This window comes from Solwaraspora sp. WMMD792 (genome assembly GCF_029626105.1).
Classification (GTDB): Bacteria; Actinomycetota; Actinomycetes; order Mycobacteriales; family Micromonosporaceae; genus Micromonospora_E.
Window position 1 is genome coordinate 5,064,004 of record NZ_JARUBH010000009.1, and the last position, 57,671, is coordinate 5,121,674.

Annotated in this window: 51 protein-coding genes (2 of these 51 only partly in view); 24 read left to right on the forward strand and 27 right to left on the reverse strand. The window is 70.4% G+C overall.

Going from position 1 to position 57,671, the window contains the following annotated elements; genetic code table 11:
- The 4 genes from O7629_RS23610 to O7629_RS23625 all read left to right on the forward strand — a co-directional run.
- Positions 1-64, forward strand: the final stretch of a protein-coding gene (locus tag O7629_RS23610) for an ABC transporter substrate-binding protein (protein WP_278171845.1). 1,283 nt of this gene lie to the left of the window's left edge; 64 of the gene's 1,347 nt are visible here — the last part of the coding sequence; the start codon falls outside the window, past its left edge; the stop codon is at positions 62-64.
- A gap of 135 nt (positions 65-199) precedes the next feature.
- Entirely contained in the window at positions 200-1,141 is a 942-nt protein-coding gene (locus tag O7629_RS23615) for a sugar ABC transporter permease (protein WP_278174657.1), read from the forward strand.
- Between the two features lie 20 nt (positions 1,142-1,161).
- Positions 1,162-2,040, forward strand: coding sequence for a carbohydrate ABC transporter permease (locus O7629_RS23620; RefSeq protein ID WP_278171846.1), 879 nt, complete (start codon positions 1,162-1,164; stop codon positions 2,038-2,040).
- Positions 2,041-2,045: 5 nt separating this feature from the next.
- Entirely contained in the window at positions 2,046-2,657 is a 612-nt protein-coding gene (locus O7629_RS23625; RefSeq protein ID WP_278171847.1) for a hypothetical protein, read from the forward strand.
- A 40-nt stretch (positions 2,658-2,697) separates the two neighbouring features.
- Here the strand turns inward: O7629_RS23625 and O7629_RS23630 are convergent, their stop codons facing one another.
- The 3 genes from O7629_RS23630 to cysS all read right to left on the reverse strand — a co-directional run bounded on the left by O7629_RS23630 (position 2,698) and on the right by cysS (position 8,036).
- Positions 2,698-5,322 (reverse strand): Hsp70 family protein, encoded by a 2,625-nt coding sequence (locus tag O7629_RS23630; protein ID WP_278171848.1) that lies wholly within the window; start codon positions 5,320-5,322, stop codon positions 2,698-2,700.
- 135 nt (positions 5,323-5,457) lie between these two features.
- The gene (rlmB, locus tag O7629_RS23635) at positions 5,458-6,573 is read right to left on the reverse strand and encodes a 23S rRNA (guanosine(2251)-2'-O)-methyltransferase RlmB (protein WP_278171849.1); all 1,116 of its coding nucleotides are present in this window, start codon (positions 6,571-6,573) and stop codon (positions 5,458-5,460) included.
- Positions 6,573-8,036 carry a cysteine--tRNA ligase gene (gene cysS / locus O7629_RS23640; RefSeq protein WP_278171850.1) on the reverse strand — a complete coding sequence of 488 codons (1,464 nt, stop codon included), beginning with the start codon at positions 8,034-8,036 and terminating at the stop codon, positions 6,573-6,575. The genes rlmB and cysS overlap by 1 nt, the downstream gene beginning before the upstream one ends.
- A gap of 42 nt (positions 8,037-8,078) precedes the next feature.
- On the opposite strand from cysS, the gene O7629_RS23645 reads away from it, so the two are divergent.
- A complete protein-coding gene (locus O7629_RS23645; RefSeq protein ID WP_278171851.1) occupies positions 8,079-8,729 on the forward strand; it encodes a helix-turn-helix domain-containing protein in 651 nt (216 codons plus the stop codon).
- 30 nt (positions 8,730-8,759) lie between these two features.
- Here the strand turns inward: O7629_RS23645 and O7629_RS23650 are convergent, their stop codons facing one another.
- The 5 genes from O7629_RS23650 to O7629_RS23670 all read right to left on the reverse strand — a co-directional run bounded on the left by O7629_RS23650 (position 8,760) and on the right by O7629_RS23670 (position 13,064).
- Positions 8,760-9,440: an HAD family hydrolase gene (locus O7629_RS23650; RefSeq protein WP_278171852.1), complete on the reverse strand. Its 681-nt coding sequence runs from the start codon at positions 9,438-9,440 to the stop codon at positions 8,760-8,762.
- Between the two features lie 19 nt (positions 9,441-9,459).
- Positions 9,460-10,908, reverse strand: a complete 1,449-nt coding sequence (locus O7629_RS23655) for a class II fumarate hydratase (protein ID WP_278171853.1) — start codon at positions 10,906-10,908, stop codon at positions 9,460-9,462.
- A gap of 83 nt (positions 10,909-10,991) precedes the next feature.
- Positions 10,992-11,438, reverse strand: a complete 447-nt coding sequence (locus tag O7629_RS23660; RefSeq protein ID WP_278171855.1) for a hypothetical protein — start codon at positions 11,436-11,438, stop codon at positions 10,992-10,994.
- Positions 11,439-11,510: 72 nt separating this feature from the next.
- Positions 11,511-12,626, reverse strand: coding sequence for a winged helix DNA-binding domain-containing protein (locus tag O7629_RS23665; protein ID WP_278171856.1), 1,116 nt, complete (start codon positions 12,624-12,626; stop codon positions 11,511-11,513).
- A gap of 15 nt (positions 12,627-12,641) precedes the next feature.
- Complete coding sequence (locus tag O7629_RS23670) at positions 12,642-13,064, reverse strand: VOC family protein (RefSeq protein WP_278171858.1); 423 nt, start codon at positions 13,062-13,064, stop codon at positions 12,642-12,644.
- A gap of 111 nt (positions 13,065-13,175) precedes the next feature.
- Between O7629_RS23670 and O7629_RS23675 the strand changes: the two genes are divergently transcribed.
- Positions 13,176-14,243, forward strand: coding sequence for a WYL domain-containing protein (locus tag O7629_RS23675; RefSeq protein ID WP_278171860.1), 1,068 nt, complete (start codon positions 13,176-13,178; stop codon positions 14,241-14,243).
- A gap of 74 nt (positions 14,244-14,317) precedes the next feature.
- Positions 14,318-15,055 carry a hypothetical protein gene (locus O7629_RS23680; RefSeq protein ID WP_278171862.1) on the forward strand — a complete coding sequence of 246 codons (738 nt, stop codon included), beginning with the start codon at positions 14,318-14,320 and terminating at the stop codon, positions 15,053-15,055.
- A 72-nt stretch (positions 15,056-15,127) separates the two neighbouring features.
- Here O7629_RS23680 and O7629_RS23685 read toward each other — a convergent pair whose 3' ends face one another.
- Positions 15,128-15,841, reverse strand: a complete 714-nt coding sequence (locus O7629_RS23685; protein ID WP_278171863.1) for a hypothetical protein — start codon at positions 15,839-15,841, stop codon at positions 15,128-15,130.
- 157 nt (positions 15,842-15,998) lie between these two features.
- Between O7629_RS23685 and O7629_RS23690 the strand changes: the two genes are divergently transcribed.
- Positions 15,999-17,264: a CU044_5270 family protein gene (locus tag O7629_RS23690; RefSeq protein ID WP_278171864.1), complete on the forward strand. Its 1,266-nt coding sequence runs from the start codon at positions 15,999-16,001 to the stop codon at positions 17,262-17,264.
- Between the two features lie 36 nt (positions 17,265-17,300).
- On the opposite strand, the gene O7629_RS23695 is transcribed toward O7629_RS23690, so the two are convergent.
- Positions 17,301-17,720 (reverse strand): NUDIX hydrolase, encoded by a 420-nt coding sequence (locus O7629_RS23695; protein WP_278171866.1) that lies wholly within the window; start codon positions 17,718-17,720, stop codon positions 17,301-17,303.
- A gap of 283 nt (positions 17,721-18,003) precedes the next feature.
- Here O7629_RS23695 and O7629_RS23700 point away from each other — a divergent pair, with 283 nt between their 5' ends.
- Positions 18,004-19,305 (forward strand): ricin-type beta-trefoil lectin domain protein, encoded by a 1,302-nt coding sequence (locus O7629_RS23700; RefSeq protein ID WP_278174658.1) that lies wholly within the window; start codon positions 18,004-18,006, stop codon positions 19,303-19,305.
- A 122-nt stretch (positions 19,306-19,427) separates the two neighbouring features.
- Here O7629_RS23700 and O7629_RS23705 read toward each other — a convergent pair whose 3' ends face one another.
- The 3 genes from O7629_RS23705 to O7629_RS23715 form a co-directional block, all read right to left on the reverse strand.
- Positions 19,428-21,200: a hypothetical protein gene (locus O7629_RS23705; protein WP_278171867.1), complete on the reverse strand. Its 1,773-nt coding sequence runs from the start codon at positions 21,198-21,200 to the stop codon at positions 19,428-19,430.
- Positions 21,197-21,484: a hypothetical protein gene (locus tag O7629_RS23710; RefSeq protein ID WP_278174659.1), complete on the reverse strand. Its 288-nt coding sequence runs from the start codon at positions 21,482-21,484 to the stop codon at positions 21,197-21,199. The genes O7629_RS23705 and O7629_RS23710 overlap by 4 nt, the downstream gene beginning before the upstream one ends.
- Before the next feature lie 213 nt (positions 21,485-21,697).
- Positions 21,698-21,955, reverse strand: a complete 258-nt coding sequence (locus O7629_RS23715; protein ID WP_278171868.1) for a hypothetical protein — start codon at positions 21,953-21,955, stop codon at positions 21,698-21,700.
- 398 nt (positions 21,956-22,353) lie between these two features.
- On the opposite strand from O7629_RS23715, the gene O7629_RS23720 reads away from it, so the two are divergent.
- From O7629_RS23720 to O7629_RS23730, 3 genes are all read left to right on the forward strand, one after another.
- Positions 22,354-23,226: a helix-turn-helix transcriptional regulator gene (locus O7629_RS23720; RefSeq protein WP_278171870.1), complete on the forward strand. Its 873-nt coding sequence runs from the start codon at positions 22,354-22,356 to the stop codon at positions 23,224-23,226.
- Positions 23,223-23,423, forward strand: coding sequence for a DUF397 domain-containing protein (locus tag O7629_RS23725; RefSeq protein WP_278171872.1), 201 nt, complete (start codon positions 23,223-23,225; stop codon positions 23,421-23,423). Before O7629_RS23720 ends, O7629_RS23725 begins: the two co-directional genes overlap by 4 nt.
- Positions 23,424-23,684: 261 nt before the next feature.
- The gene (locus O7629_RS23730; protein WP_278171873.1) at positions 23,685-29,327 is read left to right on the forward strand and encodes a tetratricopeptide repeat protein; all 5,643 of its coding nucleotides are present in this window, start codon (positions 23,685-23,687) and stop codon (positions 29,325-29,327) included.
- A 167-nt stretch (positions 29,328-29,494) separates the two neighbouring features.
- Here the strand turns inward: O7629_RS23730 and O7629_RS23735 are convergent, their stop codons facing one another.
- Positions 29,495-30,043 (reverse strand): hypothetical protein, encoded by a 549-nt coding sequence (locus O7629_RS23735; protein ID WP_278171876.1) that lies wholly within the window; start codon positions 30,041-30,043, stop codon positions 29,495-29,497.
- Between the two features lie 67 nt (positions 30,044-30,110).
- On the opposite strand from O7629_RS23735, the gene O7629_RS23740 reads away from it, so the two are divergent.
- On the forward strand, positions 30,111-30,848 hold the full coding sequence (locus O7629_RS23740) for a VOC family protein (RefSeq protein ID WP_278171878.1): 738 nt from the start codon (positions 30,111-30,113) through the stop codon (positions 30,846-30,848).
- 57 nt (positions 30,849-30,905) lie between these two features.
- Positions 30,906-31,982 (forward strand): DUF6183 family protein, encoded by a 1,077-nt coding sequence (locus O7629_RS23745; RefSeq protein ID WP_278171880.1) that lies wholly within the window; start codon positions 30,906-30,908, stop codon positions 31,980-31,982.
- 18 nt (positions 31,983-32,000) lie between these two features.
- Here the strand turns inward: O7629_RS23745 and O7629_RS23750 are convergent, their stop codons facing one another.
- On the reverse strand, positions 32,001-32,138 hold the full coding sequence (locus O7629_RS23750) for a hypothetical protein (protein ID WP_278171881.1): 138 nt from the start codon (positions 32,136-32,138) through the stop codon (positions 32,001-32,003).
- 70 nt (positions 32,139-32,208) lie between these two features.
- On the opposite strand from O7629_RS23750, the gene O7629_RS23755 reads away from it, so the two are divergent.
- The 3 genes from O7629_RS23755 to O7629_RS23765 all read left to right on the forward strand — a co-directional run bounded on the left by O7629_RS23755 (position 32,209) and on the right by O7629_RS23765 (position 34,166).
- A complete protein-coding gene (locus O7629_RS23755) occupies positions 32,209-33,123 on the forward strand; it encodes a barstar family protein (RefSeq protein WP_278171882.1) in 915 nt (304 codons plus the stop codon).
- 127 nt (positions 33,124-33,250) lie between these two features.
- Positions 33,251-33,607, forward strand: coding sequence for a barstar family protein (locus O7629_RS23760; protein WP_278171884.1), 357 nt, complete (start codon positions 33,251-33,253; stop codon positions 33,605-33,607).
- A 76-nt stretch (positions 33,608-33,683) separates the two neighbouring features.
- A complete protein-coding gene (locus tag O7629_RS23765) occupies positions 33,684-34,166 on the forward strand; it encodes a hypothetical protein (RefSeq protein ID WP_278171886.1) in 483 nt (160 codons plus the stop codon).
- A 64-nt stretch (positions 34,167-34,230) separates the two neighbouring features.
- Here the strand turns inward: O7629_RS23765 and O7629_RS23770 are convergent, their stop codons facing one another.
- Positions 34,231-34,365 (reverse strand): hypothetical protein, encoded by a 135-nt coding sequence (locus O7629_RS23770; protein ID WP_278171888.1) that lies wholly within the window; start codon positions 34,363-34,365, stop codon positions 34,231-34,233.
- Between the two features lie 34 nt (positions 34,366-34,399).
- Between O7629_RS23770 and O7629_RS23775 the strand changes: the two genes are divergently transcribed.
- On the forward strand, positions 34,400-35,137 hold the full coding sequence (locus tag O7629_RS23775) for a VOC family protein (RefSeq protein ID WP_278171889.1): 738 nt from the start codon (positions 34,400-34,402) through the stop codon (positions 35,135-35,137).
- Positions 35,138-35,382: 245 nt separating this feature from the next.
- Here O7629_RS23775 and O7629_RS23780 read toward each other — a convergent pair whose 3' ends face one another.
- From O7629_RS23780 to O7629_RS23790, 3 genes are read right to left on the reverse strand one after another with little or no spacing between them, the layout of a single operon-like run.
- On the reverse strand, positions 35,383-36,111 hold the full coding sequence (locus tag O7629_RS23780) for a hypothetical protein (protein WP_278171891.1): 729 nt from the start codon (positions 36,109-36,111) through the stop codon (positions 35,383-35,385).
- Positions 36,111-36,656 carry an RNA polymerase sigma factor gene (locus O7629_RS23785; RefSeq protein ID WP_278171892.1) on the reverse strand — a complete coding sequence of 182 codons (546 nt, stop codon included), beginning with the start codon at positions 36,654-36,656 and terminating at the stop codon, positions 36,111-36,113. The genes O7629_RS23780 and O7629_RS23785 overlap by 1 nt, the downstream gene beginning before the upstream one ends.
- Before the next feature lie 60 nt (positions 36,657-36,716).
- Complete coding sequence (locus tag O7629_RS23790) at positions 36,717-37,661, reverse strand: acyltransferase domain-containing protein (protein ID WP_278171894.1); 945 nt, start codon at positions 37,659-37,661, stop codon at positions 36,717-36,719.
- 162 nt (positions 37,662-37,823) lie between these two features.
- Between O7629_RS23790 and O7629_RS23795 the strand changes: the two genes are divergently transcribed.
- The gene (locus tag O7629_RS23795; RefSeq protein WP_278171895.1) at positions 37,824-38,087 is read left to right on the forward strand and encodes a helix-turn-helix transcriptional regulator; all 264 of its coding nucleotides are present in this window, start codon (positions 37,824-37,826) and stop codon (positions 38,085-38,087) included.
- A 16-nt stretch (positions 38,088-38,103) separates the two neighbouring features.
- On the opposite strand, the gene O7629_RS23800 is transcribed toward O7629_RS23795, so the two are convergent.
- The gene (locus O7629_RS23800; RefSeq protein ID WP_278171896.1) at positions 38,104-38,844 is read right to left on the reverse strand and encodes a hypothetical protein; all 741 of its coding nucleotides are present in this window, start codon (positions 38,842-38,844) and stop codon (positions 38,104-38,106) included.
- A gap of 157 nt (positions 38,845-39,001) precedes the next feature.
- Here O7629_RS23800 and O7629_RS23805 point away from each other — a divergent pair, with 157 nt between their 5' ends.
- Positions 39,002-41,395: a hypothetical protein gene (locus O7629_RS23805; RefSeq protein WP_278171898.1), complete on the forward strand. Its 2,394-nt coding sequence runs from the start codon at positions 39,002-39,004 to the stop codon at positions 41,393-41,395.
- Between the two features lie 56 nt (positions 41,396-41,451).
- Here the strand turns inward: O7629_RS23805 and O7629_RS23810 are convergent, their stop codons facing one another.
- The 5 genes from O7629_RS23810 to O7629_RS23830 form a co-directional block, all read right to left on the reverse strand.
- Positions 41,452-42,762: a TIGR02679 family protein gene (locus O7629_RS23810; RefSeq protein WP_278171899.1), complete on the reverse strand. Its 1,311-nt coding sequence runs from the start codon at positions 42,760-42,762 to the stop codon at positions 41,452-41,454.
- Positions 42,759-46,952, reverse strand: a complete 4,194-nt coding sequence (locus O7629_RS23815; protein WP_278171901.1) for a TIGR02680 family protein — start codon at positions 46,950-46,952, stop codon at positions 42,759-42,761. Before O7629_RS23815 ends, O7629_RS23810 begins: the two co-directional genes overlap by 4 nt.
- 8 nt (positions 46,953-46,960) lie before the next feature.
- On the reverse strand, positions 46,961-48,178 hold the full coding sequence (locus O7629_RS23820; RefSeq protein ID WP_278171902.1) for a TIGR02678 family protein: 1,218 nt from the start codon (positions 48,176-48,178) through the stop codon (positions 46,961-46,963).
- Positions 48,175-49,770 carry a TIGR02677 family protein gene (locus tag O7629_RS23825; RefSeq protein ID WP_278171904.1) on the reverse strand — a complete coding sequence of 532 codons (1,596 nt, stop codon included), beginning with the start codon at positions 49,768-49,770 and terminating at the stop codon, positions 48,175-48,177. The genes O7629_RS23820 and O7629_RS23825 overlap by 4 nt, the downstream gene beginning before the upstream one ends.
- 116 nt (positions 49,771-49,886) lie before the next feature.
- Positions 49,887-50,459: a TetR/AcrR family transcriptional regulator gene (locus O7629_RS23830; RefSeq protein WP_278171905.1), complete on the reverse strand. Its 573-nt coding sequence runs from the start codon at positions 50,457-50,459 to the stop codon at positions 49,887-49,889.
- 158 nt (positions 50,460-50,617) lie between these two features.
- Between O7629_RS23830 and O7629_RS23835 the strand changes: the two genes are divergently transcribed.
- The 3 genes from O7629_RS23835 (at position 50,618) to O7629_RS23845 (ending at position 55,656) form a co-directional block, all read left to right on the forward strand.
- Positions 50,618-51,418, forward strand: coding sequence for a siderophore-interacting protein (locus O7629_RS23835; protein WP_278171906.1), 801 nt, complete (start codon positions 50,618-50,620; stop codon positions 51,416-51,418).
- A 29-nt stretch (positions 51,419-51,447) separates the two neighbouring features.
- Positions 51,448-53,685: a 2Fe-2S iron-sulfur cluster-binding protein gene (locus O7629_RS23840; protein ID WP_278171908.1), complete on the forward strand. Its 2,238-nt coding sequence runs from the start codon at positions 51,448-51,450 to the stop codon at positions 53,683-53,685.
- A gap of 243 nt (positions 53,686-53,928) precedes the next feature.
- A complete protein-coding gene (locus tag O7629_RS23845) occupies positions 53,929-55,656 on the forward strand; it encodes a DUF1996 domain-containing protein (protein WP_278171910.1) in 1,728 nt (575 codons plus the stop codon).
- Positions 55,657-55,786: 130 nt separating this feature from the next.
- Here O7629_RS23845 and O7629_RS23850 read toward each other — a convergent pair whose 3' ends face one another.
- Positions 55,787-56,536 (reverse strand): SDR family oxidoreductase, encoded by a 750-nt coding sequence (locus tag O7629_RS23850; protein WP_278171911.1) that lies wholly within the window; start codon positions 56,534-56,536, stop codon positions 55,787-55,789.
- Positions 56,537-56,639: 103 nt separating this feature from the next.
- Here O7629_RS23850 and O7629_RS23855 point away from each other — a divergent pair, with 103 nt between their 5' ends.
- Complete coding sequence (locus tag O7629_RS23855; RefSeq protein ID WP_278174660.1) at positions 56,640-57,479, forward strand: LysR family transcriptional regulator; 840 nt, start codon at positions 56,640-56,642, stop codon at positions 57,477-57,479.
- Here O7629_RS23855 and O7629_RS23860 read toward each other — a convergent pair whose 3' ends face one another.
- Positions 57,480-57,671, reverse strand: partial view of a CPBP family intramembrane glutamic endopeptidase gene (locus tag O7629_RS23860; RefSeq protein ID WP_278171912.1) — the end only. Its footprint extends 495 nt past the window's final position; the window shows 192 of its 687 coding nt (coding positions 496-687); the start codon falls outside the window, past its right edge — the gene reads right to left on this strand; the stop codon is at positions 57,480-57,482. It abuts the gene before it with no gap.

Consider the following 57,671-nt stretch of genomic DNA (forward strand, 5'->3'; position numbering starts at 1 on the left):
CCAGGCCAGCCCGGCCGACGCCGCCGCCGAGTTCTTCCGCCAGGCCGAAGCCACCCTCGAGTAGTCCGGGCCGGACGTTGCGCGGTCGTGGTGCCCACGGTGCCAGCCGTGGGCACCACGACCCGTGATCCGAGAAAGGAGCCAGATCGTGGCCCTGACCACGAAATCCGTCCCGGCCACGAGCACCACCACCGCCCCGGTGAGCCCGACCCGGCGGCGGGGCAGCGCCAAGGGCGGCAGCCGGCGGCACGGCGAAGGATTGGCCGGGTACGTCTTCCTCTCCCCGTGGCTGCTGGGGCTGATGGCGATCACCGCCTTCCCCATGCTGTTCTCGCTCTACCTCAGCTTCACCAACTACGACATCCTGTCGTCCTGGGAGTTCGTCGAGTGGGTCGGCTTCGAGAACTACTGGGACCTGTTCGTCAACGACCAGACGTTCCGCCACTCGGTGCAGGTCACGCTGATCTTCGCGTTCGTCGCCGTACCGCTGAAGTTGGCCGCCGCCCTCGGTGTCGCGCTGCTGCTCAACCGCGAGACCCGCGGGGTGGGGCTGTTCCGCAGCCTGTTCTACCTGCCGTCGCTGCTCGGCGGCAGCGTGGCGCTGGCGTTGATCTGGCGGGCGATGTTCAGCGGCGACGGCGCGTTCAACGACTTCCTCGGGCTGTTCGGCATCACCGGACAGCCGTGGGTCAACGACCCGGACTGGGCGTTGGAGACCCTGATGGTGCTGGCCATCTGGCAGTTCGGCGCACCGATGGTGATCTTCCTGGCCGGGCTCAAGCAGGTGCCGACCGAGCTGTACGAGGCGGCCTCGGTCGACGGCGCTGGCAAGATCCGGCAGTTCTTCAACGTGACCCTGCCGATGCTCTCCCCGGTGATCTTCTTCAACCTGGTGCTGGAGACGATCAACGGGTTCCAGGGCTTCACCGCCGCGTTCGTGATCAGCAACGGCACCGGCGGCCCGGTCGACTCGACCATGCTCTACACGCTCTACCTGTACACCAAGGGCTTCACCGAGTTCCAGATGGGATACGCGTCCGCGCTGGCCTGGGTCTTCCTGATCGCGATCGGCCTGATCACGGTGCTGTTCTTCAGCACCGGCCGGTTCTGGGTGCACTACTCGGACGGAGACAACGACTGATGGCTACCGAAGCTGCTCCAATGTCGACAGCGGACGGCGGCAGCACCGCGCGCAGCCGGGCTGCCGGCGGCACCGCCCGAGGTGTCGCCCGGGTGGCGGTCCTGGTCGCCATCCTGGTCGTGGTCCTCTACCCGCTGATCTGGGTGCTGGGCTCGTCGCTCAAGTCACCGACCGAGGTGGCCAGCAACCTGTCGGTGATCCCACAGGATCCGACCTGGGCGAACTACCCGGACGGCTGGAACTACCTGAGCAACATCTCGTTCGGCCGGTTCTTCTGGAACAGCACGGTGATCTCGATGGCGACGGTGGTCGCCAACGCCGTCTCCTGCCTGCTCGCGGCGTATGCCTTCGCCCGGCTGCGGTTCCGGGCCCGCAGGTTCTGGTTCGCCATCATGATCGGTACGCTGCTGCTGCCCAGCCACGTGCTGATCGTGCCGCAGTACATCATGTTCAACTCGTTCGGCTGGATCGACACCCCGCTGCCGTTGATCGTGCCGAAGCTGCTGGCCACCGAGGCGTTCTTCGTCTTCCTGATGGTGCAGTTCATGCGGGGCATCCCCCGGGAGCTGGACGACGCGGCCAAGATCGACGGGTGTTCACCGTTCGGGGTCTTCCGGTACGTCATCGTGCCGCTGGCCCGGCCGGCGCTGGTCACCACGGCGATCTTCTCGTTCATCTGGACCTGGAACGACTTCCTGACCCAGTTGATCTACCTGCCGAGCGTGGAGAGCTACACGGTGCCGATCGGGCTGCGGCTGTTCATCGACTCCACCGGGCAGACCTCGCTCGGCCCGATGTTCGCCATGTCGGTGCTGTCGCTGCTGCCGGTCTTCCTCTTCTTCCTGGCGTTCCAGAAGATGTTGGTACAGGGCATCAACACCAGCGGCCTCAAGGGGTGACGTCAATGGCTCCCGCAGACTGGCCGGACAGTCCGGCACCGGCCCGCGCCGACTGGCGCGACACGCTGCGGGCGGCCACCGACCTGGCGCTGCTCGGCATCGTCACCGCGCTCGCGTCGGCGGCCGTACTGACCGCCGGCGCGGCGCTGGCCACCGCCAGCGGCGCGATCCACCGGTGGACGGTCGACGGCCACTGGCCGGGTATGCGGGACCTCGCCGGGCGCTTCTGGCGCGGGCTGGTGCCCGGGGCCGTCGCCACCGTGGTCGCCGTGGTCGGCACGCTGCTGCTCGGCGGCAACGTGGTGCTGATCTCGGCCGGGGTGGTGCCCGGCGGCACCGTCATGCTGGTCGGCACCGGGCTGCTGGCCGCGCTGGTGGCCGGCTTCGCCGGGACCGTCGTGGTCGAGGTCGGCCGGGCCGGCGGCGGCTGGCGGGCGGCGGTACGCCGCACCTGGCGGCTGGTCGAGCAACGGCCACTGGCAATCCTGGCCGCCGCCGGCGTGGTCGGCCTCGCCGCCGTACTGACCGTACTGACCATGCCGATCCTCGCGCCGATCCTGCTCGGCTACACCCTGTTCGCCCTGCACGCCGTGCTGCGCCGGCTCGCCCCGCAGTGACCCCGGCCGGTATCCCGCGCCCGGCGGCGGGCACCGGCGATCAACCGGCGACGAACCGGTGCGTCACGAACCCGTCGGCGGTCGGGCAGAAGATCACCGCGCGGTCCCACGAGCAGGCCACGGTACGCACACCCTGCAGCACGCCGAGTTCGAGCAGATCGGCCGGGACGGCGGCCGGTACGCCGGCCACGCTGGCGTCCTCCGGGTAGCTGCCCGGGTTGTCGAAGAACCACAGCAGGTTGGCCCGGTCGATCCGGACCGCCACCCCGTCGCGGCTCAGCAGTTCCTCGCCGGCGGAGTCGAGCAGCAGCGACAGGTAGCCACCCGACGTACGGCGTAGCAGAATCTGCTCACCCACCGGCACGACAACCTCGAAGTCGGCGGCCGGCACCCGCCACTGCTCGCCGCCGTCGGCCAGGTCGATCAGCACCAACTCGTTGGTGTCGGCACCGAAACCGGTCGATTCCAGCAGGCAGATCCGGGTGCCGCCGCACGGGGTCAGGCTCTGCAGCCGCCGCTGGTCGTCGACCGGAGTGTAAAGGTTGACCGACTCGCCGGTCGTCGACAGGTCGTAGGACGCCAGCCGGTATCCGCTGCTGTCCGACGGCGCGATCACCAGCCGGCCTGCGTAGACCAGCGCCGGGTCGGTCGGCGCGGCCACGTTGGACCGTTCGCCGAGCAGCTCACCGCTGCCCGCGTCGAACACCCGGGCGTGCCGGGTCGAGGTGAGCTGCACGATCCGCCGATCGTCGGCCAGGTCGGGCTCGGTGGGGACACCGTCGAAGCCGGCCGGGCCGGTCAGGTCGGCGGCGCTCACCGCCGGATACACCGCGGTGTCGGTGGCGTCGTACTGGTCGGCCGGGTTGTTATGCGCCCAGCGTTGGGTGCCGTCGAACAGGTCCAACCCGACCAGCCGCGCACCTTCCACATCAGACCAGACCAGGACGTTGTCGAAGACGAACAACTGGTCCTTGCCGAGGATCTCGAAGTGCCACAGCTGCCGACCGTCGGCCGGGTCGAGCACCGCGACCGGTCGCGGGTCGTTGCTGTACGCGTCGGCGACGGCAATCACCGCGTCCGGGGTGGCCCGCAGGCCGAACCACCGGTCGGCGCGCACGGTCGTCGCCTCGTCCCACCGCTGGTCACCGGTGGCCGGGTCGACGGCTACGACACCGAGCCGGCCGTCGTCGCGGACGTATCCGCCGTACGCCTGACCGTCGACCAGCTGGGTGAAGTCGGCGTCCGCGTCCTCGGGCACCGTGATCGCCTTGCCGACCGGGCTGAACGCCCGGAACTCGATCGGCCGGGCCGGGTCGCGCACCAGGTAGACAACGACAGCGGCGGTGATCACCGCGACCAGGGCCAGGGCGGCGGCGCCGCCGACCAGCCACGGCAGCCGCCGACCTCGTCGGCGCCCCGAGCCGGCCGCCGGACCGGCCGCTGGCATCGGCATCGGCGGGGCCGGAGCGGGCGGAGGCGATGTCGGCGCCGTCGGTGCAGGCGATGTCGGTGCCGTCGGCGCGGGCAGGTCGGCCAGCGCGCCTTCGGCGACCGGCAGCTCCGGCTGCTCCAGCACGGTCGGCGCCACGCCCAGCTCGCTGTGCAGCATCCGGGCCACCAGCGGCACCCGCGACGAGCCGCCCACCAGGAACAGTCCGGCGAGCTGGTCGACACCGAGCCCGCACGCCGCGATCACCCGAGCCGTCTCCCGCACACCACGACCGATCAGCGGGCCGGCGACCTGCTCCAACTCGTCGCGGGTCAGGTGCACCGCCTGGTCCACTCCGGGCACGGCGACCGGCGCCGACGACGCCCGGGACAGCATCTCCTTCGCCCCGCGTACGTCGTCCCAGAACTGTCGACGGTTGCGCCACTGCGCCGGGGTGGCCGGCGCGACCAACTGCTGCCGTACCTGCGGGTCGAGCACTGCGCTGAGGTGCTCGACCAGTGCCGCGTCCAGGTCGAGGCCGCCGAGCTCGGTGAGCCCACCGGAGCCGATCACCGCGAACCGGGCCCGCCCGTGCGAGTCGACTCCATCGTTGCGTACCACGGCGACGTCGAGGGTGCCGCCGCCGAAGTCGAACACGGCGATGGCCTGCCCGACCGGCACCGGCCGGCGCAGCACGTCGGCGAAGTAACGGGCCGCCGCGACCGGCTCCGGCACCAGCCGGGTCCCGGGCCCGGCAGCGGGGGATCCGACCGGCGGCGGGCCGGAGGTTGCCGGCCCGCCGGAGGTCACCGGAGGCCAGCCGGCGCGGGCCACCGCGTGCACCAGCACCTCCCGGCGGCGGGCACCCCAGCCGGCCGGGTAGGTCAACGCCGCCGGCGGCAGGAAGCCGACCGCCTCCACCGCCGACCGGGCCACCGCTGCGAGCACGGCTGCCAGCAGGTCTGCGGTGGGCACGTCATGGTCGCCGAGCAGCACCGTCGGCTCGTCGACCCGGCGTTTCGGGTTCGGCTCGAACCGGGCCGGGTCGGCCTGGGCGAGCCGCTGCGCGTCCCGGCCAACGTGCAGCCGGTCGCCGAGGAACACCCCGGACGGCAGGACCGGTACGCCGTCGAAGAGCAGCGGCCGGGTCCGCCCGTCCGGCCAGCGCAGCACCGCGACCGTGTTGGATGTGCCCAGGTCGACACCGAGGGCGAAGCCCTCGTCCTGCCCTGTCATCCGCTCTTCCTCCGCCGCACCCCGAACCGCCCGACACCGACCCCGGGCATGCTACGGGTGACTGACCCGCTGATCAGCGATCGGCCGGTCGACCGACGTTCGGGGGGCGGCCGGCCGGCCCGGATACGCCTCGGATCAGCCGACCAGGCGGCGGCGGGCGACCTCGGCGAGGGTGACCGCGGCGGCCACGCTGGCGTTGAGCGACTCGACGTCGGAGTGCATCGGGATGCGTACCCGCAGGTCGCAGGTCTCGCCGACGAGCCGGGACAGGCCGCGGCCCTCGGAACCGACCACCACGACCAGCGGACCGACGGCGGCCTCCAGGTCGTACAGGTCGGTCTCGCCGTCGGCGTCCAGGCCGACCACGGTGAACCCCTCGGCCTGGCACTTCTTCACCGCCCGGGTCATGTTGACCACCTGGCTGACCGGGGTCCGGGCGGCGGCACCGGCGCTGGTCCGCCACGCGGTGGCGGTCATCCCGGCGGCCCGCCGCTCCGGCACGAACACGCCGTGCGCGCCGAACGCGGCCGCCGAGCGCACCACCGCGCCGAGGTTGCGCGGGTCGGTCACCCCGTCCAGGGCGACCAGCAGCGGCTCCGGCTGCTCGGCGGCGGCGGCCAGCAGGTCCTCGAACGGCTCGTACGCGTACGCCGGCACCTGCAGCCCGACGCCCTGGTGCAGCACGCCGCCGGTCATCCGGTCCAGCTCGGCCCGGGTGATCTCCAGGATCGCGATGCCCCGGTCACCGGCGGTCCGCACCAGCTCGGTGACCCGGTCGTCGACGTCGATGCCCTGGGCGACGTAGAGCGCGGTCGCCGGCACGTTGGCCCGCAGCGCCTCGACCACCGGGTTGCGGCCGACCAGCAGCTCCGGGGCGTCCTTCGGCGGGTGCGCCTTGCGGCCCGGGGAGACCCGCGGCCCGGACCGGGCACCGCCCCGGGCCAACCGGCCGGTGGCCGGGCCGCCCCGGCTGCGGCCACCGCCGCCCCAGGTGGTGTCCTTCGTCCCGGGTACGCCGATCTTCGGCGCGCGCCCCTCGGCGGCCGCCGCCCGGCGTTCCTTCTCCTGCTTCCAGGCGGTCTTGTTCGGCAGCTTCTCGGTGCCGGAGTAGCCCTTGTGCCACGGCCGTTCGTCGGCCGGCAGGGTGCGGCCCTTGCCGGCCAGGCCGGACCGGTTCTTGCCGCCGGAGCCCTGGGTGGTGCCCTTCTTGGGGGTGACCCGCCGGCCACGTCGTTGCGAGTTGCCGGGCATCAGGTCTGCTCTCCAATGGTCCAACGGGGGCCGTGCGGGGTGTCCTCGACCGTGACGCCGGCCTGCTTGAGCTGGTCCCGCACCGCGTCGGCGGCGGCCCAGTCGCGCCGGGCGCGGGCCTGCGCCCGCTGGTCGAGGGCGAGGGCGATCAGCGCGTCGACCGCGCCGCGCAGCTCGTCGCGCGGGGCGGCGTCGCCCCACGCCGGGTCGAGCGGGTCGAGACCGAGCACGCCGAGCATCGCGCGGACCCGGCCCAGGCTGGCCCGCAGCGCCCGGTCGGCGTCGGCGTCGCCGTCGCTCCCGGCGGCGGTCACCCCGGCCCCGGTCAGCAGACTGTTGCCGTCGCGGACCTCGTCGTGCAGCACCGCGAAAGCGGCCGACGTGTTCAGGTCGTCGTCCATCGCCGCCGCGAACGCCGCCGGCACCTGGGTGGCCGCCTCCGGCGTCGGGCTCGCGCCGACCTGCTCCGCCGCCCGCCGGACGAAACCCTCGATCCGCCGGTACGCGGTGGCGCTCTCCCGCAGGGCGTCGTCGGAGTAGTCGATGCGGGACCGGTAGTGCGCAGCGGTCAGGTAGTAGCGCAGCTCGGCGGGACGCACCCCGAGTCGGGCGACGTGGTCGAGGTCGATGACGTTGCCCAGCGACTTGCTCATCTTCGCCGCGCCCAGGTTGAGTAGCCCGTGGTGCACCCAGTAGCGGGCGAACGGCAACCCGGCCGCCTTGGACTGAGCGACCTCGTTCTCGTGGTGCGGGAAGGTCAGATCCAGCCCGCCGCCGTGGATGTCGAACTCGGGGCCGAGGTAGCGCCAGCACATCGCCGAGCACTCGATGTGCCAGCCGGGCCGGCCCGGACCCCACGGCGAGAGCCAGGCCGCGTCGGCGGGCTCGTCCGGCTTGACGCCCTTCCACAGTGCGAAGTCACGCGGGTCGCGTTTGGCCCGCTCGGCGCCGTCGCCGGCCGGCTGCATAGCGTCGAGGCGCTGGCCGGACAGCGCGCCGTAGTCGGCGTACGAGGCGACGTCGAAGTAGACGTCGCCGCTGCCGTCGGCGGCCGGGTAGGCGTGGCCGCGCTCGATCAGCCGCTCGATCAGTTGGTGCATCTCCGGGATGTGCCCGGTGGCGCGCGGCTCGTACGTCGGCGGCAGCACGTTCAGGCTGCGGTACGTGGCGGCGAGCACCAGCTCGTTGGCGTACGCGATCGACCAGAACGGCTGACCGGCGGCGGCCGCCTTGTCCAGCACCTTGTCGTCGACGTCGGTGATGTTGCGGATGAAGGTGACCCGCAGCCCTTGGTGGGTCAGCCAGCGGCGAAGCACGTCGTAGTTGACGCCGGAGCGAAGGTGACCGATGTGCGGGGCGGACTGGACGGTGACGCCACACAGGTAGACGCTGACCTCGCCGGGCTGGCGGGGCACGAAGTCCCGCACGGACCGGGTCACGGTGTCGTACAAGCGGAGCGTCACGCTACGAGGGTACCGACTGGCACCCGTCCGTACTCTGTCGGTGTGCACGCGCGAGGGGCGGAGACGGCGCAGACCCTGGACCGGGGGCTGCGCCTGCTGGGCCTGGTCGCCGAGGCGACCGGCGGGATCACCGTCACCGAGGCCGCCGGGGCGCTCGGCATCGGACGGGCCGCCGTCTACCGGCTGGCCACCACCCTCGCCGCGCACGGCATGCTGCGCCGCGACACCGCCGGCCGGCTGCGGCTCGGGGCCGGGCTGCTGCAGCTGGCCCGGCGGGCACAGCCGCTGCTGGCCGACGCCGCGCTGCCGGCGCTGCGCCGGCTCGCCGAGGAGTCCGGTGCCACCGCCCACCTGACCGTCGCCGACGGCGCGGAGGCGGTGGCGCTGACCGTCGTCGAACCGAGCTGGACGGCGTTCCACGTGGCGTACCGGGCCGGGTCGCGGCACCCGGTCGGTCGCGGCGCCGCCGGCCGGGCCATCCTGGCCGGCCGCGACGGTACGCCCGGACCGGTGACCAGCAGCGGCGAGTTGCAACCCGGCGCGTACGGGGTCGCCGCCCCGGTGCTCGGCGTGCCCGGCCTGGAGGCCAGCGTCGGGGTGGTGGCGATGGGCACCCTGGACGCGCCGGCGATCGGCGCGCAGGTGCAGGCGACCGCCGAGGCGGTGTCCCGGCTGCTCGCCGGCGAACTGTGACCGCTTTGCTGTGAAGCAGTGCAGTCGGGTTCAGAACAGGTCGGCGAGGGCGTCGGGCAGCTGCGCCAAACTGGTGATCTGCGCGTCCGGGCACACCTCGGGCGGGCAGGACTCACCGCGCCGGTTCAGCCAGACGGCCCGCAGCCCGGCCGTCTGCGGGCCGACCACGTCGTGTGGGATCGAGTCGCCGACGTAGACCACCCGGTCGGCGGCGGTGACCCCGGCGGCGGTCAGTACGGCGTCGTAGAACCGCTGGTCCGGCTTTTTCGGCAGGCCGTCGACGTGCGCGTACACCTCGAAGGCGAACTGGCCGCGCAGCCCGCACCGGTCGGCGCGGCTGTTGCCGTTGGTGGCCAGGCCGACGGCGTACCGGCGGCGCAGCCGGTCCAGGGCGGGCAGCGTGTCGGCGTACGGCCGGCTGAGCGCGAACCGTCGCTCGAAGAAGATCCCGGTGATCCGGTCCAGCTGCTCGGGCATGCCGACCCGGTCCAGGGAGCGGGCCAGCGCGCCCCGGCGGATCCGCATCACCGGTGCGGACGGGTCGGCGGCGAACGCGGCCGCCCAGTCGTCGGCCATGTCGCCGAGGGTCAGCTCGGCGGCGCGCGGGGTCAGCCGGCGCAGCTCGGTGAGGACGGTCTGCAGCGCGCCGGTGACCGCGGGCCGCAGGTCGACGAGGGTCTCGTCGGCGTCGAACACCACGGTGGTAATCACCCCACCAGGGTATGCCTGCTCAGCTGGGCCGGGTCATCCGCAGAACGTCCAGCGCCTGGTCCAGCTCGGCGGCGGTCAGCCGACCGGCGTCGACGTGGCCGCGTTCCAGCACCACCGCGCGGATCGACTTGTTCTCGGCGAGCGCCTGTTTGGCGATCGAGGCGGCCTCGTCGTAGCCGAGGTGGCGGTTGAGCGGGGTGACGATCGACGGCGACCCTTCGGCGTACGCCAGACAGGTCTCCGGGTCGGCGGCGAGGTCGGCCACGCAGCGCTGCGCGAGCAGCCGGCTGGCGGCGGCGATCAGCCGGACCGCTTCGAGCAGGTTGCTGCCCATCACCGGCAGCATCACGTTCAGCTCGAAGTCGCCCTGACTGCCGGCGAACGCGATCGTCGCGTCGTTGCCGATCACCTGGGCGCAGACCTGGCGTACCGACTCGCAGACCACCGGGTTGACCTTGCCCGGCATGATCGACGACCCGGGTTGCAGGTCGGGGATGCGCAGCTCGCCGAGGCCGGCGCGCGGGCCGGAACCCATCCACCGGATGTCGTTGGCGATCTTGTAGAGGCCGACGGCGATGGTGCGCAGCTGCCCGGACGTCTCCACCAGGGCGTCGCGGGCGCCCTGGGCCTCGAAGTGGTTGCGGGCCTCGGTCAACGGCAGTTCGGTCGCGTCGGCCAGCTTGGCGATCACGGCGGCGGCGAAGCCGGGCGGGGTGTTCACCCCGGTGCCGACGGCGGTGCCGCCCAGCGGCAGCTCGGCCAGCCGGGGCAGGATCGAGCGCAGCCGTTCCTGGCCGTAGCGGACCTGTGCGGCGTAGCCGGAGAACTCCTGGCCGAGGGTGACCGGGGTGGCGTCCATCAGATGGGTACGGCCGGCCTTGACCACGGTGGCGAACTCGTCGACCTTGCCCTCCAGCGCGGTCGCCAGCTCGTCGAGGGCCGGGATCAGCTCGTGCACCACCTGATGAGAGGCGGCCAGGTGGATCGAGGTCGGGAAGACGTCGTTGCTCGACTGCGAGGCGTTGACATGATCGTTGGGGTGCACCGGCCGGTCCAGTTCGCGGGCGGCGAGGGTGGCCAGCACCTCGTTGGTGTTCATGTTCGACGAGGTACCGGAGCCGGTCTGGAACACGTCCACCGGGAACTGGTCGTCGTAACCGCCGGAGGCGACGTGCGCGGCGGCGGTGACGATCGCCTCGGCGATGCCGGCCGGGATCACCCCGAGGTCGGCGTTGACCTGCGCGGCGGCACCTTTGATCTGGGCGAGGGCGCGGATCTGGGCGGATTCGAGCGTACGGCCGGAGACCGGGAAGTTGTGCACCGCGCGTTGGGTCTGCGCCCGCCACAGCGCGTCGGCGGGGACCCGTACCTCGCCCATCGTGTCGCGTTCGATCCGGTAGCCCTCGTCCCGGACGCCGTCCTCGCTGATCCCACCGTCGCTGATGCCCTCGTCAGTCACCTTTCCCATCCTGCCCCGAGTGGCCGCACCCCGCAGATGATGTGGGCCACGTACGGTCCCTGCCCCCAGTACTGCTCGCGGGTGGCGTCGGGCTACACCTCGCGGGTGGTGGCGTCGCTGGTCGTGCCGCCGGCCGGCGTACCCATGCCGCCGCTGGTGGCGTCGCCGGTCGTCGTCGGCGCCACCTTGTCCCGGCCGCGACCCTTCTTTCCCCGGCCAGGGTCCTTGCCCCGGCCGGGGCCGGTGGCGCGGCGGGTGCTGGCCGGACCGGCGGTGCCGCCGGTGGTGGTCAGCCCGCCACCGGAGCGGGTCGGGCCGCCGTCGCGCAGCGTCTCGGCCGGGATCGGCACGTCGGCCGGGTCGTCGAGGTCGCGCTCCTTCACCTCGCGGACCGGGTCGTTCGGCGGCGCGACGACGTCGTCCAGGATCTCCTGGCGGTACGCCGACCGCTGCTCCAGGTCGTCGACGAACGCCTGCCCGCGATCACGCTCGGAGATCTGCTCCCGGCCCTGGTCGGCGCTGCCGCTTCGTCGCCCCATGTCGTCACCCCTCCCGTCACGGCGGGTGTGCCCGGATCGGCGGCGGCGAAACCTGAGCTGACCGGCCTGCCCTCAGCCGGCGGTCAGGCGTACCCGGTGGCTGTCGCCGTCGGAAAGGAACGCCGCCACGCGCTCCCCTTCCTCGGCCACGGCGGCGCGCTCGGCGGCGGTGAGGCCGCGCAGCCCGGTGACGGTGACGGTGCCGGCGTCGACGGTCCAGGTGGCGGCCACCCGGCCGTCGACCAGCACGACGCGTGCCCCGGCGACGGAGAGTCCTCGGTGGGCGTCGTCGATGATCCGGCTGCGGTCGTCGTAGCCGAGGATCGCGTTGTCGAACGCCGGCAGGAACCGCACCGGGGCAGGGGTGTCCGGGTCGGGTCGCGGCGCGTCCGGCAGGTCGAGCAGTTGCCGGCCGCGCTGGTCGCGGAAGACGACCAGTTCGTCGCGGACGGCAGCGACGGCGGCCGGCAGCCCGGCCAGCCCGCACCAGGCGCGCAGGTCGGCGCTGGCCGCCGGCCCGTACGCCGCCAGGTAGCGCCGTACCAGCGTCTGGCCGACCAGGTCGATGCCGCCGTCCTGCGCAGCGCTTCCATCGGTCGCTGGCTGGTCGGGGTCGAGTCCCACCCACTCCGCCAGCGGCCGGTAGCGCGCTCCACCGGCAGTACGCCACAGCCCGCGCGGCGGCAGCTGCACCATCGGGATCAGCGCCGCGACCAGCACCTCCCCCAGCGCTCTCGGGTCGCGCTGCCGCCACGGGTCGGGCAGGGCGCGGGCCAGCCCGGTCATCGTCCGGGGTTCGCCGTCGGCCAGCACCGCCCGGCCAACCGCCGCGAGCGCGTCGAGGTCGACCCCGGCGAGCTCGCGGCGGTACGCCCCGAGGACCCGTTGCCGCAGCATGGCGTCGTGGCGGGGACGCCAGGCCACCGCATCGGCGGCGGTCAGCAGATGGACGGTGCGGCGCATCAGATGGGTCCGGACCACCGCGCGGCGCAGCAGCAGCTCCGACAGCGTCGTCGGGTCGAAGCCGCGCAGCCGGCTCCACAGCCCGACGAACGGCTCCTGCGGTTCCTGCGCCTGTAGGCCGCCGAGATGGGCGACGGCGTCGTACGCCGGCAGGTCGGCGCGGTCGAGCAGCAACTGCCGGGCCAGCGTCGCGCGGTTGAGCGCCCGGGTGTCCAGCACCGTCATCGGTCGCGCTCCCGACTACCCGTTGTACGGGGCGGCGACGTCGACGACCCAGACGACGCCGAACCGGTCCCGCAGCATCCCGTACGCGGGTGCCCAGCCGGCCGGGCCGAGCGGGACGACCACGGTCGCCCCGTCGGCGAGCTTGTCCCAGTAGCCGGTGACCTCCTCGACCGTTTCACCGCGTACGGAGACGAAGTAGGCGTTCTCGCCCGGCGCGTAGGCCAGTCGACCGGGCACGTCGTACGCCATGACGTGGAAGCCGTTGTCGGCGCGGACCTGGCCCCAGATCACCTGGTCGGCCTCGGATTCGTCCTGGGCGGCGCCGAGGTCGGCGTAGGTGACGGCGACGAGGTCGCCGCCGAAGACGGACCGGTAGAACTCCAGCGCGGCGCGCGCCTCGCCGCGGAAGTTGAGATGGGTGGTGGTGGTGATCGACAAGGTCGGCCCCTCTTGCTGTGTGGTTCAGGCCCGACGGGTGTCGGGCGCAGGGGCAACATTCGCAGGGGTAGTGGCCAGGTTGTGTCCGCTACTACGGTCAGAATGAGAAACATGCCGAAAACCTCGGAACGGCTGTTGATGCTGCTGTCGCTGCTGCAGGCCCGCCGCGAGTGGCCGGGCGGGCTGCTCGCCGAGCGGCTGGCAGTCAGCGCGCGTACCGTCCGGCGCGACGTCGACCGGCTGCGCGATCTCGGCTACCCGATCACGGCGGTCAAGGGACCGGCCGGCGGCTACCGGCTGGACGCCGGTGCCCGGCTGCCGCCGCTGCTGTTCGACGACGAGCAGGCGGTCGCGCTCGCCATCGCGCTGCGGACCGCCACCGCCAGCGGTGCCGGCATCGGGGAGGCGGCGGCGCGGGCGCTGCACACCGTCCGGCAGGTCATGCCGCAGCGGCTGCGCCACCGGATCGACGCCGTAGCGGCCATCGAGGCGATCGGGGCCGTCACGACCGGAGCCGTCACGACCGGTCCGGCCGCCGCGCAGCCGGTCGACAGCGCGACGCTGCTGGCGGTGACCGACGCCGTACGGGCCCGCGAAGTGCTGCGCTTCGACTACCGGTCAGCGCCCATCCCCCGCCGGGTCGAGCCGCACCACCTGGTCACCTGGCGGGGACGCTGGTACCTGGTCGGCTGGGATCTCGACCGCGACGACTGGCGGATCTTCCGGGCCGACCGGATCAGCCCGCGCAGCCCGACCGGGCCGCGCTTCACCCCGCGCGAGCTGCCGGCGGACAGCGTCGCCGCGTTCGTCACGGCCAGGTTCCGGGGCGCGGACGGCACAACCGGTGCGGCCGGCTCGGCGGGCTCAGCCGGCTCTGACGGCTCGGCGAGCTCCGGTGACTGGCCCTGCCGGGGTCAGGTGATCCTGGATCTGCCGGCCGCTGAGGTTGCTCCGTACGCCTACGGCGGCATCGTCGAGGAGATCGGTCCACGCCGCTGCCGGCTGACTCTGGGCTCCTGGTCGTGGGTGGGTCTGGCGAGCGCCGTCGGCATGTTCGACGCCGGCATCGAGGTCGTCGGCCCGCCGGAGCTGGCCGCCGCCTTCGCCACCCTGGCCCGCCGGTACGCCACCGCCGGGCAGCCTCCAGAGGCAGGTCGCCGGCCAGTGACCGCACCATGACGCCAGGTTGCCGCCGGCCGACATGATGGGCGAGGTAGCGGTCACTGTGGTCGCCGCAGCAGGCCGAGGGCGGGGTGGCGGATTTGTCAGGTTGGCACCGGTCCGGCAGCGGCCTGTACGTCCCGGCGGGACAGCCCGAGGCCGCCCCAGCCGGCGGCGACGGCGCAGATCGGCCGGGGCGGTCCAGCACCGTCGCCAGCTGGGTCCAGGCGGTCGCCGCGATCACCGCCACCGTCGTCTCCACGGTGGCGCTGATCATCGCGGTCAGCGCACTACGCGACCAGCAGCAGGTCAACGGCCTCGCGCTGGACCGGTTCGAGCGCCGGTACGCCGAGCGGGTGTCGTGGTGGGCCACCCGGCGTGACCGGGGCACCGTCGTCGTCCAGAACCGCTCCCCGGTGCCCGCCCTGGACGTGACCCTGCGGATGGTGCAGGTCATCGACGTGGAGGAGCGCGAGTTCAGCGGCTCGTACCAGCGGCGGATCGGCGTACAGATCTCGGATCTGCCGCCGTGCACGATGACCGAGGTGGACCTGACCGAGCCGGCGATGGCGGCGCGGATCGACCAGGCGTTGCTCGACCAGGCACTGCGCGACGCCGACACCTTCGCGCCGCACACCGGCGGGGACCGTCCGCCGGGCGACGGGACGGTGCTGACCTACGCGGTGCGTTTCCACGACGGCATCGCGCTGTGGGAGCGCCAACGCTCCGGTCTGGTACGGCTGCCGGACGCACTCGCCGAACACGACCTGACCATCGTCGCCACGGCCCAGTCCACGCAACCGGTCACCGACTGCGGCACCGACGGCTGACGTGATCGGCGACCAGCCGTCGCATCTGGCCTAGGCTCTCTGGCCGTGACACGAGGTCGTCTTTTGGCAGCGTCACACGTGGGTGACGACGTCGAAGTTGCCGGCACCGACCGTCGACTCCAGGGTCCGCATCACCGAGCGCGGGTCGTCGTACGGGCCGGAGATGTAGAGCGGTTTACCGTCGCGGCCGAATTGGATCGGCGTGGGGGTGGCCGGTGCGCCGAGGTAGGGGGCCGTCGGGCCGAAGTCCGGGTGCGGTTCGAAACCCAGACCCCGGGCGTACGCGACCGCGCCGTGCACCAGATGCTGGGCCAACTCCAGCGGTGCGGCCAGCGGAGACACGTCCAGGGTGCCGAAGAACTCGCGGCGGAAGTCGTCGATGGCGCTGGCGCTCATCGGCAGCGGGCCGATGGCGTTCTTGACCCCGAGGCAGTAGACGTCGATCAGGAAGCCGCAGACGGTGGCCCGGCTGGCGCGCTCCTGGCGGGCGACGAGCACGTGCACCAGGCCACTGGGGCCGACTTCGACGCCGGCCTGCGGGTCGGTGGCCACCCACTCGTCGGGTGCTTCGGCCAGACCGAGGCCGACGCTCCAGCCGGGGTTGATCCAGCAGCCGAGCAGCGCGCGGTCGGCCGGGTCGGTGTGTGCCTGCTGGGCCGCCGCGATCTGGCGGACCAGCGGCGCGACGGCCGACGGCGCCATCCCGAGGGCCTTGGCGATCTGCTTGGGTGAGCTGCCCCGTTCCCGCAGCTCCCGGACACGGGCGAGAAGGTCCTGATCGGTCATCCGAGCGATTATGCCGCTGGTCGATTCCCCATCGGCTGGCCGCCCCGGCGATGATCGGCAGTGAACCCGATCCGGTGCTCGCGCATAGACATTGCCGAGGGGAAGCAGACCGGAAAGGGCAGACCATCGTGGGCGTACCGCCGTCGCGGGACTTCGGGTGAGGGTGAGGGGCGTCGCGACGCAGCTGACCGATGACGCCGCGATCATCGCCGCATCGCTCGACGACCCGGACCGGTTCGCGCAGGTCTACGAGAAGCATGCCGGGAAGCTGTACGGCTACGCGTACCGGCGGGTGGGCCGGGAAATCGCCGAGGACGTCGTCGCGGACGCGTTCGTGGCCGCGTTCCGGGCACGGCACACCTACGACCCGGGCTACCCGAACGCGTTTCCGTGGCTGCTCGCGATCGTGCACCGTGAGCTGGCCCGCCATCACCGCACCGAGAACGCCCGCTACCGGGCCTTGGACATCCCGGTCGGCACCGTCCGGTCACGACTCAACCGGGCCCGGCGCAGGATGCGTGATGCGTTGGACGCCGATCCGGCCCGGAGCAGCTCGGCAGGCAACGGCATCGAGGATCGGCGGTGGAGCCTCGGCCTGGCTGGCGGGGTGTTGGCGGCGCTGCTCGTCGTGGTCACCGTCGGCGCTCTGGTACGGGGTGGCTGGCCGGCAGGCGGATCGGCACCGCCACCTGTCACGGCCGAGGCGGCCGACATCCTGCGTACCGCCGCGTTGGTGGCGCACGAGGCGGACCGGCCCGTCCCACGAGCCGGGCAGTTCGTGTTCACCGAGACGGTGGCGAGCCCGATCAACCAGGTGCAGCAGCCGGACGGCGGCTTCGGCACCGTTCAGGGACCTCGGGTGTTGCGGCAGACCTGGCTGTCGGCGGACGGCACCCGGGACGGGCTGGTCCGCGACCGGCCGTACCGGCAGGACGGGGCCGGGTCCGACGACCTGGTGCTGCCGGCATGCCCCGCTGTTTCGTCCGCCGACGCGGCGCCGGGCCGATCGTGTACGCCGCAGGCGGGCTTCGACGCCGGCATGCCGGACAACCCGGCGGCGGTACTCGACTGGCTCCGAACCGGCGTGTCCTCGGCAGCAGGGCCGCCGGTGGGATCCGCTGCCGCCCCAGTTGGCGGCGTCGCCGATGCGCTCGTCTTCCAACGGGCCGGTGAGCTGCTGGTCGGCGGTCGATATCTCACTCCGGGTCAGCGGAGTGCCCTGTTCGCCGCGTTGGCCTCGCTGCCGGGTGTGACCGTCCGGCAGCAGGTGCGGGACCTTGCCAACCGTGACGGGGTGGGAGTCGGTATGGCCGATGGGACGACCCTGATCTTCGACGCGACGTCGTACGCGTTCCTCGGCACCACCAACAGCGCACTGCTTCGCCAGGCCACCGTGGACGAGGCAGGAGACGTACCGCTCTAATCCGACGCGAGATCTGTCGTTTGCGCTGGAATCAGCCTACGGGCGTGAGTCAGTGAGCAACTGGTCCAGGTCATGTTGGTCGAGCAGGTTCCGCATCGAGAGGAAGAGTGGGTCAGGCATCGTGGGCGGGGCGGTCCAGCGGAGGTCGACGAACTTGTCCGGCTCGCGGACCTGCGGACTGCCCCGTAGGTGGTCGCTGATCATCCAGATCGTCACGTAGTGCCGGGCGGCGTCGAAGACGTCGTTGGTTACCGCACCGAAGCGTACGTTGGTGATCTTGACGCCGGTCTCCTCCTCGACCTCCCGCCGCGCGGTCTGCTCGAAGCTCTCCCCGTGTTCGAGGTGGCCGCCGGGCAGGGACCAGGTGCCGGCCCCGTGGGCACCTTTGCGGCGGCCCATCAGGAAGCGACCTTCGCTGAGCACGAAGACCGCCACTCCGACCTGCGGTTGCTGCACGCCGATCAGCTAACTCCGGGCCGCCCGGACCGTCCTCCGCAGGCAACGCACCACACATGCATTGACAGACGTCGTACGTCATACCAACATAACTATCGATATCTTTGCCGGCCTACGTCCAGGCTGGCAGGCCGAGGGGCACCGGATCGGTCGAGACCTGCCGCCGCAGCTTCGGCCGCCCTCCTGCCGAGGGTGGACGCCACGGCGGCCTCCACTGTAGGGAGACAAACCTGTGTTACATCGCAAACGCCCGGCCCGCTGGATAGGGACGGTCATGGCCGCTATGGTCCTGGCCGCCGCCAGCGCGTATGTCGTCACGAACGTGACACCGGCGGCTGCGGCCACCACCGCCGGCTGTGGCAAGGCACCAGGGCTGAACAGCGGCACCCACACCATCTCCAGCGGCGGCAGGAACCGCAGCTTCATCCTCCGACTGCCCGACAGCTACGACAACAACTACCCGCACCGGCTTGCCTTCGGGTTCCACTGGTGGGGCGGCACCGCCAACGACGTCGCCTCAGGCGGAACCGACGGCTACGCCTGGGCCTACTACGGCATGCTGTCGCAGTCGAACAACTCCACGATCTTCGTCGCCCCGCAGGGCATCAACAACGCCTGGGCCAACACCAACGGCGAGGACGTGACCTTCACCGACGACATGATCCGCGTGATCGAGAACGCGCTCTGCGTCGACACGACGCAGCGCTTCTCGGTCGGGTTCAGCTACGGCGGCGCGATGAGCTACTCGTTGGCGTGCTCCCGGCCGACCATGTTCCGCGCGGTCGCGGCCATCGCGGCCCCCGGAGAGATCAGCGGCTGCAGCGGCGGCACCCAGCCTGTGGCGTACCTGGGAATCCACGGAATCAGCGACAACATCCAAAGCGGCCGGTCGCTGCGCGACAGGTGGCTCAGGAACAACGGTTGCGCCGCGCAGAACGCTCCCGAGCCCGCGCAGGGCAGCCTGACCCACATCATCACCACCTACTCGTGCCGGGCCGGCTACCCGGTGGTCTGGGCTCCGTTCGACGGCGGCCACCAGCAGGGCCCGGTGGACGGGTGCGCCGGTTGTGAAAGCGGCGCGCGCAGCTGGGTCAAGCCTGAGGTGTGGCGGTTCTTCACCCAGTTCGGGTCCAACCCGCCGCCGACCAGCCCGCCGCCAAGCAACCCGCCGCCGACGACGCCGCCGCCCGGCCAGGCGAACGTGATGATCGCCGGCAGCCAGTCGAACCGCTGCGTCGACGTCCCCAACGCCAGCACGAGCAACGGCACCCGGGTGCAGCTGTGGGACTGCCACGGCAACAACAACCAGCGCTGGACCTATACCGCCAACCGCACCCTCACCGTCTACGGCAACAAGTGCCTGGACGCCAGCGGGGCGGGCACCAGCAACGGCACCGCTGTGCTCATCTGGGACTGCCACGGCGGCGCGAATCAGCAGTGGAACATGAACAGCAACGGGACCATCACCTCCGCTCAGTCGGGACTCTGCCTGGACGCCGTCGGCGCCGGCACCGCCAACGGGACGCAACTGCACCTGTGGGCGTGCCACGGAGGCGCCAACCAACAGTGGAGCACCCGCAGCTGACGGTCCGACAACCCGGGCACAACCGCTGCTCGGCGGTGGCGGCCGTCTCTCTCGGCCGCCACCGCGTCGAACCGCTCGGCCCGCATCAGCTCGGCACACTCGCCCAGCCCCCAGCCAGCGGACTACCTCGGGTGGTCTGTGGTGACGGTGTGGGTGCCGTCGGGGTGGAGGCGGACAGTGACAGGTTCGCCGGGCCGGGTGGCGGCTTGGCGGCGTAGCTGGGTGATGTGGGTTGTGGTGTCGGTGAGGGTGTCGGTCGTCGCGGGCTGTTGTGGGACGGGGATCGGCTGTGTCGGGTCGGTGGGGATGGTGGCGCGGAGTGCGCCGTGCAGGTAGCGGTAGCAGAGTGCGACGGATTCGGGCAGGCTGGCGCTGGTGGGGACGGGGTCGACGGTGTGCGGTGTGGTGGGGTCGACGACCCGGACGGACCAGGAGTGGCCTTGGGAGAGTTCGGGTCGGCCGATGGTGTTGCGGTGGTCGACGGTGGTGATGTCGAGGGCGAGGCCGAGGCCGCGTACCAGGGCGGCGAGTTCGTCGGGGGTGGGGCCGGGCCAGCCGGTGGCGAGGACCATGATGCGGGCGCCGTCGTGGGTGGCGCCGACTTCACCGAGGTACGCGTGGAGTGGGTCGCCGCCGCTGTGGGGGACCTGGCTGACACCCAGGCGGAGGTGCTGGTCGGTGACGTGTTCGCCGTCGATGTCGGTCAGGTCGGTCGGCTGTATGCCGAACCCGGCGGCGAGCGCCCCGATCTGGTAGTGCTCGGGCAGCTGCCACACGGTGGAGCCGGACAGCCGGTCGGCGGGCACCGGTGTGGGCGGCGGCTGGTCGCTGTCGGGTCGCCAGTTGCGGTGCACGGTCCGGCCACGCAGGTCGGTGACGGTGAGCACCGCGCCGCGTCGGACCTGCCGGGTGCCGTAGCAGTCCAGGCAGTACGGCGGATCTGCCGCGTTGGCGCACCGCGTGCAGGGGTGGGTGGGGATCGGCTCGCCCCAGTGTTTCGGTGCCGGCGGCTCCCAGCCGCGTACGAATTTCCCGGGGGTGTCGGCGGGTCGCAGGCTGGTGTGCCACCAGTGCCGGTTGCGCCAGATGGCCTGCGCCCCACCGTGCTGCTCAGCGTCACTGATCATGCGTCGTTCGACCTGGTCGAGGTCGTGGCCGCCGGGGTGCCCGTCCAACCCGACCGGTATCGCACGCCCGGTGAGGGCAGCCTCGGTGAGGTAGTGGGCGGGCAGCTGCGGGTTGGCGACGGTCAGGCCGGTCACCGCACGGGTGGCGGGGATGGTGGCGAGCGCGGTCGGCAGGTCGGCGATCCACCGGTGCTGGTAGTCGGGCACCGCACCGCCGGCGTGTTCGAACCGGACGTCCCAGCTCAGCCCACGCCCGATGGAGCTGGGCCGCACTTCGAGGACCAGGTCGACGTGCAGCTGGTCGGCGAGCGCGCACAACCGGCCGAGCAGCCGCCCCGGATCACCGGGTGGCGGCGGCTCGCTACTGCGGCCGATCAGCACCAGCCACGGCGTCACCAACCGTTCGGCGAGCGCCACCGCTTCCCACCGCAGCCGGTCGGAATCCGGGATGCCGGGCTGCCACTGCCGGGGCAGCGTCAACCCGGACGACGGCAGCCGGCCCGGTTCGTCGGGGAAGTCCGGGTCACGCAGCGTCGCGGCGGCCACCCCGGCACGGGCGGCGAGGTCGGTGACGATCGGCGCGTACGGCAACCACCACGTCCCACCCGGCGTCGGCAACGGCGTGAACGAGCCCGGAACGAGGCTGGTCGACGCCACCTGCCCGGTGTCGAGGTTCGCGACAGTGAACACCCTTTGCGCCCGCCGCCGGTCCACGCCGACCCCGACCACATGCAGCGAACCGGCCGGCACCTTGTCGACGCCGTTCACGCCGCCACCCCCGCCCCGAACCGGTGCGACTGCTCGAACTGCTCCGACTGCCAGTCCCGCAACGCCTGCTTGAGCCGGGCGTTCTCCTCCCGGGTGGAGCCAAGTTCGGCGCGCAGCGCGGTCAACTCGTCAGCGACCAGATGCAGAAACGCCCGCACCTCGACCGGGTCGCAGCCACGCCGGGTACGGCCGGCGAACGCGCGTTCGCGGACCAGGCCGGGGCTGATCGACGGCCGCACCGGCCTGCCGTACAAGTGACCGACGGTGTTCGGGGCAGGCGTCACCGGCCGGCGCGCCCCGGCCGCCACGTCGGTCGGCCGCCGATTGTGGCGGGCGATCTCAGCGAGCAACCGCCGGTTACGCCGACTCCGCACCGGAGACCGCCGGAACAAGTCAAAGAATCCACGCACAGCAGGAACCACCTTTCACACAATCGAAGAACTTTCAGAGGTACGGATAGAGGGCGCGCGGCTCACGTAGCGCTGCCGCTGCCCTGGTCAGCGGTGCCGACGCGGGCGGGGCGCCCAGCGGAGACCGTCACGCTCGACGAAGATCTCCCGACGTTCACGGGCCTCGCCGTCGGCTGCCACCACGTACCCGGCCAACCAGACCCAGCCCTGGTACGTCAGCTTCGCGTCCACTGTCGTCACCCGGAACCGGAAACCCCGCCCGGCCGCGAACTGCACACTCGCCCCGCCATCGATGATCAACTCGTCACCGGGCCGGGGATCGGCCGGCGACCGGTCGGCCGGCACGCTACCGATCAGCCGCCGGCACCGTCAGCCGACCGCAGTCAGGACACCACCGCGACTTGATCTTGAAACTGAACAACCCGACGAAGAACCCGAGCAGGATTCCGGAAACCAGGGCACCAAGCGCCACCATGATCAACCCTTCCGATTGGGCTGGGGACGACCGGGCGAGCCGTTACCGCAACCCGCTCGGTCACCTGGGAATACAGCGAAACGCAGCGGGCAAACGATCATGAACTCGCCGTTCCCCGCTACCCAGCAGCCGGCCAGTTGATCAACCGTCCACCTTCGATGCACGGACTACGTTGGCATCAATAATGTGATCTTGCAACTCCCATCGACTCATAGATTCCTTTGCTCGGGACTCGCCAAACTCTGAACCGTGCTGCACACTGTCCTCTATGGCAGGAATCCCGAGCGTTCAGCGCCGTCGACTCGCAGCAGAGCTCCGCGCACGTCGCGAAGCCGCCGATCTGACCATCGACCAGGTCATCCAGAAGGTGAAGGTCGGCAAGTCGACGCTGTCGCGCGTCGAGAATGCGCAGGTGTCGGTGGCACCGAGGACCGTCACGAACCTGCTCCGGCTCTACGGTGTGTCAGACGAGGACGTCGAGGCGCTGACCCAGCTCGCCCGCGAGGCCCAGCAGTACAACTGGTGGCACGACTACTCCAACGCCATGGCACACGAACTCGCCGAGTACGTGGCGTTCGAGGACGAGGCGATCCAGCTTCGCGCCTACAACGTTCAGCTCGTCAACGGCTTGCTCCAGACTACGGACTACGCACGCGCCATCATCAGCGCCGAGTTCCCGGACGGCCCACCAGGGAAGATCGAGGAGCGGGTCGAGGTACGTATCGTTCGCCAGAAGATCCTGGACCGGCCGAACCCGCCCCGGATGTGGTTCGTCCTCGACGAGGCAGTCCTGCACCGGCCGGTCGGAGGCCCGCAGGTGATGGCAGCCCAGATGGAGCACCTGGCCACAATCGCGCAGCGGCCGTCGACCACCGTCCAAGTGCTGCCGTTCCGCCAGGGTGCCCACATGGGCATGGGCGTCTCCTTCACGATGCTCGACTTCAGCAACCATCCGACGGTCGTCTACCAGGAGAATCTGAGTGGCGCTCTGTACCTGGACAAGGACTACCATGTGGAGACGCACGGGCTGGCCTTCGACCACCTCCGTGCTACCGCGCTCTCACCCGCCGACTCGCTGGCCTTCCTGCGGATGAGGGCGGAGGCGATGCTGGCGCAGGGAGCAAGGGAGAGCCCCGAATGACCATCCCCCGTGGCCTGGATCAGGCAATCTGGCGCAAGAGCACCCGCAGCAACGGGCAGGGCATGTGCGTCGAGGTCGCCACCAACGTCCCCGCCACCGTCCTCGTACGCGACAGCAAGGACCCCGCCGGCCCGGCACTCACCTTCTCCCCCGCCGGCTGGACGTCCTTCCTCTCCACCCTCACCGACACCCACTGACTGGGCCGCGTGTGTAGCCCAGCTTCAGCACCGACGAGCACGCCGGGCACCAAGGCGGTTGTCATGCTGCTGGAGCGTCCTCCCCGCGGAATGACCCTGGGTAGCGCAGGCATTGCGGCAGCTGGGCGCTTGTTCGACACCCATGATCAGCAACACCAGCTTGTCCCTGTGTAGCGATTGGGGTCATGAGTCGCGCATCCGACAGCCGAGGCACTTCTCGTCGTGAATGATTGTTCACAAACGATGCGAGGTGGGGTGCCCGTGCTTGACGAGCCGATCGAGACTAAACCCGCAACTCAAGGATCAGTTGATACGAACGCTGGAGGATTTTTCCGCAGTCAGGGCAAGAACGAGCAAGTAGATGACTTGTTGCAGCGCATCGACGGGCTCCGAGTTGAGCGCCGATTCGCGGAGGCATTGCGCCTGTTAGAGGAAGCGCTGAAAGACTGGCAGGAGTCACCCCCGGCAGCGGCTGTCGCACGCGGCAGGCTACTGATCGCCCTATATCGGCCAGATGATGCAGCTGTAACACTTCACCGAGCGTACGATCTACACAAGGATGCCGATGTCGCTGCATGGCTAATCGCAAGCTTGAGCCTCTGTCGTCGCTACGGAGATGCCGGGAGGCTTGCTGTCGACGCATGCGAAGCATTCCCTCGCAGCGTTCTTGTCCGCGTTGCAGCTGGGCGCTTACTGGTCGACCAATACGAGTTCGGCAAAGCGTTGTCGTACTTCCAGGAGGCATACGCTCTCGATGCGGGCAATCCAGTCGGCCTGGTCTGGCTACTACACGGGCTGCGACGTCTGCGGAAATACGACGAAGCCGATACCTTGGCAACCACTAGCAAGCTAATCCACCAAAAGGCCCAAACTGAGTGGGTTAGAAGTCTACTCGACCGCCACCAATTCGAGCGCGTTCTGGCCGAGTTGCCTGTTCCGGAAGATGAATCCTTCGACGTTGCCGCATTGCAGGTTCGGGTCGAGGCACTCCGCTCCCTAAGGAAATTTGAGGAGGCCCATCTCCTTCTCAATAACATGATCGCGGGTAGCTCAGGCGACGCGAGGCCCTGGGTAGAACTGGGCCACCTCTATGACGACCTGTACGACTACGAATCCTCACTGGCCGCCTACGAACACGCCCTCACCATCGATCCCAACAACGCCACCGCACTAGAGTGGCGAATCACCGCACTACGCCGCCTACGCCGATTCACCCAAGCACACAACGCCGCCCAAGACGCCATCAACCGACGCCCCGACACACCAGACCTACACATCGAACTCGGCTACATCCACAACGACCAACACGACTACGAAGCCGCACTAACCGCCTACGAACACGCCCTCACCATCGACCCTCAACACGAATGGGCACTGACCTCGCGAATCACCGCACTACGCCGCCTACGGCGATTCACCCAAGCAACCAACGCCGCCCAAGACGCCATCAACCGACGCCCCGACACACCCCGCCTACACATCGAACTCGGCTACATCCACGACAACCAGCACGACTACGAAGCCGCACTAACCGCCTACGAACACGCCCTCACCATCGACCCTCAACACGAATGGGCACTGACCTCGCGAATCACCGCACTACGCCGCCTACGCCGATTCACCCAAGCACACAACGCCGCCCAAGACGCCATCAACCGACGCCCCGACACACCCCGCCTACACATCGCACTCGGCTACATCCACAACGACCAACACGACTACGAAGCCGCACTAACCGCCTACGAACACGCCCTCACCATCGACCCCAACAACGCCACCGCACTAGAGTGGCGAATCACCGCACTACGCCAGCTACGGCGATTCACCCAAGCACACAACGCCGCCCAAGACGCCATCAACCGACGCCCCGACACACCCCGCCTACACATCGCACTCGGCTACATCCACAACGACCAACACGACCACGAAGCCGCACTAACCGCCTACGAACACGCCCTCACCATCGACCCCAACAACACCACCGCACTGACCTGGAAAATCACCGCACTACGCCGCCTACGCCGATTCACCCAAGCACACAACGCCGCCCAAGACGCCATCAACCGACGCCCCGACACACCAGACCTACACATCGAACTCGGCTACATCCACAACGACCAACACGACCACGAAGCCGCACTAACCGCCTACGAACACGCCCTCACCATCGACCCTCAACACGAATGGGCACTGACCTCGCGAATCACCGCACTACGCCGCCTACGCCGATTCACCCAAGCACACAACGCCGCCCAAGACGCCATCAACCGACGCCCCGACACACCAGACCTACACATCGCACTCGGCATAATTCACGACGACCAACACGACTACGAAGCCGCACTAACCGCCTACGAACACGCCCTCACCATCGACCCCAACAACGCCACCGCACTAGAGTGGCGAATCACCGCACTACGCCAGCTACGGCGATTCACCCAAGCACACAACGCCGCCCAAGACGCCATCAACCGACGCCCCGACACACCAGACCTACACATCGAACTCGGCTACATCCACAACGACCAACACGACTACGAAGCCGCACTAACCGCCTACGAACACGCCCTCACCATCGACCCTCAACACGAATGGGCACTGACCTCGCGAATCACCGCACTACGCCGCCTACGCCGATTCACCCAAGCACACAACGCCGCCCAAGACGCCATCAACCGACGCCCCGACACACCAGACCTACACATCGAACTCGGCTACATCCACAACGACCAACACGACCACGAAGCCGCACTAACCGCCTACGAACACGCCCTCACCATCGACCCTCAACACGAATGGGCACTGACCTCGCGAATCACCGCACTACGCCGCCTACGCCGATTCACCCAAGCACACAACGCCGCCCAAGACGCCATCAACCGACGCCCCGACACACCAGACCTACACATCGAACTCGGCTACATCCACAACGACCAACACGACCACGAAGCCGCACTAACCGCCTACGAACACGCCCTCACCATCGACCCTCAACACGAATGGGCACTGACCTCGCGAATCACCGCACTACGCCGCCTACGCCGATTCACCCAAGCACACAACGCCGCCCAAGACGCCATCAACCGACGCCCCGACACACCAGACCTACACATCGCACTCGGCATAATTCACGACGACCAACACGACCACGAAGCCGCACTAACCGCCTACGAACACGCCCTCACCATCGACCCTCAACACGAATGGGCACTGACCTGGAAAATCGCCACGTTATGCCGCCTACGGCGATTCACCCAAGCACACAACGCCGCCCAAGACGCCATCAACCGACGCCCCGACACACCAGACCTACACATCGCACTCGGCATAATTCACGACGACCAACACGACTACGAAGCCGCACTAACCGCCTACGAACACGCCCTCACCATCGACCCTCAACACGAATGGGCACTGACCTCGCGAATCACCGCACTACGCCGCCTACGCCGATTCACCCAAGCACACAACGCCGCCCAAGACGCCATCAACCGACGCCCCGACACACCAGACCTACACATCGCACTCGGCTACATCCACAACAACCAGCACGACTACGAAGCCGCACTAACCGCCTACGAACACGCCCTCACCATCGACCCCAACAACGCCACCGCACTAGAGTGGCGAATCACCGCACTACGCCAGCTACGGCGATTCACCCAAGCACACAACGCCGCCCAAGACGCCATCAACCGACGCCCCGACACACCAGACCTACACATCGAACTCGGCTACATCCACAACGACCAGCACGACTACGAAGCCGCACTAACCGCCTACGAACACGCCCTCACCATCGACCCTCAACACGAATGGGCACTGACCTCGCGAATCACCGCACTACGCCGCCTACGGCGATTCACCCAAGCAACCAACGCCGCCCAAGACGCCATCAACCGACACTCCGACACACCAGAACTGCGGTTAGAATTGGCGAGCATCGCTGAAGGAAGGGGTGATTATCGAGGTGCCCTCGTCCGAGTGCAGGAGGCGCTGACGATCGATCCGTACGACGAGGATGCGTTGTCGGCACAGATCCGGATCAAGCGGTTGCTCCGCGATTTTGCCGGCGCTTTGGAGGCTGCGCAACAGGCCGCCAGAGTTAGGCCAGATAGCGTCGACACGCTCGTTGAACTGGGGCAAGTATATGCCGATCAGTACGATGACCAGCGTGCGCTTACCATCTTCGACCGAGCCGTTGCTATTGATCCCGGCCATACTCAGGCGGTCGAGTACCGCGTGACCGTTCTCCGCCGAATGCGGCGGTACTCGGATGCCGAGCAGTGCGTCCGTGAGGCACTGACCCTTCGACCCGCAGCTGAACTTCTACATGTATGCCTAGGGCGTGTTTTCGAGGATCGGCTCCAAACGCAGGACGCCCTCGCCTGCTATCGGGACGCTGGGCGTTACAACCCGCGTGAGCCACAAGTGATAGCCGGCCAGTCGGCAGCGCTGCGGACACTACGCAGCTATGCTGAGGCCGAGCGGTTAGTCGCACCCATGGCCCAGCAACAACCTTACCTTCGGGCGCTTGTCATGGAACTGGCGTGGATTCAGCACGACACCGATCGACTTTCGCAAGCACGAGCGTCATTCACAAGTTTGGAACGCTCAGCTGAGTCAGACCACGAACGCGCAGCCTCGATCACAGGTCTGGGATGGGTAGAGTTCGCCTGCGGCGACTACGTGGCCGCAGAGGAACACTTCAGTCGAGCGGTCGAACTGGTGCCGTATGACCGAGAATATCGACTAGCCAACGCATGGGCACTGGTGCGACAGGACAAACCCGCCCAGTGGAAGAGCGGCGAGGAGCTTTGTCTCGGCCTGCTCGACGAGCAGCAGGACGCCGCCGTATTGGTATGTCTCGGAGTTATCGACTACCGCCTCGGTCGGCTACCCGCCGCCGAATACCACCTCACGCAGGCGATTAGCATCGATCCACACAAGGGCAGCCATACCGACCTCGCAGCGCTTTACGCGCAGCTTGGCCGCTTCGACGAGGCAGATGAGCACCTCCGCACGGCGCTTTCGCAGGACCCGTCAAACATTTCGGCGCTGATCGAAATGGGACATCTACGCCTACTCGCCGATGAGGCCCACGAGGCAGTCCGGAACTTCCGTAGTGTCCTGCGGCTTGCGCCGTCGACGCAGGTCGCTGCCCTTGGGCTCGCCGAGGCCCTGACGAAGTTGGGGCAGACGCGCGACGCAGAAGACGTGTTGCGCGAAGCGCTCAGAACAGCAGCCAGGCCCTGGCGCCTGCACCTTGCCCTCGCCAGACTGCTTTTCCAACAAGCCGACACAACACACAGTGACGATATCTTCGCTGAAGCCTACGCGGAGGCCGTCAAGGCCATCCAGGATTCCCCGGCTGGTGAACCCGACCCTCATTACGTCGCCGCCATATGCAAAATGCGGCTGAGCGGGACAGCTCCAGCCGCCCTCAGTGACGCCCGATCCCGCCGTCACGCCCTTCGACACCTGCGCCGCTGCCTAAGTATCGACAACGGCCACGTAGACGCCCAGCGGCTCGCACTACTCCTCGAACGAGAGCGCCGCACCGCCCGCACAACTACGCTCGGCACCATAACCGTGGCCAGCGTCGCGATAATACTTCTCGCCGTCATGTGGACAGCGTTCTTCCTGTCCGACCGCGTAACCGACGTCATGATCACTACTATCACACCCATCCTTGTCGGCCTCGTCGCGATCGCCGTTCTTCTTCCCTCACTTATACGTCTGAAGCTTCCTGGACTCGAAGCAGATCTGCAGGCCGGATTGGGCCAAATTTCTTCCGGACCCACCGGCGAGGTAGCGATTCGACCCGGGAATCTAGCAATCAGCATCGGCCCCACCGGTCATACGTTGAACCGGCAACGCATCGACGAAAGGAAGCGCGTCTAAATCGTGGAATTGTCCAATGCTATGAAATCCCTGGTAGCAGCGCTGTCGTCTGCGGGCCGAGTCCCGGGCTCATGCACTGGGTTCACCGGCCCGGTTGCAACCTTTCGTGACTATCCTCTCAGGCCACCGCGCATCGACCATCATTCAGCATCGCAGGCCAACTGACGTTACAGCGACAGGCAGACGTCGTCGGGCAGGCGGCCCACGATGAGGGGCGGCGCGGCGGTTTCCGACCGGACGTAGCCGAGCAGGCAGGCGTGCCCGACCGGTACGGCGTACAGGATGGCCCCCGCCGGGGCAGGGTCGGTGAACCGGGCCGGCCGTACCGCCGGGTCGTTGAAGCCGGAAGCGACCAGCGCCTGCCGGACCGCGTCCGGTGTCGTGGCCGGGAGCCGACAGTGCTCCAACGGCCCGGGACAGTCTGCGCCGAGCTCGCGGACGAAGCCGTCCAGCAGCGTCTGCCGGCGGGGCTGTGCCGCTACCCGCTCGTCGTCCGTCAGCGGGGTACGCCGGCCGAGATCCTCGGCGATGCGATCGCAGTAGTCATCGACGCTGGACGCCACCTGCGCGCACACGAACTGCTCCACTGTTGCAGCCGGCCGACCGTCCGGCTCACTGGCTGACACGCTGGCCCGGATCAGCGGCACGGCGACCGCCGTGGCGCTGGCGGCCACGAACAGCACGACGATACGTAGCCCAATCCGGACAGCCCGCATGACCTCACCGTACCGCCGTCCAGCGATAGCTATCTGTCCTGCGTGAATGCCGTCTAGCATCGTCGGCGTGGCGACGCGGCTGGTGCAGATCAACATGAAGGCTCGCAACGACTCCGCGTTGGGTGGTTTCTGGGCGGCGGTCCTCGGCTGGGAAGTCTCCAGCGAGGGACCGGGCGTGACCAACCTCGAACCCGAGGGTTTCGTCTACCCCGATCCCGTCGCCGTCTGCATCGACCTCGTCATGTCTGCCGAACCCAAGATGGTGAAGAACCGCGTACACCTCGACCTGGCCACCACCTCGGCGGCCCATCAGGCGGAGCTGGTCGCACGACTGACGCAGCTCGGCGCGACCCCCGTCGACATCGGCCGGGGCGACACGCCGTGGACCGTCCTGGCCGACCCGGAAGGCAACGAGTTCTGCGTGCTGGAGCCCCGGCCGATCTACCTGGACACCGGGCCGATCGCCACGGTCGTGGTCGACTGCGCCGACCCGCGAGCCATGGCCCGCTTCTGGAGCGAGGCCACGGACTGGACCCTGCACGAGGTGACCGACGACACCGCGAGGCTGCGCTCCGCCGCCGGCGTCGGCCCGTACCTGGAGTTCGTCCGTACGCCGGACGCGAAGGTCGGGTGGAACCGCGTCCACCTCGACGTTCGCCCGTACCCGGATGACGACCTGGACGCCGAAGCGGCCAGGCTGCGGGCGCTCGGCGCCACCCCCGTCGACCTCGGCCGAAGCGACATCCCGTGGAAGGTCTTCACCGACCCGGAAGGCAACGAATTCTGCCTTCTCACCCCAGGCTGATCACGCCGCCGATCGCCCGTCCGGTGCAGCGGATGATCGCTGGTTAGAGTCCTCGGCGTGGATGACGATCCCCGGAGCATCGTGGCTGGCCTCGCCGAGCTGGGCGACGTGACGGCAGTCCTGGCGCTCGCCGAGAAGCGTCTCCGGGCCGACGACGCGAGCTTCGTCGCGGACCTCGGCATCGCGGTGTGGCGCAGGTACGGGGGCGATACGACTGCCCCGTGGCAGTACCGCAGCGTGTTCGATCGGACGCTGCGGCTGCTGGCGCTGACACCGGGGGCGATCGACCAGGCCGTACGGTTGATCTCCGTCGTGCAGGACCGCCACCAGGTCCGGTACGCCGCGTCGCTGCTCGCTTCGGCCCACAACATCGCCGACCTGGGCGTCGTATTCGATGCGGACGGGTCGGAGGAGTTGCGGGCCTGCCTGCTGCAGGAACTGGTGTTGCGTGGTGCCGATGTGCATCACCCGTGGGCTGTCTCGCCGCACTGGCGCCATCACCCGCTCGGCTGGCTGCCGTTGTCGTTGACTCCGATCGAAGGGCACCCCAGCCGTCCCCGGTACCACATCGGAGGGGAAAGCCAGGACCTACCAGCCATGGCAGCGGAGCCTGTTCACGGGCATGGCGCTGTTCCTCGTTGGCAGGAGACGACCGCTTCCGACGAGGCGGTCTCGCTGAGCGCGGCGGTCGACAACTGGGCCGAGGAATCCAACGGCCGTATCGAGGCACGGACGTTCGCGTTCGACGACGACCTCCCGCCGGACGCCGTCGGCGATGCGCTGCTGAGCATCGATCTGGAGTGCACCCAGGGCATGACGACTGGGCTCGGCACATACTCGCCGCCGCAGGCGTGGCGGCAGTTGTTCTCAGCGGCGTCGACCGGCGGCGCGTACAACCGTGGCGAGTTCGGAGCGTACGGACGGTTGCTGGCGTGGCGGTCGGTTGCGGCGCTGGTCGGCGCTCCGCATGGAGCACCGGTCGGTGACGTCGAGGCGCTGGCGCGTCACTGCTCGTGGTACTCGTTCGCCGGCTCCACCGCGTGGTTCGACCGTATCGCCTGGGATATCGGCCTGGCGGTGGTCTCACCGGACCGGCGGCGACTGGCGGTACTGGCTGCCAGCGACACCGACTGATCCACCGACGAGCGCCAATCAGCCCACGTTGAGCCGGTCCAGGATGTGGTGCTGGTCGATAGTCAGAGCCGGGTTGGCTGCGGAGGCATCAACCGGTTTGGGATCGTCGAGAAGCGCGGTGATCCGCGCTGCTGGCAGGCGAGGGCTGCTCGCCATCGCCTGCCGCACCGTAGCAACGGGGTCGTCGGCGAAGCGGTCGAGCCCATCGGTAGGAAGTTCGACAGAGATGCGCTACGTGTTCGCGGCGTTACGCAGAAGGGCTCACTCCATGTTTCGTGGCGGCGGAAAGCCTGGTGAACTGCTGCGGCTCTGGCACGATACGCTCCCGCCTCATTGGCTGCTGGTCGACGACGACGAAGACGATCCGGGCAAGACCATCGCCGCCTGCGTCGACATCGACGGGCTGTTCGACGACAGCGGGCCAGCCTCCCTGGCGACGGCCCGGCCGGCAGTACTCATCGGATGCCAGCCCATGCCACCGCTAGAGCGTGCGCTGGACGCGCTGGCTCGCGGGATCGGCAACCCTGGTGGGGCGGCGTGGCGTCGCCGAATCCGTGCCTCCATCGCCAGCGTGGCAGACGACGGCAGCGCGACCCACGTGCCGGGAGCCTACGTCCATGGGTCGGTGGCGGCAGTCCGTCCGTCTGCGCTGGGCGACGGACTGATCGATGTAACCCTCGACACCCCCATCACCGACCCAGTGCCCGGCGGGGCACGCCAAATCTGGGCACTTTGGCGCTCCGGCCGACCGACCGAACGCGGTCACTGGGTACGCTACGACCGCCCTCTCCGTCACCAGTGGACCGTGACGACGTTTGCCCACCACCGGTACGACGCCGCTGACAAGCCAGCCGGCACCACCTACGAACTCGACGGGCGGAACGTCACCGACGTCGAAGGGTTCTACTGCGCTCTCGGTGAGGCAATCAACGGGCCGGGCGGCTACTTCGGCTCGAACGCCGACGCACTCCACGACTGCGCGCGAGGTGGCTGGGGAGCCGCAGTGCCGTTCAAGCTGGTCTGGCGGCATTCGGCTGTGGCTCAGGAGCGCCTGAGCCCGCCCACCCCAGCCGGCGACCCGGATTTCGGGCAGCTCCTGCACTGGCTCACCGAGGATGGGATCGACGTCCATGTGCGCTGAATTGCACAGCGGCAGAATGCGGCTCCGCCTCGGCGATTCACTCGTGGTCTGCCAGCGTGAATCCCCAGTGGAGTTGGCCGCAGTGCTTCCGACGTCCGGCAGATTCGTGGTGGCCCGCCTTGACGGCATGAGGCTCACCGATGCCAACCAGGTCTTTTACGACTTCTCGGATGCCTTGTTCTTCCCCAGCTACTTCGGCTGGAACTGGGACGCGCTGTCCGACTGTCTGAGAGATCTGCACTGGCTGTCGGCGGACGGCTACCTGGTGATCGTCGACAACGCGCACCAGCTGCTGCCGGACAGCGCCCTGGACCAGCGCACACTCTTCCGCATCCTCGCCCAGGCAGTTCGCCACTGGTCCGGCGCGGGCGGCCCACCGGAGGGGACGGTCGTCCCATTCACCGTGCTGCTGCTCTGTGACCACGACGACGAGGCAGTACAGCTGCGGCAGGCCGTCGACCAGGCACTTCACGAGACGCGCTGACGACCCCGGCGGTAGGCCATGATTGGCGTCCATGGACACCGGCGATCCGTACACCACCGTCACCGAGCCGACGTCCGTGGCACGGTTCCTGATCGACCCAGGCACAGACACCGTTCACACTGTGGCCTCCGTCGACGCGTTCGTCGACCTTCCCGACGGCTCCACCTGGTCGTTGACGATCGTGACCGTCGATGAGGTCGGCCGCCTGTTGGCGCGGTGGAGGAAAACAGGGGAGGTCGCGAATGGCAGCTACTTCTGGGCAGTCGACCAGCTCATCGTGCCTGAGCCGGGCGTACCAGCGATGACCGCGGCGATCCGGGAGTTGGTGCGCAGCGGAGACATCACCAGCGCTGGCGCGCGATGCGAGGACGAGTCGTTCGTTGTCCCCGGTAACGGCATCGCCATAGGCGAGATGATCCCGCTCCGTCGGCACCGGGTGGTGACCCGTGAGCAGTTCGCGGGCGGGTCAGGGCACGCACCGGCGATGGACGCGGCGCGGTTCCGTACCGATGCAGACAGCGCCGAGGACGGTAACCTACGGGACCCTCATGAAGCCTGAGGCACGGCCGACTCTCGACACCACCGCTCCTCCCTACCCGGTGGCACCGCTTCAGGTGTAGGGATCACTCAGGGCGATAGGCGCCGCCGTACGGTACGGCGACCGCTGTTGCGCTGGCGACCACGAACAGCACGGCGATGGGTAGCCCAACCCGGACAGCCCGCATGACCTCACCGTACCGCCGTCCAGCAACAGCCATCTGTCCAGCGTGAATGCCGTCTAGCATCGTCAGCGTGGCGACGCGGCTGGTGCAGATCAACATGAAGGCTCGCAACGACTCCGCGTTGGGTGGTTTTTGGGCGGCGGTCCTCGGCTGGGAAGTCTCCAGCGAGGGACCGGGCGTGACCAACCTCGAACCCGAGGGTTTCGTCTACCCCGACCCCGTCGCCGTCTGCGTCGACCTGGTCGTCTCCCCCGAACCCAAGACGGTGAAGAACCGCGTACACCTCGACCTCGCCACCACCTCGGCAGCCCATCAGGCAGAACTGGTGGCGAGGCTGAAGGAGCTCGGCGCGGCCCCCGTCGACATCGGCCAAAGTGACGTGCCGTGGACCGTCCTGGCCGACCCTGAAGGCAACGAGTTCTGCGTACTGGAGCCCCGGCCGATCTACCTCGACACCGGGCCGATCGCCGCGGTCGTGGCCGACTGCGCCGACCCGCAAGCCATGGCCCGCTTCTGGAGCAGGGCCATGGACTGGACCCTGTACGAGGTGACCACCAGCACCGCGAGGCTGCGCTCCGCCGCCGGCGTCGGCCCGTACCTGGAGTTCGTCCGTACGCCGGGCGCGAAAGTCGGCTGGAACCGCGTCCACCTCGACGTTCGCCCGTACCCGGATGACGACCTGGAAGCCGAAGCGGCCAGGCTGCGGACCCTCGGTGCCACTCCCGTCGACCTCGGCCGAAGCGACATCCCGTGGAAGGTCTTCACCGACCCCGAAGGCAACGAATTCTGCCTCCTCACCCCAGGCTGACCCCGCCGTGGCCTACCGGCCCGCACCGCTGGCGATCGAACCGCAGGGGTTGAAGGATGGAACACGCCTTCCGGCGCCGCGCCGATATCGCGGGCGTGCCGCTGGCTCTCCTCGGCCCGTGACGGGCGTTGCCCACGCGTCCGCACGCCCGAAACTGGCCATCGAGGTGACGCTGACACACGTTAAAAAGCGAGAATTACGTGTGTCAGCGTCACCTCGATGTGGACTCGCGTGGACTCGCCTGCTCACTCGGCCGGCTGCGGCCACACGATCCTCGTCGGGTGCGGGCCGGGCCCGGTGTAGCGCGTTCTGCCCAGCGTGCCGGACAGGGTGCAGGAGGTGGAGTCGGCCGGCGCGAGGTACATCATCGTGTAGAAGAACTGTGTCTGCGTGTCGGCGTACGTCGAGATGACCAGGACGCTTCCTTCGGGGAACAGCTCCGGCTGCATCGCGTAGCCGTCGGTGGAGACCGGTTCGCCCTCGGGGCCGAGTTGGTTGAGCGCCTCACTCGTGTAGCCCCGATCAGCGACACCGGGGCAGAAGCGCTCCGGCAGCCCGGCGCGTACCTCGGTTGGTACGCCGGCCTGGCGCAAGTCGGCGGCAAGACCAGCTGGATCATTAAGCCGGTCCCATTCCACGATCAGCTCCACTGACCCGTCGGAATTCGTGGTGACCGCGTACGCGGGAGTGGCCCCGCCGGGACCGTCGAGCCAGACCGTCGACGCCGCGAGGGCCACCGCCACCGCTGCGGCGGCAACCCCGCCGAGCATGAGCCGCCGGTGCCGCACGCGACGAACAGCGGTGGGCTGTCGCCGTACCGCTGGCATGCCGGACGGTTGCGCGGCGTCGGCCTGCGGTTGCGATTGCGGCTGAGCGAGGATGCCGGCCAGCATCGCCGTGGCCTGGAACGATTCGGCGTCCACCCGCCAGTCGGCGACCGGATCCGCATCGCGCATCAGTCGGTCGGTCTCCATCATGATCCTCCTTCGTGAGCCAGCGGAGAAAGCGCGGCGTCCGCCGGCCTCCGGGTCGGGGCCGGTTCCAACGCGGCCGCCAGCCGCCGCCGAGCCCGAAACAACCGCACCTTGTACGCCGTACGACTGCAGCCCATGACGGTGGCGGCGGCGGTGGCGTCAAGTCCTTCCCAGGCGGCCAGCCGCAGCGCCTCCCGGTCGGCTTCGGACAGTTGTTCCAGCGCGTGCCGGACCCGTACCTGGTCGATCACGGCATCGGCGTGGTCGGCCGTGACCGTCTCCGTGACCGCGCCCAGCCGGGTCGTCAGCCTCGCCTGCCGGTCCCGGCCCCGGATCTCGTTGCCGATCAGGTGCCGGGTCGTCGCGTACAGCCACGGCAGCGGTTCGCTGACCGGCACGTCCGGCAGGCGTCGCCAGGCAACGAGAAACGCCTCGCTGACGACGTCGGGCGCGCGTTCCCGACCGACCCGGCGGGCCGCGTACCGCATCACCGCGCCGTAATGTCGCCGGAACAGCTCCGCGAATCTTGTCCGGTCGTCTTCCATACCCGGTCTGTTTCCGCCTCGGCCGTCGCGGTTACCGAACCGGGCGGAAAGCAGGCGTGGCTAGATCGGGAAGCGGCCGCGGCGCCACTGCCAGTGACGGCCGGCCGTCAGGTGGTCGACGACCGCGCGTTGCAGCACGGTACGGCGCGGTAGCGCGTCGAGCGGCGTGCTCAGGGTGCGGAACACGAACCGCAGCACCTCGACGTCGGCGTCCAGCCCGTCCGGTTCCTGGTACGGCTCCAGCTCGAACCGACGCTGGAACCGGACGATGTTCGAGTCCGGTTCCAGATACTCCCGCAGTTGCGGGTCGAGCAGCCACGACCCGCAGGCGAACGCCGCGTACCGCTCATCGGGGAAATGCCGGGGGAAGAACGCGCGTGCCGCGTCGAGTGACGCGCTGACCGCCTCTGGGGTCAGCGGCCCCGCGTCGGGGATGTGCAGTTCGATGGCGCTGTCGCTGCGGTGGTGCTGCAGTCGGCCCAGCTCGTAGAGGCTGCCGCGGACGTGCAGGGTCAGCCAGGCCTGCATGACCGACCAGCCCTCGCCACGCATCCGCCGGTCGATGGCGAGGTTGCGGCCCAGGTCCGCGAGGGTCGTCCAGGACACGTCGGCGGGAATGCCGTGTTCGCGGTGGTACGCCCGGACGACGTCGACCAGAGCCAGGTACGCGTACACGTAGAGGTGCCGCCAGGCGGGTCCCCGGTCGCGGGGCAACTCCGGGCCGGGCACCAGCCAGCCGTAGCCGCCGAGGTCGGCCCGGACCAGGGCGATCGTACGGTCGAGCAGCCAGCGCAGCTCCGGAGTCCACAGCGGTGAGTCAGGGTCGGGCCAGCCGGCCATGATCTCGGCGGCGTCGTCCGGCCGCACCGCGAGCCGGTCCAGGATCGCGGGTGCGTCGGCCCTGGCCGGCAGCGGAACCGACGGCCGGTCTCCGGCGAGCCGGTGCACCCGCTCGACGTCCGCGACAGGCACCCCGAGCCGGGCGGCGGTCTCGTCCAGGTTCACCCGGACGACGCTACCGCCGCGGCCACCAGCGTCCGCGCCGGAGCCCGGCCCCACCGACGTCGAACCGCACGTACGTGCGGAATAGGCTTTGCGGCCGCTCCGGAGAGCCTTAAACTGACCCTAGGCCGCACGATCGTGCGGTTTTGCTGAGGTGAGTGAAGGATGCGACGAGCCGAACCTGTGGAGAGCAGCCGGGAGCGCGACGAATTCGCCAACGCCATCCGCCAGCGTCGGCGCGCACTCGGGTTGCGCCAGGACGAGCTGGCCGATCTCGCCGGAGTCTCCGAACGGTTCGTCTACGCCCTGGAGAACGGCAAACGGACCGTACAGCTCGACAAGGTGCTTGCCGTGGTATCGACCCTCGGCCTGCATCTGGAGCTGCGCCGTGGCGCGGGCCGCGAGATCACCACAGGGGAAGAACGGTGACGCCCCGATGACCGCCTCAACGCTCGACCCACAGCTCGATCTCGTTCACGAGCCAGCTGCGGCGTCCCACCACGGCACCCACCGCCGCCAGCAACGCCGCCAGCTGCGCCAGGGCGGCCACTGCGACGGCGACCTGTTCGACGCCCGACAGCGTCCGATCGCGTTCCACCAGCTGCACCCACTGGCCGGGCACCACAGAGACCTCGATGCGCTGCCCCTGCTCCAGCTGGCCATGCGGCCAGCGGTACAGCCACCCCGGCTCCTGCTCCTCAGCTCCTGCCACCGCCACCCGGTACACGCATGACCCGGGCTCGGGCGGACACCGCACCTCGACGACGACGGCTTCGGCCGGCCGGCCGAACATCAGGTGCATCAGCATCGCTGAGGGCGAAGACAGAGCCGCCGCCGTGACCAGTCCGCAGGCGCACACCACCGCCGCCATGGGGAAGTTCTCTTTGAGCAGCCCAACGGCGAAGATCGTGGGTAGTAGCAGGGCGACCGCCACAAGGGCGGAGGTCATCGGCGCGGCACTGGCCGACGACATGAAGAGTGCGGCCACCACCGTGATCAGCAACCAGACGGTCAGCGCGGCCCACGCCGACCAGGCCATCACGGCCCGGCGTCTGTCGTCCTCGTGTCGCAGCTCGCGAAGCCCTCGTCTGATCTCGCGCATCCACGCTCGCCGCTCCCGGCGATCCTTGCGCCGGTCGGCGCCGAAGACCGACTGAGCAAGCCGACGACTCCACCAGCCGTACATGGCACCACAGTAGGAACGGCCCGCCACGTCTCTCGCCAGCCCGTCAGGCAGCTCGTGCACTGAGGACGGAAACTGGCCGCAGCTTGTCGCACCCATCCACTACCATCACCGCAGCAATTGATCACTATGGGTCGATTCTTCGATCGGAGGCAGTGCATTGCCCAACTTCCACGGGGGCCGGGTGCTCGCCGGGCTGCTGGCGGCGGCGGTAGGGACCGCCGGCACGCTGGTGGCGACCGCGCAGCCGGCATCGGCCGGCATCTTCGAGTACATCCGTCCGGTACAGATCAGCTACACCGACTCCGCCGAGCCGACCACCGCCTTCCCGGTCACGAGCGGGGCGTTCCCGGTCGGTGCCTGGCGCGACGATGCCGGCGACAAGCACACCGCCCGGGCCTACCTGACCTTCGACCTCACCCGCCATCAGGGCAAGCAGGTCATCGAAGCGACCGGCGACACCGGCGAGACCACCGTGACGGACTGCGCGCAGCCGCGACGCGTCGAGCTGTGGCGCACTGTGACACCGGCCGAACCTCCCACCTGGCACGACGCGCCCCGGACGCAGGGGAAGATCGCCGACGTCGGCGCGTCGACGTCGACCTGTCCGGCACCCCGGCTCGAGGTGGACCTGCAAGCCGCCCTCCAGCAGGCGATCGACGAGGGTCTGACCGAGGTCACCTTCATGCTCCGGGTCGGCGGCAAGCGCGAGTTCAAGCCAAAGTACGGCCGGCAGATGAAGAGCCTCGGCATCTCGCTGCACACCAACGCCGCACCGGACGTGCCGAGCGACCTGCGGGTCAGTGGCCTGCCGTGCACGAACGACGAGGTGTTCATCGGCACCAGCACGCCGACGTTGTACGCCTCCGTCACCGATCCCGACGTCGATGAGGTGTTCGTGGGCGACTCGGTCGCCGCGACGTTCGCCTGGTGGCCGGTCGACCAGCCGACAGAGCGGACCGAGTGGACGTCGTCGGAAAGGAACGCACCTGCGGCCTTCCAGCGCACCGTGCCGGCCGGGTCGATGGTCGACGGTGGCCGGTATGCCCTCGCCGTGCGGGCAGCGGACCGGTGGGCCGGCTCCGACTGGTCGGCACCGTGTCTGTTCGCCGTCGACACGGTCCGCCCGCCGGCGCCGACGGTCACCTCCACCGACTACCCGAGCGACTCGGGCGTGGGCAGCGGCGGCCCGGGCATCCCCGGCCGATTCACGTTCTCGGCGAACGGTGCCGACGATGTCGTGGGCTACCGCTACGGGCCGACCTCGGCCACGACCTACGTCGCGGCGGATCAGCTCGGCGGCGACGTAACGATCGAGTACACGCCGACCCGGTACGGCTTCAACCGGCTGTACGTGACAAGCGTCGACCGGACCGGCAACCGCTCGGCACAGACGATCTACGAATTCTTCGTACGCGACACCGCTCCGCTGGTGGCGGACGGCAACCCGGACGGCTGGCTCGGCGACCCCCGGGAGTTCACGTTCACGCCGCAGATGGATCAGGTGGTCGAGTACACGTACTGGCTCAACAACGGCGACCCGCAGACCGTGCCGGCGGGCGCCGACGGCAGCGCGACGGTGACCGTGCTGCCCATCGCCGGCTCGAACACACTTCATGTGATCAGTCGGACCGCCGACGGGCTGCCGTCCGGGGACGCGAACCGGGCCTTCCACCTGGCCACCTCGCCGATCGTCACCTCTGAACAGTTCCCGTTCGACGGGTCACCCGGCGCGCCTGCCGGCACCGAAGGGGTGTTCCTGTTCCAGCCCCGGATGTATGACGTCGTCGAGTACGTCTACACGATCAACGGCGGAGATCCACAGACTGTCGCCGCCGCCGCCGACGGGTCCGCCGAGCTGCGGTACACCGCCCGCGACGCGGGGTACCACACGATCCAGGTGCACAGCCGCACCGATGCGGGGGTCGAGTCGGAGTCAGTGGGGTACGCGTTCTATCCGGCGTCGGTGGCCCCCACGGTCGAGTCGGACGACTACCCGGCGGGCACGCTCAGTGGCGGTCCCGGGGTAGCTGGCGACTTCACGTTCCGGCCGCACCCTGACTTCGGACAGGTCGACGGCTACCTGTACACGTTCGGCCACGAGCCGGAGCGCTTCGTCGCGGCGGGCGGCGACGGGGTGGCCACGGTCGAGTGGACCCCGGACGTCGCCGGCAACGTCGACGGCGGCTGGGTTCAGCTGCAGGTACGGTCGCGTTCCGCTGCCGGAGTCGTCTCGGACGCCCGCTGGTACTCGTTCCGGGTCGATCTGATGAGTCCCACCGTCGAATCGGACGACTTCCTCTGGTGGGGCGGTGGCACGGTCGGTACGCCCGGCGAGTTCCGGTTCACCGCCGTGCTGGCCGGCTCGGTGGAGTTCGTCTACTCCTTCGACGGTGGCCCCGAGCAGACCCTGCCGGTCGGACCGGACGGCACCGCCGTCCTGGAGTGGACGCCGGAGTCGCCCGGCGAGCAGACATTGATGGTGCGCAGCCGTACTGCAGACGGGTTGGAATCCGGTCCCACCAGCTACCCGCTCTGGATCGCCGCGTCCTGACGCCCAGGGTGATGCCGGTTCCCGGCCGCCGCCGACCTGCTCGGTGGCGGCCGGCGTCACCGCTGACCGGACAGGTCAGCGAGGAGGGTGTCGAGGACCAGTTCCTCCTCGACCCGCGTACCGTGCCGGCTCATCGCAGCGGTCAGCTCGGCGTCCCAGCCGGCGTCGACCGGCTGGCCGGTCAGCGTCCCCGACACGGCGCCCACCACGGCCGCGCCCGTCACGGCCGCGCGGTACGCGGCGGCGTCGTAGCGCCACGGCTGCCACGGCACCCGGGCCCGCAGCAGGTTGGCGATCCGTACCCCGCCCCAGTCGAAGTCGCCGTGGTAGCGCAACCGGGCACCGCTGGCGGCGAGGCCGGTCAGCAGCCGCAGCGCCGCCGTGCTCGGCTGACCGTTGACGCAGACCAGCGGCGGACAAGCCGGACCGAGCAGGTCGGCCGCCGCGGCCAGTACGGTCGGGTTCTCGCAGACGTGGACGGTGCCGGCCGGGAAAGTCGACCGCTCCCGGCCGAGTTGACGCAGGGTCAGCACGAGCGGCTCACCGGCCGTCGCGGCCGGCGCGGTCAGGGCGTACAGCTGACTGCCCGGACTCGCCACCACGTTGAGCGTCAGCACGGTCGACGACAGTTCGTCGACGAGGACGCCGACGCTGTCCCACAGCGCCCGCCGCCGCTGCGCCGGAGACGTCGGTTCGTCGTCGCCGGGCCACCAGACGGCCCGCACCGCCGACAGCACCAGGGTGGCTAGTGGACGGTCGGCGTCGAGGGCGTGCGCGTCGCCGGTGGTGTGCGCGGCGAGCCGGGCCAGCGGGGTCCCGTCGGCGGGCAACGCCGCCAGCACCGAGACCAGGTGCTCGACGAGCCGGGCCGCCGCGTCCGGCGTACCGGACAGTCGGCGTGCCAGCGCGACCGTGCCGCGATCGCCGCACCAGTCGGCCAGGTGCGGCGCACGGCGGCCGAGCCGGTCCAACGGTGCCAGCACGGTACGCCAGGCGGCGTCGGCGGCGGCGCGGACCTCGGCGGTCACCGGCACCGGCCCGACGAGGGTCTCGACGGCGGCGGCCAGCCCGTCCGGGTGCAGGCCGCTGCGGCGCACCACCTGGTCGAGGTCGTCGAGGTTGACCGTCAGCGAGGTGCCCCGGCCGGGTGGCCGTCCCAGCAGCCGTTGCACCGCCAGCCGCTCGGCCGGCGTCGGCTGGCTCAGCGAGATGGTGCCGGTCAGCGGCCGGCCCTGGGCCATCCGCTGACGGACCCGCTGCACGACCCGTTCGGTGTCCGCCCCGCCCAGCTGACGGCGTAGCCGATCAAGATCCGGCCCAACCACATCGAGATCCGCCCCGGCCACCCCGCCGTCCACCTCGGTCACTCGGCGGACCACAGCGCGGGCTGCTCAGCGCCGTCAGGTCCGGCCGGATCCGGTTCGCTGTCCGGGCGGGTCGGCCGCTGCTGCGGCACCGCCAGCTCGACCCGACGCATCCGGTGCCGTTCCCGCCCGTCCCACCGCCACGGAGTGACCAGGACGGCGTCGATGCCGTCGTGCCGGGCCAGCTGCGCGATGCCCAGTCCGGGCACCTGCGGATAGCAGCCCCACTCCCGTTCGCTGGTCATCACCACGTCCAGGTCGAAGGTGGCGAGCAGCCCGAGGCACTTGGCCCGGGAGTCGTCGTCGACCCCGGCGAACGCCTCGTCGAGGGCGATCAGCCGCGGCGCGTGGGCATTGCCCGCCGAACCGTAGTACGAGGACGCGGCGGCGAACAGCGGGATGCTGGCGGCCAGCACCCGCTCACCACCGGACGCCGGACCGGTGGCCGGCCGCCACTGCCCGTCCTGGTGGCGTTGGATCGCGAACTCGTGCCAGGCCCGGTAGTCAAGCGCCCGGGTGAGCTGCTCGTGCCAGGTGGCCGCCTCGTCACGCAGCCGTTCCCGACCGATCTGCTCCTGCAGGAACGCGCCGATCGCCCGACGGTCGGCGTCGTTCCAGACGTCGGTGCTCTGCCGCAGCTGCCGGGCGCGCAGCTCGGCCAGGCCCGGCGGGGCGTCGCGGGTGGGCCGCCACAGCAGCCGCAGCCGCATGCCGGTGGAGGTGGGCCGCTCCTCCAACTCGCCGTTCATCGTCGCCACCTGCTGCTCGGCGCCGGCGACCAGCTCCTGCAACGCCCCGGCGACCTCGTTGACCAGGTGGGTCTCCAGCACCTCCCGCTCGTGGGCGGAGAGCACCCGCTGCCGTTCGTCGATCTCGGTGACCAGGGCGGCGGACAGGTCCGCGACGGACCGGTTGTGCCCCTGGAACACCACCTCCACGATCATGGTGTCCTCGCGGACGGCGGGCAGCACCTGGTGTCCGTGCCGGGACAGGCTGTCGGTGAGAACCTTCATGTCCAGGCTGACCTGGTGCTGGATGCGTTCCCAGGGGCGGTCGCCGTCGTCGACGTCGGCGAGCAGCCGGTCGACGCCGCGCGCCACGGCCACCGCCGGGGTCGTCGCCCACGGCTGTCGGGTGTCCGGGAGCTCCTGCTCGGGGCAGGCCAGGGCGATCAGGCCGGTGTCGGCGAAGGCCCGCAGCACCTCGACGGCGGCGTCCCGGGTGGCGGTGGCCTCCGCCAGGTCGCCGGTCAGCCGGTCCCGTCGCCCGTCAGCGTCGCCCCGGGCACCCCATGCGTCGCGTTCGCGCTGCCGGGTGTCGCGGCTTTCCCGCTGGCACTCCTGTTCGGCGTCGGCCACCTCGCGGAGCTGGCGTTCCAGCTCGGCGACGGTCGCGCCGGCAGTCGCGTCCAACGTCTCGAACTCCACCCGGGCCAACCGGGCCGCCTCTGCCGTCTCGGCCGCCTCGATCGCGGCCGGTTCGAGCTGCTCCTGCTTCTCCTCGTACGTGCGGGACGCCTCGGCGCGGCGGCGCGTCGCGTCGCGTACCCCGGTCAGGGTGGGCCACCAGGCGGCCAGCCTCACCTGGTAGTCCTGCAGCCCGTCGCGGACCTCGGCCAGCCCGTCGGCGTCGTGGGGCAGGCCCACGTCGTCGGCGAACTCGGTCGCCTCGGCCAGCGCCGTCTGCGCCGCCGAGACCGCCGTACGGTGTCGCGTCGCTGCCTCGTCACGCCGGCCGGCGGTGTCCCGGCGCAGCTGGTGGGCGCCCCGGACCAGGGTGTGCGCCTCGCGCAGTGCCTGGTCGGATGGGAGGTTTTCGGTCTCGTGGCCGACCGCCCGCCGACGTTCGTCCAGTGTGGTGCGCTGCTCGGCGAGGTCGGCCGACACGGCGGCGAGTTCGTCGGCCTCGGCGCGCAGCGCGGCAATCCGGGCCCGGCGGGCCGCTTCCCGGGCGCCGTCGCCGATGTGTTCCGCGTCCGGTTTGGTCCACCGCCCGGTGACGACGCCGATGCCGAAGCCGCCGTCGGGGTCGACCCAGGTCGCCGCGCCGGACTCCGCGCCGAGGCCGATCGCGGCGAGGACGGCGGCGACGGTCGGCCCGGTCAGCGCGGCGGCGTGCGGGTCGGCGTCGTCGATCACCGGACGCAGCAGCGTCCCGAGGTTCGTCGCCACCTCGTCGGTGGGTCGCAGCAGCGCGTCGCCGCTGTCCGGGTGGCGGACCGTGCCGTCCGGGTCGATCCACGCGTCGAGCACCCCGGCGGCTTCCAGCGCAGCCTCGACGCCGGCGCGCACCTGCGGTGGCACGCCCTCGACGAAGTCGACGACCCGCCACAGTGGTGCGCCGGGCCGGTCGAGGCGTAGCTGCGGGGACCGGGTGTGCGGTGCCGGCGGCGGCTGGTGCGCCCCGTCGGTCAGCCGACGCAGCTCGGCGTCGATCTCCCCGACCCGGTCGGCGACCCGCCGCTGCTCGGCCTCCACCGCCGCGTCGGCCCGGGCGATCGCCTCGGCGGCCGCCCGGCTGGCGGCGGTCACCTCCCGGGCGGCCGGGTTGTCCCCGTCCAGGGTGCTCACCCAGGAGTCGAGCCGGCCGAGCACCGCCTCCGGGTCGGCGATCGACAGCTCGACCAGCCCGGTCAGGTACTCCCCGGTCCGCCGTACCAGGGTTTCGCCCTGTTCGGCGGCGGCGGTCTCGGCGTCGGTGACCGCTTCGTCGGCCGCCGCCACCTCGGCGTCCAGCCGGTCGACCTCCTCCCGGGCGCGGTCGGCCCGGGTCCGGGCCGACTCGGCGGCCGCGCGGAGCCGATCGAGGGTACGCAGCGCGGCCCGCCGGTCCTGGACCAGCTGGTCGGCGGCCCGACGCGCCTCGTCGAGCCCATGGGTGGAGTCGTCCGGCAGGGCGGCGAGGACCCGGTCACGGTGCCGGTCGGCGATCCCCGCCGCAGCTGCACCGTCCGCCACCCTGGCACGGGCCGCGGCCTCGTCCCGCTGGGCCGACTGAAGCTCCTGCGCCGTCTGCTCGGCGGTACGCCGGGCCTGCGCCGCCTCCGCCTCGACGTCACGCAGACGTTTGGCCTGCTGGCCGGCGAACGTCGCCCGCTGATCGGCCGCCTCCCGCAGCCGAGTCAGATGCTCGGCGGTACGCGCCTCGGGGCTCTCCGCGAGTGCCCGTCGGCGCGCCTGCAGCTCGGTGGCGCGCGCGTCCAGATCGGCCAGTCTGACCTCAGCCTGGCGTACCGCCAGGTCGGCCTGCTCGTGCGCCCGCTGCGCGTCGCCCAGCTCGCGGCCCAGCTGCTCGTACCGGCTGTGCTGCTGCCGCAGCACCGCGGCCTTGCGTTTCGTCGCGATCCGCGCGTACTGCCGGTAGCGGGTGAGGAAGTCGTCGGCGGCCTTCTTCGTCTCGCGCAGCTCGGTCAGCGTCTCCCGCTCGTCGTCGAGGCCCCGGAACGCCTCGGCGACCTGCGCGATCAGGTTCTCGTCCAGCGGCGGCAGCGCGTCGCCGAGCGCCCGGGACAGGGTCTTCTCGTCCGGGCGCTTGGACAGCTGCGGCTGCCGCAGCTTGATCAGCAGGGACACCAGCGCGTCGTACCGGTCCCCCAGGCCGAACAGCGCCTCGTCGACCGCCCGCCGGTAGTCGACGGCCCGGTCGTAGAGCATCCCCGCCGGGCCGATCGCGTCCCGCAGCCGGTCCCGGGTCGCCGCCGTACCGGTGGGGGTGAGCAACTGCAGATCGGCGCCGACCCGTTGGCTGGTGACGAAGTACCAGTGCCGGGCGATGCCGCGCCCGGCGACCGCTTTCAGTCCGCAGCCGATGGTCAGGTAGCGGGCGGTGCCGTCGGCGTCGCGGTGGCCGAACTCCAGCCAGGTGTAGCCGGTCCGCTCCGGGTGCGGGTGCCGGCCGCCGAGCAGCAGGTTCCACTCCATCCGCTTGTGCGGATCCCCGTCGGGCTCCACTCGGTACGGTGCCAGCTCACCGTCCAACAGGAACGGTACGGTCAACGCGAGGACCTTCGACTTGCCGGTGCCGTTGTTGCCCCGCAGCAGCAGGCTGCCGCGGTGGAAGTGGAACTCCTCCTGGTCGTAGTAGAAGATGTCCACCAGCCCGGCCCGCAGCGGCTGCCACCGTTCCCGGTCCGGCACCGGCAGCTCCCGGTCCGACATGGACGTCGGTGCGGCGGTGGTGGCTGCGGCGGTCACGGTGATGGTTACCTCCTCAGGGCGGCGGGACGGGTCTCCCGGATCGTCGGCTCTGCCAGGGAGTAACGGGCGATCGCCGGGCGGGCGACGACCAGCGGATCCTCGGCCGGTTCGACAGTGACGAGTTTGAGGGCGCGCAGCGCGTCCAACGCGGTGGCGACCAGTTCGACCTCGGCGCCTGGATCGGTGGCGTGTTTGCGCCAGTACGACCGGTGCGCCCGGGCCAGCTCACGGGTGTGCCGGTGCAGCTCGCTGACCCGCAGCCCGCCCGCGCCGCCCGCCGCGATCCGCTCCGCCAGCAGCAGCGTCAGGTGGCTCTGCATCCCCTCGGCCGGCATCCGGACGTCGGTCAGCTCGTCGGCCGGGTCCACCATCGCGACCCCTTCGGCCCGTACCTCGCCGACCAGCCCGGTCAGTTGGGTGATCCGGTTCAGGATGGCGTACCGCTGGCTGGTCAGATAGGCCAGCTCGGGTTCGGTCAGCTCGTCGTAGTAGACGACCGGCTGTTCGAGCAGCAGCCGGGTGAGCCGGTGCCGCAGCGCCCGGTTGCGGGCATCCTCGACATCGGGCACCACCTCGACGGTCAGCGCCGCCAGCCGGCCGTCCGGTGCCACGTCACCGATCATCGACGGGCCGCGGCTGCTGGCCAGCAGGCCGGCGATCACCCGCCGGTCAACGTCGTAGAGCACGTCACCACTGGTGCCGAGGTACGCGTCCTCGTGGCCGGCCACCCGACGCAGTACCCCCCAGTGCAGCAGCAGCCGGACTACCGCCACCATGTCGGCCCGCCGCTCCCGCCGGTCCAGGGCGAACGTGAACCCGGTGGCGGCCAGCGCCGGATCGGCGGCGGCCAGCACCACGTCCTCGGCCAGCCGGCCAAGGGTGATCTGCCCGTCGGCGCGTTCCAGCGCGGCCAGGGCGAGGCAGGTCAGCACGTACCGCTGCCGGGAGAACGGGGTCCTGGCCTTCGGATCCCGGGCCGGGTGGGTCTGGTCCTGTGGGTCGGCGGTCAGCTTCATCAGCCGGATCGTCTGGGCGTCGGCGACCAGCCGCCACCCGGTCTCCCGGTCGAACCACTCGCGCAGCTCTGCGGCGTACGTGCGGACCAGCCGGAACTCGTCGTCCGGGGTCAGCCCGGCGACCAGCAGCGGGCGGGCGAGCAGCAGCCGGGCGGCCCGCTGCAGCCGGCCTGAGGAGTCGCCCTCGGCCGGACCGCGCGCCCTCACCCGGCCGCCCCGACCGCCGCGAGGTCGGCTCCGGCAGAGAGCAGGCCGGCTCCGGTCGGAGCCAGGTCGGTGATGTCGACCAGATGTTCCGGCCCGGTGAGCACCCCGTCGGCGGTGACGATCCGCACCGGCGGCGACCCGTCGACGCGGACCAGGCGTACCCGTAGCGTGCCGTCGGAGGTGGTGGTGGTCACCTCCGTGGCGTCCGGCCGCCGGGCCGCCAGCGCGTCGCCCAGCAGATGGAGAAAGAGCCGGAACTCGGCGGTATCCAGTTCACCGAGGCGCGACAGTGGGACGGGCCCGTCGGTGGCCAACGCCGCTCGGGCGCGGGCCGTCTGGGCCGTCTCCCGCTCGGCGCGTTCGGCCAGCTGCCGCCGCTGCGCGGAGCGGTCCAGCACCCGGCTCGGCGAGCCGCGCCGCTCGTACGATCCGGTTTTGCGCAGTCGAGGGCTGATCTCCAGCCGGGGTGCCTGGGCCCACGACGTCGATGCCGGCACCGGTCGCTGCTCGACCGCGGCCAGGGTCTCGGTCGTCACGGTCAGGTGCCGCACCGGCGACAGGCCGAACGCGGTGTGCCAGAGCCGGTGCGCGGCCTCGTCGTCGGGGGCCTGCGCGAACCACAACGCGAGCGACCGGAAGTCGGCCGACCGGTCCGACCGGCCGGCCCGGCGTTCGTTGATCGACGCCACCGCGCCGAGCAGCTGCCGGATCGCGCCGATGGCGGCGGTACGCAGCAGCCGTGCCTGGGACTGCCGGCTGGCGTCGCCGCTGACGAACCAGTCCCGCAGCCCGTCCCAGCGTTGCTGCCAGACCACCCGTGCCTGGTGCAGTGCCCGGTCGTCGGCGTCCTCGCCGGGTGCGGCGTCGGCGGCCTCCCGGCGGGCCACGATCTCCAGCAGCGGGCTTACCCCGGTCGCCTCGATCCGGTGGGCCAGGTTGGCGATCTCCGCGCCCCGGTTGGCGAGATCGGCGATGAACCGTTCGATGTACGCGATCAGCTGTTCCTTGTACGCGAGGAAGGCCGCCACGTCGGCGTCGGCGAAGTCGACGGCCCGCCGCAGCGACGCCATGAACGCCTGCGCGTTGTCGGCCAGCCCGGTGAACCGGTCGACCAGGCTCAGCATCAGCAGGTGGGTCTTTGCCGGGTCGGGCGCGGACCCGGCGGCGGCCTCGGTGGCGATGCCCAGCAGGGCGCGCAGCTGGTCGGCGATGTCGGACAGCGCCACCGACTGCAGGGCGCCGCGTCGGCCGATCGCCTCCTCGTACGTGGCGATGGCCTGCTCGGCGGCGTGGCCGTGCGCGCTCAACTGGTAGAGGTAGCGGGCGCGGTGGAAGTCTTCCACGGTGGTGACCCGTCCGGTGTCCGGGTCGGCCCGCAGGTTGCCCCACTCGGCGAGCTGGGCCAGCGCCGCCGCGACGGCCTCCAGCGACGCCCCGGGGCCGATCTCGGCCAGGACGTCCTCCGGCCGCAGATGTACGGTGAACCGACGTTTCGCCCGGACGAATGCATTCAGCACGTCCCGGTACAGGGTGACGTTCTGCGCCTGCAGGTGCGCGAACGGCTGGGCAGCCGGTGCGGTACCGGTGGACATCCCGCCATCATCGCAGACCCGGATCGGGCCACGACGCACACAGCAGGGGTCATGTGGCCACGCCGGATGCTGCGGTCGCGGGACGCGACCCACCGGACTGAGCAGCCCGCGAGCCGCTACCGGTCGCCGCGTAGGTACCGGGTCACCATGTCGACCAGTTCGTTCTCCAGCGTCTCGACCGGGACGCCGCGCGGATCGGCCAGCAGCTTGTGCGTGTTGATCTCCACGGTGAACAAGATCAGCTCGGCGGCGGTGTCGACGTCGCGTACGTCGACGTCCGGGTGTCGGGCGAGCAGGTCACGCAGTTGAGAGACCCGGATCTCGCCGTGCCGGTTGATCGCGTCGAGCAGTTCCGGTGAGACCGGCGCCTCTTCGATCATGATGCGGAGCAGTTGCGGATCGTCCCGGTGGTTGTCGATCGCGTCGCGGACGATCGCCTCGACCATCGCCTTCAAGCTCCCGGCGGACATGTCGAGCTGATCGGCCTGCTGCCAGGCGCCGCGATCGATGTGCCGCACCAGCAGCTCGGCGAGGATGGCGTCCTTGTTCGGAAAGTACTGGTACAGCGAGCCGATGGAGATGCGGGCGCGCTCGGCGATGCGGTTGGTGGTCCCGGCCGCGTAGCCGTACTCGGTGAAAACGTGAGCAGCGGCGGTGAGGATGCGCTCCCGGGTCAGCTCGGCACGCACCTGGCGGGGCCTGCGACGTGGCGCAAGACGATGGTCGCCCGACGGCATCCGGGTCCTCCTCGGCAGCGGCAAAAGCGAGTAGCCAAAAGATGAGCTATTGCTCAGAATAGCTTCATGAGCTGCGAAAACAAGGGCGATCACCGACCCGGTGGTGGATCGTGATACCCAAGGTCCAGCTGCCCGAGTCACGCACGATGATCACGCTGGAGGTGCGTCGCCGCGAGTTCCCCACCCCGGGCTTCGCGAGCGTCACCCTGGGCGGCCCCGCCGTCAGGGACCTCGTCGTCGCCGGCAACGACCAGGCCGTCCGGCTGTTCTTCCCTCGCGAGGGACAGACCCGGCTACGGATGCCCACCGTCTCGAACGACGCCTGGATCGCCCAGGTGCTGCTGTGGCCGAAGTCGACCCGGCCGTGGGTCCGCAACCTGACGATCCGGCGGGCCCGACCCGCCGACGACGAGATCGACATCGAGTTCGCCCTGCACGGCGACTCACCCATGTCGTCCTGGGCACGCACCGCCGAGCCGGGCACCCCGGCCGGGATCTTCGACATCGGCACCATGTACCGGCTGCCGGAGCAGGTGGACCGGCAACTGCTGGTCGGCGACGAGAGCGCGCTGCCCGCCGTACTGTCGATCCTCGACGGCACACCACCGACGCTGGCCACGGAGGTCTACCTGGAAGTCCCGACCAGGGCCGACATCCGGTCGGTCGAGACACCTGCCGGCGTACGCGTCCACTGGTTCAGCCGCGACGGCGCGGATCTGCGGCCCGGTGCTCTGCTGGTGGCGGCGCTACGCGACGCGGCCCTGCCGTCGGACCGCTTCTACACCTGGGTCGCGGGCGAGTCCTGGTTGGCCACCACGGTACGGCGACACCTGGTCAACGACCGGGGAGTCGCCAAACGGGACATCTCGTTCTTTGGCTACTGGCGTATCGGCCGGTCCGCACCCGGCTGACCGAGGAACGGTTGAGAGAGGAATCCCCTGTGCGACAGGTAGACCAGGTAGACCAGGTGGCCACCCCGCGCCGGCTCACGACGGTGGAGCAGGTGGAGGGCATTGTCGGCCAGCCGGCGTCGGTGGTCATGCTCAAACAGATCAGCGCCCTCGACGACGGCTGCCGGGACATCCTGGCCCGCTGCCCGATCGCCGCCTTCGGCTACCGGGACGCCGGCGGCACCAGCAGGACGACCTTCGTCGGCGGTACGCCGGGCTTCACCCGCGTCCACTCCCCCACCCGGATCTCGTTCCCTCTGGCAGAGCCCGGCGACCCGTACGGTCCGGTCTCGTTCTTCTTCCTGCTGCCCGGCGTCGGAGAGATTCTGCGGGTCAACGGCACCCTGGTCGCGCGTCAGGGCGCGCGGACCACGGTCGACATCGAGCAGGCGTACGTGCACTGCGCCCAGGCGGTGCTGCGGTCCCGCCTGTGGCAGCCACCCACCTCGGTCGGGCCGCCGATGGCGGAGATCGCGGGTGACGGCCCGCTGTCCCGACCCGGCGTCGCCGAGTTCCTGGCCACCGCACCGTTCCTCGCATTGTCCAGTTGGGACTCCGCCGGTGGCAGCGACACCAGCCCACGCGGCGACCAGCCGACGGTGGTCCGAATCCTGGACGGTCACACGCTCGCCATCGCCGACCGCAAAGGCAACAAGCGCGCCGACACGCTGCACAACCTGCTCTCCGACGACCGGCTCTCGTTCGCCGCGCTCGTCCCCGGCCGCAGCGGCGCACTGCACGTGCGTGGTCGAGGTGCGATCACCGACGACCCCGTACTGCTGGAGACGATGGCGCTGCGCGGCATGGCCCCGCACGCGGCGCTGCTCATCGACGTCGAGCACGCCGAGCTGACCGACAACCTCGCCGTCGCACGCTCGCGGCCCTGGGCGCCCGACGGTCACGTCCGGCCCGGCGAGGTGCCGGACCTGATGGCCCTGGCCTCCGATCACCTCGCCGCCGGCTCGGCGAACGCCCCGAGCGGCCCGCCCACGTTCCTGCTCAAGGCCATCGGGGCGGTCCCGGGGATGCCCCGGCTGCTGCGCCTGGTGCTGAACCGTTCCTACCGTTCCGGGCTGCGCAAAGAGGGCTACGACGGCGTCGAGCCGGACACGGGCGGCCGACGTACCGGCTTCCTGGCCCGGCTGCGCAGCCGGCCGGCGGCCGGGTCGCGGCCGGACAACCGGCTCCGCGAGGTACGGGTCGTGCGGGTACGCAGGGAGACACCGGACGTCGTCACCCTCGTGCTGGCCGACGCCGACGGCAGCGACGCGCCGTTCGACTTCCTGCCCGGCCAGTTCTTCACCCTCGTCGTCGACATCGACGGCCGCCCGGTGCGCCGCGCCTACTCGGCCTCGTCGGCGCCCGGGTCGCCACAGTTGGAGGTCACCGTCAAGCACGTCGAGGGTGGCCGCTGCTCCAGCCACGTGCACCGCGACCTGCGCGCCGGGGACCGCCTCGCGGTACGCGGCCCGTCCGGCTCCTTCCACGTCGGACCGCAGACCAGCGGTGACATCGTGCTGGTCGCGGCGGGCAGCGGCGTGACCCCGATGATGAGCATGATCCGCACCCGCCTCGCCGCCCGAACCGAGGGCGGCCGAACCGAGGGCGGCCGGATTGCGCTGCTCTACAGCAGCCGCACCGAGCAGGACGTCATCTTCGCCGACGAGTTGGACCGGCTGGAACGGGAGCACCCTGACCGGTTCTCGGTCACCCACGTGCTGACCTGCCGGGAGCGGCGGCTCGACGCGGACCGTGTACGGCGCTGGGTCACCGAACTGTCTCCGGACCGGGAAGCCCACTACTACATCTGCGGCCCGGAGCCGCTGATCGGCACCGTGCGAGGCGCGCTGACCGGCCTCGGAGTCGCGGACGCGCTGGTGCACCACGAGCTCTACACCAGCGCGGCGGACCTCCACACCAGGGCGGCGGACCCGACCGCGCCGGCCGTGCCCTGGCAGATGGCCGTCGAGCAGGACGGACAGCCGGTCGCGACGGTGGTGGTCGAGCCCGGCCGGACGCTGCTCGACGCGGGGCTCGCGGCCGGGCTGCCGATGCCGTACTCCTGCACCGTCGGCAACTGCGGGGAGTGCGTGGTGAAGCTCCGCGCCGGGCAGGTCGCGCAGCACGAGCCGAACTGCCTGACCCCGCGGCAGCGGGCCGACGGCTACGTGCTGACCTGCGTGGGCCGGCCGATGTCGAAGGTCACCGTGGACATCGCGGACCCCTGACCGGCGAGCGGTCCGGTGTCGATGATCGATGCCGAGCAGTCCTCACCAGGAGCTCGCGCAGTTCTTACCAGGAGCTTACGAGCCGACCCGAACCCGAACTGCCGCCGCCGGCAGGCCCGTACCAGCGATCGACACCAGGCGCCGACACCGGCCCTGGAATCACTGGCAACAGGTAGGGAGAGGCCGATGGAACCAAGGAAGAGTCGGGGCCGCCGGGCCGTCGACGGCCGTACGATCCGCGGGGTGACCGTGGCGGTCGCCACCGTCGCCCTCGGGGCGACCGCCGTCGTGACCTTCGTGTCCGGTGGCGGCCGCAACTCCGCGTCGGCCGGATCCATCCCGGCCGACTCGGTCCGGATCGAAGAGGTCGCGCCGAACGTCGTCGAGGTGGCCGCCGGGCCGAACGGCTCGACCGGTGTGTTCACGGTCGACTGCGGCACCAACGGAAACGGCAAGTTCAGCTCGGACAACCCGGTGGCTCAGCCTGGCATCAGCAACGGCGCCGAGCACCTGCACGACTTCGTCGGCAACCTCGCGATCAACGCGAACACCAGCGACGAGGCGTTGGCCGCGTCCGGCACGACCTGCCGCAACGGTGACCGGTCGTCGTACTTCTGGCCGGTGGTGCGCATCGACCGTTCTCCCCGCTCCGGCGTCGGGGACGTCGGGACGCCGACGGTGTCCTGCCCACCCGCCAGGGACCGCATGCCGTCCATCCCGCCGGCCGCGTACGGCAACGTTCAGCGGGCGCTCGGCGAGCTGGACCGGCAGATCGCCGAGGCGAACGCCCGGCTTGCCGGCAGTCAGGGGGTCGACGCCCGGCGCAACAACGAGGTGCTCAGCTGGTTGCGCGCCCGTCGGGCCGCGACGCTCCGGCAGGTCGCGGGTGAGCTCGGCCAGTTCGGCGCCCGACCGACCGGCCTGATGTCGCTGGTCGACTGTGCGGTCAGCTACGACGCCCTGCACGCCGGGCACAGCACGGACGGTCGGACGCAGGCCAACCCGATGGTCGAGTGCCCGACCGTGCGGGACCGGCTGCCGGCCGTACCGGCGCAGGCGGCCGCCGAGGTCGACCAGAATCTGAACCTGCTCGACCGGCAGATCGCCGAGGCCAACGAGCGGTTGTTGACCACGGCCGGCGAGGGCGGCCCGAACTTCGCCCAGAACGCGATCGTGGGACCGCTGCGCGACAAGCGGCGGGCCACCCTCGACCGGATCGAGATCGCGATCGGTCGGCACGCGGCGCGGCCGACCGGGCTGACCCAGCTGGCGTCCTGCACCCTGCTCGGGCCGGGCAGCACCGACGGGTCCGGCGACAACGGCGGCGATGGGGGCGATAGGGGCGACAACGGTGGCGCCGGCGACGGTGCCGACGGCCCGGACGCTGAACCGTCGGCGCTGCCCGTCCCGTCCGGCCCGGACCTGGAACTTCCCGGCAACACCGGCGGCATCGTCCGGCCCGCCGAGGTGCTCATCGAGTACCGGGGCAACCCGGTCAGCAAGGTGACCCCGATGCCCCGGTTCCTGCGGGCGTTGACCGGTGAGTCGAAGCCGACCAGTCGCGGGCCGGGCAACGCCCGCAAGTCCTGGACCTGCTCCGGCTTCACCGACCGGCTGTCGGACAAGTACCCGATCTGCCCGAAGGGCTCCCAGGTGCTGCGCGTCCATGACTTCCCCGGCTGCTGGGACGGGGTCAACATCGACAGCGACAACCACCGGTCGCATCTGTCGTTCGCCGACGCGACCACCGGCGCCTGCCCGACCGGGTTCGTGGCCATCCCGCAGCTGCGGATCACCATCGCCTACTACATCCCGCGTGACGTGCAGTTCAAGGGTCAGTACCTGCTCGACTCCTTCCCCGAGGAGGACCACAACCCGTTCTCCGACCACAACGACTTCATCAACGTCAACTCGGAGAAGCAGATGCGGAAGATCGCCAAGTGCATCAACGCCGGCCGTAGCTGCCGCTGAGCCGATGATCGGCGGCGGGCGCTCCGCACCACCGCACGCCGCCTCGGTCCGTCTCCGGTGACCGGGCTGGTCCAGCCCGGTCACCGGAGACGGAGTCACCAGACCGGGGCTCGCCGACGGGGCCGGGAGATCACCAGGGGATGCTGCCGTCGTCGTTGACGAACGTGCCGGTCGGGCCGCCGTCGGGCAGGGTGGCCAGCCGGATCGGGGTGGCGGCGGCCTCCTGGACCGGACGCCCGACGCCGCCGGTGAAGTCGGTGGCGACCAGCCCCGGGCAGGCCGTGTTGATCAGGATGTTGGTGTCGGCCAGTTGCCGCACGTAGTGCACGGTGACCGCGTTGAGGTACGTCTTCGTCGGCGAGTAGGCCGCCATCACCGGGCCGACGTTGATCTCCGGGTCCGACTGCCAGGTCAGCGACCCGACGCTGCTGGAGATGTTGACGATGCGCGGCGACGCCGACCGGCGCAGCATGGGCAGCATCGCGTTGGTCACCCGGATCACGCCGTACACGTTGGTGTCGACGATCTCACGGACGGCGTCGAGGTCGAGCGTGGTCGGGTCCTGCTCCCACCCCGGCCCGGTCTCGCCGGCGATGCCGGCGTTGTTGACCAGGACGTCAAGTCCTCCAGCGGTGCGTTCGATCAGTTGCGCGGCGTCGGTGACGCTGCGGTCGTCGGTGACGTCCAGCGGTACGGCGAACGCGTCGATGCCAGCGGCGCGCAGCGCCTTGACGGCCGCTTCGCCCCGGGCGGCGTCGCGCGCCCCCACCGCCACCCGGTAGCCCTTCGCGCCGAGCCCGGCGGCGATCTCGTAGCCGAGTCCCTTGTTCGCGCCGGTGACCAGCGCGGTCTTCGTTCCGGTCGTGGTCTTTTCGGTCATGACGCCGATGGTGGCGCGGCGGTAGCCGCCGTTGTTACACCGTCTGGGTGCCGCTGTCATACCCGGCGGGTATCACCGACGTATCGTTGTCGGCGTGGAGACGCTGGAGACCCGTGAGCTGCGGTACTTCGTCACGGTCGCCGAGGAGCTGCACTTCAGCCGGGCGGCCGAACGGCTCGGCATCGCCCAGCCGCCGCTGTCCCGGGCGATCGCCCAGCTGGAACGCCGCCTCGGCGTCACCCTGCTGGACCGCGACCGCCGAGGGGTGGCGCTCACCCACGCCGGTCAGGTGCTGCTCGACGAGGCCCGCGCCATCCTGGACGCCACCGCCGCGGCCGCCCGGCGTACCCGCCGCGCCGCCGCCGGAGCGAACCGGCTGACCCTGGTCACCAAGGCCGGCGCCGGCCATGAACTGCTGCAGAAGCTGCTCGACGCGCACGCCGCCGAGCCGGACGCCGCCGAGATCGACGTCGTGCTGTGCGGCCTGGGCGACCAGGCTCGGATGCTGCGCGACGGCCGCGCCGACGCCGCGCTGATGCAGCGGCCGTTCGACTCGCTCGCCGGCTTCGACACCGAGGATCTGCTGACCGAGCAACAGGTCGCGATCCTGCCCGCCGGACATCCGCTCACCACCCGTACGTCGTTGACCATGGCCGAGATCGGCGACGTGCCGGGGCTGCCGGTCGCCCGCTGGCCGCGCCCCGACGGTACGTACGAACCCGGACCCGGGCCGGAGATCCGCGACCAGTCGCAGCTGGCCCAGCTGATCGCCCTCGGGCACACGATGGCCGTGCTGTGCGCCTCGTCCCGGTCCTGGCTGTGGAGCGCGCACACCGCCGTGCCGCTGACCGACGCGCCGCACGTCACCACCGTGCTCGCCTGGCTGCCGGACAACCGTTCCCGGGCCGTCGCCGGGCTCGTCCGGACCGCCACCCAGCTGTGATCAGCCGTAGATGACGAGGACCGTGCAGAGCGCGGCGGCGTTCCACAACGCGTGGGCGACCATGGGTGCGGTCAGCCGGCGGGTGGCCAGGAACAGCCCGGTGTAGACCAGGCCGGCGACGGTGATGGACAGCGCGTCCAGGGCGCTGGCCGGCAGGTGCAGCAGGCCGAACAGGACCACCGAGACGACCGC

Bases quoted from the DNA above. Each gene is read 5' to 3' on its own strand.
- O7629_RS23620 (WP_278171846.1), top strand. From the start codon at position 1,162: ATGTCGACAGCGGACGGCGGCAGCACCGCGCGCAGCCGGGCTGCCGGC.
- O7629_RS23625 (WP_278171847.1), top strand. From the start codon at position 2,046: ATGGCTCCCGCAGACTGGCCGGACAGTCCGGCACCGGCCCGCGCCGAC.
- O7629_RS23630 (WP_278171848.1), bottom strand. From the start codon at position 5,322: ATGACAGGGCAGGACGAGGGCTTCGCCCTCGGTGTCGACCTGGGCACA.
- rlmB (WP_278171849.1), bottom strand. From the start codon at position 6,573: ATGCCCGGCAACTCGCAACGACGTGGCCGGCGGGTCACCCCCAAGAAG.
- O7629_RS23655 (WP_278171853.1), bottom strand. From the start codon at position 10,908: ATGGGAAAGGTGACTGACGAGGGCATCAGCGACGGTGGGATCAGCGAG.
- O7629_RS23660 (WP_278171855.1), bottom strand. From the start codon at position 11,438: ATGGGGCGACGAAGCGGCAGCGCCGACCAGGGCCGGGAGCAGATCTCC.
- O7629_RS23665 (WP_278171856.1), bottom strand. From the start codon at position 12,626: ATGACGGTGCTGGACACCCGGGCGCTCAACCGCGCGACGCTGGCCCGG.
- O7629_RS23675 (WP_278171860.1), top strand. From the start codon at position 13,176: ATGCCGAAAACCTCGGAACGGCTGTTGATGCTGCTGTCGCTGCTGCAG.
- O7629_RS23685 (WP_278171863.1), bottom strand. From the start codon at position 15,841: ATGACCGATCAGGACCTTCTCGCCCGTGTCCGGGAGCTGCGGGAACGG.
- O7629_RS23700 (WP_278174658.1), top strand. From the start codon at position 18,004: ATGGTCCTGGCCGCCGCCAGCGCGTATGTCGTCACGAACGTGACACCG.
- O7629_RS23720 (WP_278171870.1), top strand. From the start codon at position 22,354: ATGGCAGGAATCCCGAGCGTTCAGCGCCGTCGACTCGCAGCAGAGCTC.
- O7629_RS23725 (WP_278171872.1), top strand. From the start codon at position 23,223: ATGACCATCCCCCGTGGCCTGGATCAGGCAATCTGGCGCAAGAGCACC.
- O7629_RS23735 (WP_278171876.1), bottom strand. From the start codon at position 30,043: ATGCGGGCTGTCCGGATTGGGCTACGTATCGTCGTGCTGTTCGTGGCC.
- O7629_RS23750 (WP_278171881.1), bottom strand. From the start codon at position 32,138: ATGGCGAGCAGCCCTCGCCTGCCAGCAGCGCGGATCACCGCGCTTCTC.
- O7629_RS23755 (WP_278171882.1), top strand. From the start codon at position 32,209: ATGCGCTACGTGTTCGCGGCGTTACGCAGAAGGGCTCACTCCATGTTT.
- O7629_RS23760 (WP_278171884.1), top strand. From the start codon at position 33,251: ATGAGGCTCACCGATGCCAACCAGGTCTTTTACGACTTCTCGGATGCC.
- O7629_RS23770 (WP_278171888.1), bottom strand. From the start codon at position 34,365: ATGGCTGTTGCTGGACGGCGGTACGGTGAGGTCATGCGGGCTGTCCGG.
- O7629_RS23780 (WP_278171891.1), bottom strand. From the start codon at position 36,111: ATGGAGACCGACCGACTGATGCGCGATGCGGATCCGGTCGCCGACTGG.
- O7629_RS23785 (WP_278171892.1), bottom strand. From the start codon at position 36,656: ATGGAAGACGACCGGACAAGATTCGCGGAGCTGTTCCGGCGACATTAC.
- O7629_RS23795 (WP_278171895.1), top strand. From the start codon at position 37,824: ATGCGACGAGCCGAACCTGTGGAGAGCAGCCGGGAGCGCGACGAATTC.
- O7629_RS23800 (WP_278171896.1), bottom strand. From the start codon at position 38,844: ATGTACGGCTGGTGGAGTCGTCGGCTTGCTCAGTCGGTCTTCGGCGCC.
- O7629_RS23825 (WP_278171904.1), bottom strand. From the start codon at position 49,770: ATGTCCACCGGTACCGCACCGGCTGCCCAGCCGTTCGCGCACCTGCAG.
- O7629_RS23850 (WP_278171911.1), bottom strand. From the start codon at position 56,536: ATGACCGAAAAGACCACGACCGGAACGAAGACCGCGCTGGTCACCGGC.